General features: G+C 62.6%; 44 protein-coding genes and 1 pseudogene (1 of these 45 running past the window's edge). 19 read left to right on the top strand and 26 right to left on the bottom strand.

Annotated elements, in window-relative coordinates:
- The 12 genes from ACYVHH_RS11550 to ACYVHH_RS11495 form a co-directional block, all read right to left on the bottom strand.
- A protein-coding gene (locus tag ACYVHH_RS11550; protein WP_460565322.1) for an amidohydrolase family protein crosses the window boundary here: on the bottom strand, positions 1-729 show its 5' portion. Its footprint begins 282 nt before the window's first position; the window shows 729 of its 1,011 coding nt (coding positions 1-729); its start codon is at positions 727-729; its stop codon lies beyond the left edge, outside the window.
- Positions 730-784: 55 nt separating this feature from the next.
- Positions 785-1,780 (bottom strand): DODA-type extradiol aromatic ring-opening family dioxygenase, encoded by a 996-nt coding sequence (locus ACYVHH_RS11545; protein WP_460565321.1) that lies wholly within the window; start codon positions 1,778-1,780, stop codon positions 785-787.
- Positions 1,781-1,818: 38 nt separating this feature from the next.
- Complete coding sequence (locus ACYVHH_RS11540) at positions 1,819-2,496, bottom strand: 4-carboxy-4-hydroxy-2-oxoadipate aldolase/oxaloacetate decarboxylase (RefSeq protein WP_460565320.1); 678 nt, start codon at positions 2,494-2,496, stop codon at positions 1,819-1,821.
- Entirely contained in the window at positions 2,493-3,149 is a 657-nt protein-coding gene (locus ACYVHH_RS11535; RefSeq protein ID WP_460565319.1) for an RraA family protein, read from the bottom strand. Before ACYVHH_RS11535 ends, ACYVHH_RS11540 begins: the two co-directional genes overlap by 4 nt.
- Before the next feature lie 10 nt (positions 3,150-3,159).
- Entirely contained in the window at positions 3,160-3,837 is a 678-nt protein-coding gene (locus ACYVHH_RS11530; protein WP_460565318.1) for an RraA family protein, read from the bottom strand.
- Positions 3,838-3,883: 46 nt separating this feature from the next.
- Positions 3,884-4,750 (bottom strand): ABC transporter permease, encoded by an 867-nt coding sequence (locus ACYVHH_RS11525; RefSeq protein ID WP_460565317.1) that lies wholly within the window; start codon positions 4,748-4,750, stop codon positions 3,884-3,886.
- A 47-nt stretch (positions 4,751-4,797) separates the two neighbouring features.
- Complete coding sequence (locus ACYVHH_RS11520) at positions 4,798-5,751, bottom strand: ABC transporter permease (RefSeq protein ID WP_460565316.1); 954 nt, start codon at positions 5,749-5,751, stop codon at positions 4,798-4,800.
- A 7-nt stretch (positions 5,752-5,758) separates the two neighbouring features.
- Positions 5,759-7,825 carry an ABC transporter ATP-binding protein gene (locus tag ACYVHH_RS11515; RefSeq protein ID WP_460565315.1) on the bottom strand — a complete coding sequence of 689 codons (2,067 nt, stop codon included), beginning with the start codon at positions 7,823-7,825 and terminating at the stop codon, positions 5,759-5,761.
- Positions 7,826-7,882: 57 nt separating this feature from the next.
- Complete coding sequence (locus ACYVHH_RS11510) at positions 7,883-9,490, bottom strand: ABC transporter substrate-binding protein (protein ID WP_460565314.1); 1,608 nt, start codon at positions 9,488-9,490, stop codon at positions 7,883-7,885.
- Positions 9,491-9,607: 117 nt separating this feature from the next.
- The gene (locus ACYVHH_RS11505; protein ID WP_460565313.1) at positions 9,608-10,825 is read right to left on the bottom strand and encodes a Rieske 2Fe-2S domain-containing protein; all 1,218 of its coding nucleotides are present in this window, start codon (positions 10,823-10,825) and stop codon (positions 9,608-9,610) included.
- Between the two features lie 42 nt (positions 10,826-10,867).
- The gene (locus ACYVHH_RS11500; RefSeq protein ID WP_460565312.1) at positions 10,868-11,674 is read right to left on the bottom strand and encodes a crotonase/enoyl-CoA hydratase family protein; all 807 of its coding nucleotides are present in this window, start codon (positions 11,672-11,674) and stop codon (positions 10,868-10,870) included.
- Positions 11,675-11,706: 32 nt separating this feature from the next.
- Entirely contained in the window at positions 11,707-13,605 is a 1,899-nt protein-coding gene (locus tag ACYVHH_RS11495; RefSeq protein ID WP_460565311.1) for an AMP-binding protein, read from the bottom strand.
- A 157-nt stretch (positions 13,606-13,762) separates the two neighbouring features.
- On the opposite strand from ACYVHH_RS11495, the gene ACYVHH_RS11490 reads away from it, so the two are divergent.
- From ACYVHH_RS11490 to ACYVHH_RS11475, 4 genes are read left to right on the top strand one after another with little or no spacing between them, the layout of a single operon-like run.
- Positions 13,763-14,932: a thiolase domain-containing protein gene (locus tag ACYVHH_RS11490; protein WP_460565310.1), complete on the top strand. Its 1,170-nt coding sequence runs from the start codon at positions 13,763-13,765 to the stop codon at positions 14,930-14,932.
- 3 nt (positions 14,933-14,935) lie between these two features.
- On the top strand, positions 14,936-16,603 hold the full coding sequence (locus tag ACYVHH_RS11485; RefSeq protein WP_460565309.1) for a 3-hydroxyacyl-CoA dehydrogenase NAD-binding domain-containing protein: 1,668 nt from the start codon (positions 14,936-14,938) through the stop codon (positions 16,601-16,603).
- 9 nt (positions 16,604-16,612) lie between these two features.
- Positions 16,613-18,433: an acyl-CoA dehydrogenase family protein gene (locus ACYVHH_RS11480; RefSeq protein WP_460565308.1), complete on the top strand. Its 1,821-nt coding sequence runs from the start codon at positions 16,613-16,615 to the stop codon at positions 18,431-18,433.
- Between the two features lie 54 nt (positions 18,434-18,487).
- Positions 18,488-19,456, top strand: coding sequence for a PDR/VanB family oxidoreductase (locus ACYVHH_RS11475; protein WP_460565307.1), 969 nt, complete (start codon positions 18,488-18,490; stop codon positions 19,454-19,456).
- 34 nt (positions 19,457-19,490) lie between these two features.
- On the opposite strand, the gene ACYVHH_RS11470 is transcribed toward ACYVHH_RS11475, so the two are convergent.
- Positions 19,491-20,015 carry a MarR family winged helix-turn-helix transcriptional regulator gene (locus tag ACYVHH_RS11470; RefSeq protein WP_460565306.1) on the bottom strand — a complete coding sequence of 175 codons (525 nt, stop codon included), beginning with the start codon at positions 20,013-20,015 and terminating at the stop codon, positions 19,491-19,493.
- Between the two features lie 225 nt (positions 20,016-20,240).
- Between ACYVHH_RS11470 and ACYVHH_RS11465 the strand changes: the two genes are divergently transcribed.
- The 5 genes from ACYVHH_RS11465 (at position 20,241) to ACYVHH_RS11445 (ending at position 24,787) form a co-directional block, all read left to right on the top strand.
- Entirely contained in the window at positions 20,241-20,657 is a 417-nt protein-coding gene (locus ACYVHH_RS11465) for a MarR family winged helix-turn-helix transcriptional regulator (RefSeq protein WP_460565388.1), read from the top strand.
- A gap of 70 nt (positions 20,658-20,727) precedes the next feature.
- Positions 20,728-21,765, top strand: coding sequence for an aromatic ring-hydroxylating dioxygenase subunit alpha (locus ACYVHH_RS11460; protein ID WP_460565305.1), 1,038 nt, complete (start codon positions 20,728-20,730; stop codon positions 21,763-21,765).
- 1 nt (position 21,766) lies between these two features.
- Entirely contained in the window at positions 21,767-22,738 is a 972-nt protein-coding gene (locus tag ACYVHH_RS11455) for a PDR/VanB family oxidoreductase (RefSeq protein ID WP_460565304.1), read from the top strand.
- Positions 22,739-22,797: 59 nt separating this feature from the next.
- Positions 22,798-23,838 carry a TRAP transporter substrate-binding protein gene (locus ACYVHH_RS11450; protein WP_460565303.1) on the top strand — a complete coding sequence of 347 codons (1,041 nt, stop codon included), beginning with the start codon at positions 22,798-22,800 and terminating at the stop codon, positions 23,836-23,838.
- A 31-nt stretch (positions 23,839-23,869) separates the two neighbouring features.
- Positions 23,870-24,787, top strand: a complete 918-nt coding sequence (locus tag ACYVHH_RS11445; RefSeq protein ID WP_460565301.1) for a DMT family transporter — start codon at positions 23,870-23,872, stop codon at positions 24,785-24,787.
- Between the two features lie 3 nt (positions 24,788-24,790).
- Here ACYVHH_RS11445 and ACYVHH_RS11440 read toward each other — a convergent pair whose 3' ends face one another.
- Positions 24,791-25,264, bottom strand: coding sequence for an Lrp/AsnC family transcriptional regulator (locus ACYVHH_RS11440; RefSeq protein WP_460565300.1), 474 nt, complete (start codon positions 25,262-25,264; stop codon positions 24,791-24,793).
- A 132-nt stretch (positions 25,265-25,396) separates the two neighbouring features.
- Between ACYVHH_RS11440 and hppD the strand changes: the two genes are divergently transcribed.
- The 4 genes from hppD to ACYVHH_RS11420 are packed head-to-tail and all read left to right on the top strand — an operon-like array spanning position 25,397 to position 28,474.
- Positions 25,397-26,497, top strand: coding sequence for a 4-hydroxyphenylpyruvate dioxygenase (gene hppD, locus ACYVHH_RS11435; RefSeq protein ID WP_460565299.1), 1,101 nt, complete (start codon positions 25,397-25,399; stop codon positions 26,495-26,497).
- 27 nt (positions 26,498-26,524) lie between these two features.
- Entirely contained in the window at positions 26,525-26,824 is a 300-nt protein-coding gene (locus ACYVHH_RS11430) for a 4a-hydroxytetrahydrobiopterin dehydratase (RefSeq protein WP_460565298.1), read from the top strand.
- Between the two features lie 29 nt (positions 26,825-26,853).
- Positions 26,854-27,744, top strand: coding sequence for a phenylalanine 4-monooxygenase (phhA, locus tag ACYVHH_RS11425; protein ID WP_460565297.1), 891 nt, complete (start codon positions 26,854-26,856; stop codon positions 27,742-27,744).
- A 19-nt stretch (positions 27,745-27,763) separates the two neighbouring features.
- Complete coding sequence (locus ACYVHH_RS11420; protein WP_460565296.1) at positions 27,764-28,474, top strand: SDR family NAD(P)-dependent oxidoreductase; 711 nt, start codon at positions 27,764-27,766, stop codon at positions 28,472-28,474.
- Here ACYVHH_RS11420 and ACYVHH_RS11415 read toward each other — a convergent pair.
- The 4 genes from ACYVHH_RS11415 to ACYVHH_RS11400 all read right to left on the bottom strand — a co-directional run bounded on the left by ACYVHH_RS11415 (position 28,458) and on the right by ACYVHH_RS11400 (position 33,629).
- On the bottom strand, positions 28,458-29,981 hold the full coding sequence (locus ACYVHH_RS11415; RefSeq protein ID WP_460565295.1) for a bifunctional aminoglycoside phosphotransferase/ATP-binding protein: 1,524 nt from the start codon (positions 29,979-29,981) through the stop codon (positions 28,458-28,460). The two genes, ACYVHH_RS11420 and ACYVHH_RS11415, sit on opposite strands and share 17 nt — an antisense overlap.
- 84 nt (positions 29,982-30,065) lie before the next feature.
- Positions 30,066-31,061, bottom strand: a complete 996-nt coding sequence (locus ACYVHH_RS11410) for a porin (RefSeq protein ID WP_460565294.1) — start codon at positions 31,059-31,061, stop codon at positions 30,066-30,068.
- A gap of 225 nt (positions 31,062-31,286) precedes the next feature.
- Entirely contained in the window at positions 31,287-32,384 is a 1,098-nt protein-coding gene (locus tag ACYVHH_RS11405) for a porin (protein ID WP_460565293.1), read from the bottom strand.
- A gap of 216 nt (positions 32,385-32,600) precedes the next feature.
- Positions 32,601-33,629, bottom strand: coding sequence for a porin (locus ACYVHH_RS11400; RefSeq protein WP_460565292.1), 1,029 nt, complete (start codon positions 33,627-33,629; stop codon positions 32,601-32,603).
- A 353-nt stretch (positions 33,630-33,982) separates the two neighbouring features.
- Here ACYVHH_RS11400 and ACYVHH_RS11395 point away from each other — a divergent pair, with 353 nt between their 5' ends.
- The 3 genes from ACYVHH_RS11395 (at position 33,983) to groL (ending at position 37,470) form a co-directional block, all read left to right on the top strand.
- Positions 33,983-35,266: a porin gene (locus tag ACYVHH_RS11395; protein WP_460565291.1), complete on the top strand. Its 1,284-nt coding sequence runs from the start codon at positions 33,983-33,985 to the stop codon at positions 35,264-35,266.
- A gap of 232 nt (positions 35,267-35,498) precedes the next feature.
- Positions 35,499-35,789, top strand: a complete 291-nt coding sequence (groES, locus tag ACYVHH_RS11390) for a co-chaperone GroES (protein ID WP_050715183.1) — start codon at positions 35,499-35,501, stop codon at positions 35,787-35,789.
- Between the two features lie 37 nt (positions 35,790-35,826).
- The gene (gene groL / locus ACYVHH_RS11385) at positions 35,827-37,470 is read left to right on the top strand and encodes a chaperonin GroEL (RefSeq protein ID WP_460565290.1); all 1,644 of its coding nucleotides are present in this window, start codon (positions 35,827-35,829) and stop codon (positions 37,468-37,470) included.
- Positions 37,471-37,536: 66 nt separating this feature from the next.
- On the opposite strand, the gene ACYVHH_RS11380 is transcribed toward groL, so the two are convergent.
- From ACYVHH_RS11380 to ACYVHH_RS11370, 3 genes are all read right to left on the bottom strand, one after another.
- Complete coding sequence (locus ACYVHH_RS11380) at positions 37,537-38,385, bottom strand: DUF6279 family lipoprotein (protein ID WP_460565289.1); 849 nt, start codon at positions 38,383-38,385, stop codon at positions 37,537-37,539.
- A gap of 401 nt (positions 38,386-38,786) precedes the next feature.
- Positions 38,787-39,179: a YkgJ family cysteine cluster protein gene (locus ACYVHH_RS11375; protein ID WP_460565288.1), complete on the bottom strand. Its 393-nt coding sequence runs from the start codon at positions 39,177-39,179 to the stop codon at positions 38,787-38,789.
- 23 nt (positions 39,180-39,202) lie between these two features.
- Complete coding sequence (locus ACYVHH_RS11370) at positions 39,203-40,417, bottom strand: sensor domain-containing phosphodiesterase (protein ID WP_460565287.1); 1,215 nt, start codon at positions 40,415-40,417, stop codon at positions 39,203-39,205.
- Positions 40,418-40,784: 367 nt separating this feature from the next.
- On the opposite strand from ACYVHH_RS11370, the gene ACYVHH_RS11365 reads away from it, so the two are divergent.
- On the top strand, positions 40,785-42,416 hold the full coding sequence (locus ACYVHH_RS11365; RefSeq protein ID WP_460565286.1) for a methyl-accepting chemotaxis protein: 1,632 nt from the start codon (positions 40,785-40,787) through the stop codon (positions 42,414-42,416).
- Between the two features lie 270 nt (positions 42,417-42,686).
- On the opposite strand, the gene ACYVHH_RS11360 is transcribed toward ACYVHH_RS11365, so the two are convergent.
- The 3 genes from ACYVHH_RS11360 to ACYVHH_RS11350 all read right to left on the bottom strand — a co-directional run bounded on the left by ACYVHH_RS11360 (position 42,687) and on the right by ACYVHH_RS11350 (position 44,989).
- Positions 42,687-43,037, bottom strand: coding sequence for a type II toxin-antitoxin system RelE/ParE family toxin (locus ACYVHH_RS11360; protein WP_062196848.1), 351 nt, complete (start codon positions 43,035-43,037; stop codon positions 42,687-42,689).
- Positions 43,034-43,315 carry a type II toxin-antitoxin system ParD family antitoxin gene (locus ACYVHH_RS11355; protein ID WP_062196849.1) on the bottom strand — a complete coding sequence of 94 codons (282 nt, stop codon included), beginning with the start codon at positions 43,313-43,315 and terminating at the stop codon, positions 43,034-43,036. The genes ACYVHH_RS11360 and ACYVHH_RS11355 overlap by 4 nt, the downstream gene beginning before the upstream one ends.
- Positions 43,316-43,531: 216 nt before the next feature.
- Positions 43,532-44,989, bottom strand: a complete 1,458-nt coding sequence (locus ACYVHH_RS11350; protein WP_460565285.1) for an IS5 family transposase — start codon at positions 44,987-44,989, stop codon at positions 43,532-43,534.
- Between the two features lie 200 nt (positions 44,990-45,189).
- Between ACYVHH_RS11350 and ACYVHH_RS11345 the strand changes: the two are divergent.
- A pseudogene (locus ACYVHH_RS11345) lies at positions 45,190-45,384 on the top strand (hypothetical protein); the annotation flags it as partial.
- A 2-nt stretch (positions 45,385-45,386) separates the two neighbouring features.
- On the opposite strand, the gene ACYVHH_RS11340 reads toward ACYVHH_RS11345, so the two are convergent.
- Both ACYVHH_RS11340 and ACYVHH_RS11335 read right to left on the bottom strand, forming a co-directional pair.
- Positions 45,387-49,604, bottom strand: coding sequence for an OmpA family protein (locus ACYVHH_RS11340; protein WP_460565284.1), 4,218 nt, complete (start codon positions 49,602-49,604; stop codon positions 45,387-45,389).
- A 2-nt stretch (positions 49,605-49,606) separates the two neighbouring features.
- A complete protein-coding gene (locus ACYVHH_RS11335; protein WP_460565283.1) occupies positions 49,607-57,226 on the bottom strand; it encodes an SdrD B-like domain-containing protein in 7,620 nt (2,539 codons plus the stop codon).
- A gap of 20 nt (positions 57,227-57,246) precedes the next feature.
- Here ACYVHH_RS11335 and ACYVHH_RS11330 point away from each other — a divergent pair, with 20 nt between their 5' ends.
- Entirely contained in the window at positions 57,247-57,423 is a 177-nt protein-coding gene (locus ACYVHH_RS11330; RefSeq protein WP_157451403.1) for an IS3 family transposase, read from the top strand.
- Positions 57,424-57,671: the final 248 nt, after the last annotated feature.

The following is a 57,671-nucleotide window of genomic DNA, read 5'->3' as shown; positions in this document are numbered from 1 at the left end:
GCCGCGACGGCCCGCGCTCGACTGGAAGCGCCCGATCTGGTAAGGGATGGAGCCGCCGCCGTGCGAGCAGACCACCTTGAGCTGAGGAAAGTCTTTGAACACGTCGGAGTGCACCAGGCCATAGACGGCGATGGATTCCTCGTTGACAAAATGCAGCGTGTAGGGGCTGCGCGGCGAATGCGATCCAGTCGCGTGGATGTGCATCGGAACGTCCAGTTCGCACAGCTTCTCGTACAGCGGATACCAGTAACGGTCACCCAGCGCAGGAGCTTCAGTGCCGGTGTTTTCGTAGGGATCGGGGTTGAACAGGACGCCGCGAAAGCCCATCTTCACGCAGCGCTCCAGTTCTGGCAGGCAGTTTTCGACCGGCTCCCCGGCTGCCTGAGGCAGGCCAGCCACAGGCACAAAGCGGTTGGGAATGAGTTGGACCGTGCGCGCGATGATGTTGTTGGTCTCTTCGGTGAACCAGTGCACGAGCTTCGAAGGCTTGGCGCTGTGCATCATCTGGAAGGGCCGAGGGGACAGCATCTGCAGGTCGGTGCCCAGGGCGTCGAGCATGTCCAGATGCCCCTTGGGCGCCATTTCCTTTTTATTCGCGAAGCGCAGAATGTCTTCGTCGCTGATCTCGGGCATGCGCCGTCCGTGCGCACCAAGGTGCGACAACAGGTTGGCTTTGTAGACCCAAAGGTCGGATGGGGGACTCACGTGTCCGTGGCAATCGATGATCATGGTGTCTGAAGATATAGGTGAAAAAACAGTGGGAGATGGCACGGGCAGCTGCGCATCAGTCCCACGCCGCAAAGCCCAGACCGATGCCTGTGCCCACCGGTGTGCGGTAAACCGGGATGTACTCTTCGTAGCTGCAACGCAGGTGGCCTACTGCGCCAGCCATGCTGATCCAGTTGCGAATCTCCGACGACCCTGAGCACAGCGACTCCTGTGGAATCTGGGTCAGCGTCTTGACGTCGTGCGTCTTCATCGCATGCAGCAACTCCCGGTCAAACGCCTCTTCGCACAAGAAATGACTCAGGCCACCCGATGCCACAACGGCCACCTTGGCGTCTATGGGTGAGGCAGCCAGCGCGTGCGCAATGTGCGAACCAAACTCAAAACAGCGGGCTGCCGTGGGGTTGTTCGGCGGGAAATAGGTGTTGATCAGCACCGGGAGCATGGGCACGCGAAGACGCTTCATCAAACGCTGGTAGATGAAGCCGTAGGCATGGCCGAAAGCACGCTGCCCCGGGTTGGGAACAGAGTTGGAAGTGGCAACATCAACCCCAAGCCGGATAAGGCCCCGAATGAGATCCTCAGCCAGTTCCGGAGCGGCGGGGAAACGCAAGGGCATGTCCATGCCGTAACCCGCCCAGAAGGGCTTGTCCGCCCAGCTCAAACGGGGGTGCGGCAAGGGCATTTCCTTCATCACGACCTCTGCCCCGCGGTAGACCGAAATCGCCGGCATGTTGTCGAAGCCAAACAACTCGTCCTGATCGTCGCCAATCACCAGCACGACATCGGGCTGTGCGGCGTACAGTCTGGCCTCCAGTTGATCCAGTGCCGCTTCGGCCTGCCGCGCCAGCTCGGGAAAGCCCAGGGCGTTGCTTTGCTCACCAAACGGCTCTCCGCGCTCTGCCTGCAATTGGTCATATGACAGCTTGCGGCCGTCGAGGGTGTAGAGAGACTGGTTGCGCCGATCGTCCTGAGCCCTCTGTTCCCAGCGTTCGCCGTCAAGGATGAGGATGGGGCTATGGGATGTACCGATGCCCAATGTGATGCGAGCCATGCGTGTGATTCCTGTGCTGAACGAAGCCGGTTATGGCCTCAAAAGTTGTAGACCTCCAGGGTGCGCTCGCCAGCGGCGATGCGCCGAAGCACGTCGGCCTCCTTGGCTTCGCGCAGCTCGGCAGCACTCACCACCTGGTTGGCGCGCCTACGCTCGATCGCGACGACACCATCACGGTCTCCAACGATCAAGTCACCCTCGGCCACGGTCACATCGCCGAACCTCACCGGGTGGTTGACCCACCCCCGCGCGATCGGGTCCTTGCCGGTACCTCGTATGCACAACCCGGTGGCGAACACGGGGAAGCCAATCTGCTCCAGAAGGTCGATGTCGCGCACGCAACCGGCGATGACCAGGCCACCCAGTCGGCAGGCCTTGGCGGCGGTGGACATGATCTCCCCCCAGTAACCGAAGTCCGGGGCATCGCTGACATGCACGACCAGAACATCACCGGGCTTCGCCACATAAAGCGCACGGTGGATCCACAGGTTGTCGCCACCGGGCGAATGCACTGTGACGGCGGGCCCGCACACCTTCATGGATGGATGGACCGGCTTGATCGCGTGCGGCAACGCACCCCCTCTGCCGTAGGCCTCGTGCAGCGTAGCACTGGGCAAGCGCGAGGCGCGCACCACCAGCCCCGGCTCGACCCGTTCTATTTCTTGCCGCACGGTGGGCTGGTTCACCGTGGGCTTGGCTGCCAGCCCCGTGGTCATGCGCCCTCCCGCGTCTGCAGATGGTGGTAGCCCATGGCCTTGCGTGCATCACGCAGGCTGGTACCGGAACGCACTGCCGCTCGGATGGCCTCTTCGGCCTGGTGGATGGTTTCGGCCGTGTCCAGCACCCGGCCCTCATGCTCCTTCGGAATCACGACCACACCGTCGGCGTCGCCGCGCACAATGTCGCCCGGCGCCACTCGGGCACCACCGATGGTGACTGGAATCTGCGTAGCCTCGACCTGCACTCGGTCTTTGCCGGTTCGCATGTAGCTGTCGCGGCTGAACACCGGGTAACCCAGCTCCAGACAGAGGGCCACGTCGCGGTTGACGCCATCGATCACCGTGCCGGCGATGCGGCGGCGGTGCGCCACTTCGGTCAGGATGTCACCCCATACCGTGGCGTTGTCGAGCCCCCCGTTGTCCAGCACGATGACCGCGCCTTCGGGCACGTCGTCGATGTAGTCCCCCACAGTACCTGCGGGCTGCCCGGCCGGCCCGTACAGCAGGGTCCACGCACGGCCGGCCATGCGGAAATCGGTGGAGCGCGGTTTGATGCGGTGGCACTGCCCATTGAGGCCACATTTGTCCAGCGCATCGCTGAGGGTGGCGGTGTCCAGGCGGCCCGCGCGCTCTACATTCTGGTCTGACATGCTTGCTTCCTTACGCGGCGTCTGGCCGCAACATGAATTCATAATCCCGCCCCATCACCTCAGTGACCGGTCGCCCCGCCAGCAAATCTTTGGCCATGGCGGCTTCGCGTCCGGCGATGCGTTCGGCCGCGCCGATCACTTCGGCTGCACGTGCTGCCGGAATGAACACCACCCCGCTGCCATCGGCAATCACCAGATCGCCGGGCGCCACGGTGACGCCGCCGATGCTCACGGGCTCGTTGACCGACACCTCCTCCACGCGGCCACGCGCGGTGCGCGCGGTCAGGCTGCGGCAGTAGATGGGGAGGTCGTAGGCGCGGGCTTCGTCGATATCGCGCACGGGACCGTCGGCTACCACACCCGCAATACCTTTGACCTTCGCACCCAGAGACAGAATGCCGCCCCAGCACCCGGCTTCGACGCCGGTCCTCTGCTCTACCACGATCACCTCCCCGGGCTGTGCCAGTTCGATTGCGGTGGTGCCGAGATGACGCACCGGGCCGGACGATTTGGGAGCCTGACCGGCAGGCACCAATCGGTAGGTAACGACCTGGCCCACCAGCTTGCGCTGGGTGGATTGAGCCGCTAGGCCAGAGGCGACCTGTTGGTCGATGCCCAGCCGGTCGAGGGCGTCTGACACGGCGCACGCGTCCAGGTGGCGCAAGCGCGATACGAGTTCGTTGCTCATCGTTGTGTGGTCCTTGAAGCGGTTGTGTCGTGTGCGTTCGCCGCGGTCAGTGGCGGGTCCGCGGGTCCAGCGCGTCGCGCAGCGCATCCCCCAGGAGGCTGAAAGCAAAGACCGTCAGGCTGATGGCCAGCCCTGGGAACATGATCACCCAGGGCGCGGTGGTGAGGGTCTCAACGCTCACGCCCGACAGCATCAGCCCCCAGGCAGGCGTCGGTTCGTGCACCCCCACCCCCAGGAAGGACAAAGAGGCTTCCAGCAGAATTGTCTGGGCAGTGAAGGCACTCACCATGACCAGCCAGGGCGACACCAGGTTGGGCAGCATGTGGCGCACGATGATCCGCGTGTGCGAATAGCCCAGTGCGCGCGCCGCGTCGATGTAGGGCGAGACCCGCACGCTCATGGCGGCGGTGCGCATCACCCGGGCCATCACTGGGATGTACGGCAAGGTGATAGCCAGCATCAGGTTCACATCCACCCCTGCGACCATCCTCTTGCCCAGGACAGCCACCACCACCAGGGCCGCCACGATCAGCGGGACCGACAGCAACACGTCGTTGGCACGCTGCAGCGCGGCGTCCACACGGCCGCCGAAGTACGCCGACGCGGTCCCCAGGGCTGCCCCGATCAGCGAGCCGATCAGCGCCGTGGAAATGCCCAGCAGCAGTGCCGGGCGCGTGCCGTGCAGGATGCGCGAGAACACATCGCGGCCGTAGTTATCTGTCCCGAACCAGTGTTCGGCACTAGGTGGCTGCAAGACCGCGTCAAAACGGGCATCCAGAGGACTGAAAGGAGCCAGCTGGGGGGCGAATGAACCCGCGAGCAGCATGACGGTAATGAGCACCAGCGCAATCAAGCCCAGAGGTTGGGTCCTGGTGAAACGCCTGAGGGCTCGTAAAGTAAGGTATCCGGACATGATCGTCTGATGGTTCAATAGGGGTCAGTACAAGCGGATATGAAGCGTCAGTGCACGCGGATGCGTGGATCGAGTGCTGCCTGCAACACATCGATGAAGAAGCCCACACACACATAGATCAAGGCAAACAGCATCACCAAGCCCTGTATGAGGGCCAGATCGCTGAAACTGATGGCCTGCACCAGCAGACGGCCGATGCCGTTGATGTTGAACACCTGCTCGGTCACCACCAGCCCACCAAGCAGACCGGCGAACTCGATCCCGATCACGGTGATGGTGGGCAGCATCGCGTTGGCCAAGGCATGCCGCCAGATGACGCGTGAAGGTCCCACGCCCTTGGCGTGCGCGGTTCGCACGTAGTCCTGCGACAAGACCTCGATCAGCGAAGAGCGGAGCAACCGAGCGTTCACGGACGACAGCCGCCAGCCCACCACCAGCGCCGGCACGAAGATCTGTGCGAGATATTCCCAAGGCCGCTCTTGGAAGGACACCGCCTCGATGGCCGGAATCCAACCGACGGTGGCCAGCAGAGCCAGCAGCACCAGCATGGCCAGCCAGAAGCTGGGAACGGACTGCCCTGTGACTGTGCAGACCCGAATCACCTGGTCCAGCCAGGTGCCGCGGCTCAAAGCCCCCAGCACCCCCAGCGGCACCGCCAAAAGCAGCCCTATCACCAGGGCCGTCACCGCGAGCTGGATCGTGATGCCGAAGCGCGTCCCAATCTCCTCAGACACCGGGTTCTCGCTCCAGATGGAGGTGCCCAGGTCCATGCGCGTGAGTCCACCAATCCAGCGCACGTACTGCGTCGCCAAGGGCTGGTCGTAGCCGAAACGCGCCCGTTGGTCTTGCAACTGCTCGGCGGTGATGACGCCGCCTTCGCTGGTGTACTTGAACTCCACCGGGTCCCCGGGCAGCACCCGGAGCATGAAGAAAATCAGCGTGGCCACAGCCCAGAGCGTGAACAGAAATTGCGCGGCACGGCGCAGCAGGAACTTCAGCATGGGGGCCTCACGCGATATGCAGGCAAGCGACCAGACGGCCTGGTGCCACGGTCTTGAGTTCAGGAACAGTCCGGGCACACTCTTCGGTGGCCTTGACACAACGGGTCCGGAAGGCGCAACCAGAAGGCGGCGCCAACGGGCTCGGCGGCTCACCACGAATGGCCTGCGCCGCCCCACCGCCCAGGCCGATCTGCTCCGTGCTCGGCACGGCGGCCATCAGCACCTGTGCGTAGGGATGCAGCGGTTCTGCATAGAAACTGTCGCGATCGGCCACCTCCACAATCCGGCCGAGGTACATCACCACCACTCGAGTGGCAATCTGGCGCACCACGGCCAAGTCGTGTCCGATGAACAAATAGGACAGCCCCAAGCGCTCCTGCAGATCGGCCAGCAGATTGACGACCTGCGCTTGCACCGAAACGTCCAGCGCCGAGACAGCCTCGTCACACACAATGAACTCCGGCTTCATGGCCAACGCGCGGGCAATTGCTACGCGCTGCCGCTGCCCGCCCGAGAGCTGGTGGGGAAACCGATCTGCGTGTTCTGCCCTCAGTCCAACCTCCTCCAATAGGCGGATGGCCTCCTCATTCGCAACGCGCCAGTTGACGGCGATGCCGTGCACCAGCATGGGCTCGGTCAGGATGCTGCCTATGCGCTGCCGAGGGTTCAGCGAGGAATACGGGTCCTGGAAGATGACCTGCGTGTGGCGGCGAAACGAACGCAGCGAGCGATCGCCAAGATGAGTGATGTCATCTCCCTTGAAGCGCACCTGCCCACCTGATGGCTCCTCCAGACGCAGCAGGAGCCGACCCAGAGTGGATTTGCCGCAACCCGACTCACCAACGACGCCGATGGTTTCTCCTGCCTCGATGGTCAAGCTCACATCACGCAAGGCCTGCACGTTTCGGCCCCGGCCAAACAGCCCCTTCTTGAGGGTGTATGTCTTCTCCAGCGCCCGCACCTCCACTAGCGTCTTGCCCGATGGCTCGGCACGTGGCGCCTGCGGCGTCTGGGCCAGCTTGCTGGTCCAGCGGATGCGCCCATCGGCCAGCTCTGGCGCCCGCACGCAGGTCGACAAGGTGCCCACGTCGGTCAGGTTCGCTCGCGCCTCGTTGGCACAGGCGGGCTGCGCGTGCATGCAGCGGGGCGCGAAGGCGCAACCCGGCGGCAGGTGCGACGGGTTGGGTGGCGTGCCGTCAATGCCTTCCAGCCTTCTCCCCAGCGGCCCCACCAACGTTGGCACGGAGGCCAGCAGCCCTGCGGTGTACAGGTGGCGAGGCTGTTTGAACACCTGGGCACAAGGGCCTTGTTCAACCATGCGGCCGCCATACATTACCAACACCCGGTCTGCGTAGCGCGCCACCACACCCAGGTTGTGGGTGATGATCACCAGCGCGATGCGCAGACGATGGCAAAGCTCCTGCATCAGATCAAGTATCTGCGCCTGGATAGTGACGTCCAGCGCCGTGGTGGGCTCATCGGCGATCAGCAACTTGGGGCTACACGACAAGCCGATAGCGATCATCACGCGCTGTCGCATACCTCCGGAGAACTGATGGGGGTACTGGTCAATGCGGGTAGCGGCGTCAGGAATCCCGACCAGACCAAGCAACTCCAGCGCCCGTGCCCGCGCCGCCACCGGCGACAGGCCGAGATGAATGCGCAAGGGCTCCATGAGTTGGTCACCCACGGTCATGACCGGGTTCAGCGCCATCATCGGGTCCTGGAAGATCATCCCGATCCCCTTGCCCCGCAAGGCACGCATCTCCGCCCTGCTCAGCTCCAGCAGGTTGACGCCGTCGAACACCATCTTGTCGGCGCTGACCGTTGCGTTGTCGGACAAGAGCCGCATGACAGCCAGCGAACTGACCGACTTGCCCGAGCCCGACTCGCCGACGATGGACAGGATTTCGCCCGGATATACGTCATAGCTGAGACCGCGCACAGCATGCACCCGCCCCCCCTCGGTGGCGAAATTAACATTCATGTTGCGCACCGAAAGCAGCGGCACGGCATGCGCACCGGGAGGTACGGCACTGACCTGGGGACGGTCTTCGACGGAAGCGTTCAGCATGGCAGTCGGGGCGGACAAGAGGTCTTTAGGGGGAGTTGCTCGTGGTGTTTGACGGGGTCACTTCTTCGCGCCAGCGTCAAGCCAGACATCCGCCAGATCGATCTTCACGTAGTTCGATCCATAGTCGCCCTCCAGGCCGCGCAGCTGTGCATCCATCACACGTTTGCGGCTCTGCCAGAACAGCGGCATGACGTAGCTTTGCTCCATCAGGTAGGCCTCCAGGTCCCGCACGCGCTGCTTGCGGGTCTGGGGGTTGAAGTCCTGCAGCTGCGCCTGGTACAGCTCCACCACCTTCGGATCCCCAAAACGGGCCAGGTTGGCACGGTTGGTGCTGAACGGCTCAAAATAGGCCATCTGAATGGTCGGATCGTCCGAGTACTCGGCGGGGCTGTCGAAGATCAAGTCGTAGTCCCCGGAAATCCGGCGGGCACCGACTTGCGGCGCATCCAACGCCAGATGCTCAACAGTGACGCCGATCTTGGACAGCTGGTCTGCCACGTACACACCAAAATAGGTGAATGCACGGTTGTTGACCACGATCAACTTCAGGTTCTGCTGCCCCGCCGCAGCCAGCAGGCGCCGCGCCTCCTTGCGCGCGGCCTCGATGTCCCGGCCAAAGCCGGGCAGCTTGGCCAGCTCGTCGTCGCTGCGTGCATAGGTCGAGCCGGGCCGCACCAACGCCCCCACGCGGAACATCGGCGTGATCTGTTCCATCGCCTTGGAGGCTCCCCAGCGGTCGAGAGCGAGGTTCAGCGCGCGGCGCACACGCGGGTCTTTCAAACCGTCACGCTGGGTGTTCATGGCAAACCAGGGAATGAAGGTCGTTGCGTTACCGCCCCCACGCACGACCACCTTGTCGCCGCGCGCCCCCACCACGCGCGCCACTTCAGGCGGAGTCAAACCCTGCATCGTGAAATGCACCTGCCCCGCAATCAGCGCGTTGGTGGCGGCCACCGGCGATATGTTCAAAAGCCGAATGCCGTCCAGGTAAGGCTTGCCCGCGATGAAATAGTCATTGAAGCGCTCCCCCACCCAGTCCGCACCGGGGGTGTGGCGAACAAAGCGGAATGGTCCTGTTCCCATGACTCGCTTGCCCGGATAGGACGGATCGCTGGCAAGCATCTTCGCGGAATAGATGCAGGCATAGGGCATGGCCAGCAATTGCAAGGCCGCAGCGTTCTTGCGCTTGAAGTTGAAAACAACAGTGTTGTCGTCCGGCGTTTCAATCGAGGCGATGTCTGCCAGCATGCCCTGGCGCAGGGACACCACGCCTGGCGGCGGGTTGCGCAGGCGATCGAAGCTGGCCTTCACATCTGCCGTGGTCAAGGTGCTGCCATCGTGAAACTTGATGTTGGGGTGCAGGGTGAAGCGGTAGCTCAGCTGGTCTGGCGAAACGGTCCAGCTCTTGGCCAGGTCACCGGTGACCTGGGGAAAGTTATCTGCATCGATCTTCAGCAGCGTCGAATAGTGGGACGCGACACGCCACATCACTGCGGGCGAATTGGTGGCGTGGCAGTCGTACGTGGCAGGCTCGCCGACGTGCACAGGCATCACCAGCGTCCCCCCTTTCACAGGCGCAGCTGCTTGCCCTTGGGCGTGCGCGCCCACCGCCAGCGAACACCCGATCAGGGCCATGACGCATGCGCGATACGGTACGTTGTTCATGTTGTCTCCTTCTGCAAAAGGTTTTTGTAGCTGCGGCGTGTCAGGCCTGGGAGCACTGGGCACGCTGGACAAAACAGCTCGCTTTGGTTTGTGCGTTTGGAATACTTAGGCCCGGGGTCAGAGCATGGACCGCCAGTCCTCTTCAGGCCCGACGACCAGAGACTTCGGCGCCGTGGCGCGGTAGTCGATGCCATCGTGTTGCGCAAATTGCGGCGTCTCGCCGTTCATGAACTGACGAACTGCGTTGCTCAGGCAGCGGCGCACGGCAAGCACCGCACCGTCACCCGCACCGAGGTACTCCTTCGATCGGTCGACGATCGGCCCCATGCTCATGATCACGGCAAAGTCTTCCGTGCCAAGCATCTGAGTGAACCCGGTGAAATGCCCGTTCTTCATCGCCTCGCGGTCCTGCCCCCAGTTGTCGTCCGGGCTGCCGGGCGGCAGCGGCGGCCACGAGTCCGGGTCTTCATAGTGGTGGGTCTTGTTGGGCACCAGCTTTTCGTTCGCCCGGTAGGTCATCTGCCAGTAGTAGATGTTCTCGTCATCGATTGGCACCGAGAAGAAAATGCTGCCGCCTTTCACATCGGTCGCGTTGGGCGACACGATGCCGAACCAGGGCATCACGAAGCTGTTGGTGCGCACATACGACCGCTCGTCCTTCAGCGCACGTACCGCGGCATAGCGGAAGCCATAGGGCTTTTGCGCCAGGTGGTACACCGGCGCCATGTTGGCGGACGACAGCTCGATGTCACCAAACCCCACCAGCCAGCTCTGGTGCAACACCCCGAGGTGGGCGGAGTCCATCGTCGTCTCCACCGCCTGCAGCCAGTTGGCGTTGACCTTCTGGCGGAACACCACAAAGTTTTCCCGGGGCAGACCCACGAAAGGCAAGGCGGGAAACTCGGGCGGCGTCTCCCCCTGCCCCAGCCACGCCCAGACGATGCCGCCTTCTTCACGCACGGGGTAGTGCTTCAGCGGCACGTGCTTGCAGTACTCCACCTCGTTCGATGGCTGGGTCGGCACCGCCACCGTCACGCCATCCACACGGAACTTCCAGCCGTGGTAGATGCACCTCAAACTGTTGTCTTCATTGCGACCGATGGCCAGCGAAGCGCCACGGTGCGGGCAGGCTTCGTCAAAGAAGCCCACACGGCCGTCGGTTGAACGGAAGACTACATACTGCTCACCGAACAACTTGACGCGAACCGGCTTGCCGTCAGCCTCCAGTTTTTCAGACAACACGGCGGGCACCCACCAGTGCTGCTTGATCATCCGGCCCATGGGCGCGTCCCCGCACACCCGCGTCAAAAGATCGTTGTCCTGTTTCGATAACATGCTTGACTCCTACTGTTGGATGGTTCTTGCCCGCGAGGCCACTCAAGTGGTCTGGCTGGCTGGCGGCGCTTCGGCACTGCGGTTCGCTCTGGACTCGAAAAACTCGGTGATGCGACGTGAGGCATCCACCCCCGCAGAACGTGTCATGGCTGTGACCATGGATTCAGCGAACAAGCCTTCGGCCATGGGCATTTCGCTGATACGGCTGATGCCGTTGATGATCGCGTAGTTGGTTGCTGGCGCGTTCTTGGCAATGCCCTGCGCAAGTTCGCGCGCCTTGTCCAAACCTTCGCCGACCGGCACCACGTAATGCGCCACGCCCAGTCGGCGCGCCTCCTCTGCATCGAAGGCGTGTCCGGTCAACATCATTTCCACCACACGGCTGCTACCCACCAGGCGAGGAATCCGCACCGACCCGCCACCGCCCAGAAAGATGCCGCGCTGGCCTTCGGGCAGTTGGAAGAATGCAGAGGTTTCACACACCCTGACGTGCGTCGCAGCTGCCAGCTCAAACCCGCCGCCAATCACGCCACCCTTGAGCACGCTGACCACTGGTAACTCGCCGAACTGCATCAGGTCGAACACGCGATGCCATTGCCTGGACCGCCGCATCCCAACCAGAGCGTCTGGACTGCGCTTGCTCATCAGCTCGAACAGGTCGAGGCCGGCACAAAAGTGCTCGCCCTCACCATGCAGGATCACTACACGAGCACCATCGAGATGCGAAAGAAAGCACTCGCCCAACTCGTGAATCAAAGCGTCATTGATTGCGTTTCGCTTGCTTGGCCGGTTGAGCTTGACCAGAGCAATGTCGCCCTCACGTTCGATTTGCAGCAGACCTTCGTCCATAGAACCTTCTTTCTTTGATGTACTGGCACAGGTCAGCGTGACGCCGGTTCGCCACGTTCAACCACAATCACCTCGTCTCCAGGGCTGGATTCGTAGAGCAGATCAACAAGGTCCGCCCGGCGCGCAAGCACAGCGCGCTGGTTGACATACCCTTTGTCGGTGATCTCACCTGCATCCATCAAAGGGCGCTCTGTCAACAGCATCAGACGGTTTACGCGCATGCTGCTGCCGGTGTGGCTGGCGTTATGCGTGGCAAAGGCATCGCTCAATGCTTTGCGCAGCGCAGCATGCGCCCAGGGCTTGCGAGCATCAACGTCACCGAACCGCTGCCGGATGGCGTCCATGTTCGGCCACGCCAGCAGCGCCACATACTCACGGTCCGCCCCTGCAACCACGACATCGCTGAGCAGCGGTGCTGCGGCGTTGATGGCTTCCACCCGCAAAGTGCCAACGCGAACAAATATGCCCGACTGCAGCTTGAACTCCTCTGCCACTCGGCCGGAGAATGCCAACCCTTCCAGAGGGCGCTTGCGGTCGACGAAACTGACCGCGTCACCCATGGTGTAGTAGCCCTCTTCGTCAAACACTGTTCGCGTAAGCTCGGGTTGGTCGAGGTATCCAGGCATCACCGAAGGGCCTTTGACCCGAACCTCGTACCGGTTGTCCTCCAGCGGCACCAACTTGATCGCAACGCCAGGCTGCGGTAGGCCCACGAGTCCGGCGCGCTCGCTGGGCCAATGAACCACCATCGTGGCGGCGCAGGTTTCCGTTGATCCGTAGCCCGCCACAAAAGGAATACGGTGGCCCAGGCACCGCACAGCCAGGGCCTGAATGCGGTTGTAGACCGCATCAGGCAACTTGGCCCCTGACGACGTCAGTCGACGCATTTGGCGGAAGAAGTTTTGCGCCATTGCTTCGTCGTTTTCCAGCGCATCAACCAGCATGGCGTAGCCTGCGGGCACGCTGCTGAAGCGGGTAGGAGAGATCTCACGCAAGTTGCGCAAGGTACGGTCAAAGTCACCAGGTACCGGACGCCCATCATCCAGATACAAAGTGCCCCCCTCCTCCAGCACACTGTTGAAGATCGCCGTTCCCCCTGCCACGTGGCTCCAAGGCAGCCACTCCAACAATACCGCCTCAGGCATGTCTGGGGTGCGCCTGACTGTCTGCGCATGCATGGCCATGGTCGAGCAGAGCATGTGCTGCGTGATGGGCACGGCTTTGGGAACACCTGTGGAGCCCGACGTAAACAGATACTTGCCTACTGTCTCGGGCCGAATGGCATCCACCGACGCATCCACCGCGGAAGTCACGGGAGTCTTGACGACCTCGGCCCAGGGTGTCGCAGCCAGGTTGTCGACAGGCTTACCGACATACACCACCTTGGTCTCCGGGGCGACCACTGCCTGCAACGCCCGCTCGAAGGCTTGAGCCTCCTGAACAAAAATGATGGCTGGACGGATCAACGCCACCATGGCACGCAGCTTGGCGTGGTCGTCACTCAACAAAGAATAGGCGGGCGTGACCGGGACATACGGCATGCGCGCTTGCATAGCCGCTATCTCAAAGACGGCATGCTCCAGGGAATTTCCACTCAGAACCATCACATTGCGGTCTGGCGCCCCCGCCTCAAGCAGCCACTGTGTCACCGCATCCACCTGGGCGCGTGCTTCACCATACGTCAGGCTGCGCCAACCAGCTATACCCTCCTGGCGCTGCATCAGCCACGCACTTTGCGGGCGCTGCAGGCTGTGTCGGCGCAGCACCGCCGGAAGATGGGGCTGCACCTCACCCAAAGGCACCCTGCTGCTCAGCATCACCACCCCATCAGCACGCTCCACCACCTCCACATCGCGCTCCAGAAAGGGCAGCGGAAGGAAAGGAGCGGTCATAACAGAGGCAAGGCTTGGGTTCATGTGGACAGAGGTCATCTCGTACTCAAACAATAATGTAACCTTACATCATCTTCTCAGGAAAACGCATAGGGATTTCCCTTAATCCATAATCTAAGGTTACTTTATATGATGCGTCATAAAGCGGCGCATTCTTGTTCTGCCGTCATCTTTTTCCACCAAAGCGCCACCCACCATGAGCATTCACGGCAAGGCCTACATCGCCGGCATCTACGAACACCCTACCCGACGCGCAGACGGTATATCCACCGCGCAACTCCACGCCGACGTAGCACTGGGGGCACTGGCAGACGCCGGGCTCACGCTGGACGATGTGGACGGTTATTTCTGCGGCGCTGATGCGCCCGGCCTAGGCGGCCTGACCATGGCCGAGTACATCGGCCTGAAAAACCTTAGACACATAGACACCACCGAGTCTGGCGGGTCCGCCTATCTGTTGCATGTCAGCCATGCGGCCCAAGCCATTGCGGCAGGTCACTGCAACGTGGCCCTGATCACCATGGCTGACCGCCCCCTCGCAGCTGCAGCAGGCACCGCACTGGCTGGAGTGGACCGCGGCACCATGCCCAACCTCCCATTTCAAGCGGCCGTTCCACCTGCCCCCATGTACGGCTACGCGATGGTCGCTCGACGCCACATGCATGAGTTCGGCACGACCCCCGAACAGCTCGCCTGGGTGCGGGTTGCGGCATCTCACCATGCACAGCACAACCCCAACGCCGTCCATCGCACGGTTGTGACAGTAGACGACGTGATGGCGTCGCCAACCGTCGCGGCTCCCCTGAGGCGACTGGACTGTTGCGTCATGACGGACGGGGGTGGCGCCGTTGTACTGGTCAGGCCCGAGTTGGCCAAACAACTCAAGCGCCCCGCGGTCAAGGTCATCGGGGCAGGCGAAGCCGTGAAACACCAGAACGCCGGACAAATCGATTTGACCTGGTCTGCCGGCATCCACTCAGGCGCCAAAGCTTTTGCGGAAGCAGGCATCAAGCCCCAAGACATTTCCTACGTTTCACTCTACGACAGCTTCACCATCACCGTCATCATGCAACTGGAAGACCTGGGGTTTTGCGGCAAGGGACAAGGCGGCCGCTTCGTGGCCGATGGGAACCTGATATCCGGCCAAGGACGGCTGCCCTTCAACACCGATGGCGGGGGACTGTGTAACAACCACCCCGGCAACAAGGGCGGCATGACCAAGATCCTCGAAGCCGTTCGGCAGTGCCGCGGCGAAGCCCACCCGGCGGTGCAAGTCCCCAACCACGAATTCGTACTCGCCCACGGCACAGGTGGAAACCTCGCTGGCTCACATGCAGCCGGCACTCTCATTCTTCAAGCGGAATAAACCATGGCAGCCTCCCGCAACACCCTTCCTGCCCCCGTTATCTTCCCGGGTGATGAGCCGTTTTGGGAAGCGACGCACGCCGGCCGCCTCCTGGGCAAACACTGTCCATCCTGCAACAAGCTGCACTTCTATCCGCGCCCGCATTGTCCTCACTGCGGTCACCAGACAACGCAATGGCACCCACTCACGGGCAAGGGGCGCGTCTATTCGTATTCAATCGTCGAACGCAGCCGGCGCCCTACGTCGCCAGTCATCGTAGAACTGGAAGAAGGGCTTCGCCTGCACAGTGTCGTGGTTGACGCCGACGTTCACGCCATGGAAATAGGCGAGTCCGTGACGCTGCGCCTGCAGCCCACCCAAGATGGTCCTCCCGTACCTGCCTTCACCACCGTCCGAGCCGAAGAGGCGCGAGCGTACAGCGCGCGCGCCAGACAAGCGCTGCAAGCGGGAACTTCCCCCCGGGTTGACCGCCTCGAGAAGGTGGCCGTGATCGGCTCTGGAAACATGGGCGTTGGCATCAGCCTGGCATTTCTTCAGGCCGGGCTCAAGGTGCAATTGGTGGATCAGGCGCAAGATGCTATCGACCGCGCACAGCTGCGCATCGGGCAAGCGCTCGACCAGGAGCTGGCCAAAGGCCGGATCGACGAAGACACCCTCAAAGAACGACTCAAGTGCCTCACCACATCCACCGAACTGTCTTCCATCTCCGACGCAGGTCTGGTGGTAGAGGCGGTCTGGGAGGACTTGGACTTGAAATGCCGACTGTTCGCGCAGCTCGACAGCCACGCGCATCCCGACGCCATCCTGTCCACTAACACATCCACGCTGGATGTTGCCGCCATCGCTCAGGCCACGCAGCGCCCGTCAGCAGTGGTAGGCCTCCATTTCTTCAACCCCGCGAACGTGATGCGCCTGGTCGAGATTGTGCGCACCCCGCTGACCAGTGCACGAACGCTACAGGCGGCACAGGTCATCGCACACCGGATTGGCAAGACGGGCATCGTGGTCGGCATCTGTGACGGATTCGTCGGCAACCGTCTGATGATCGTGCGCGAACGACAGGCCAGCCGGTTGCTGCTGGAAGGCGCGTTTCCCCATGACATTGACAGATTCCTGCGTGAATTCGGCCTGCCAATGGGCACCTTTGAACTCCAAGACATGGCAGGCGGCATCGCTCTGATGCACCGCTCCAGACAACGCAAAGGCGAACGTGACTGGTTGATCGAGCAGCTGTACGAACGTGGTCGGCTGGGCGTCAGCGCAGGCCGGGGCTTTTACCGCTATGAACCGGGCAAGCGACGCCCTCTGATCGACCCTGAGGTTACGGCGCTGATTGAAGAAGCATCAAGACAGGAAGGTATTGAACGACGCCACATCGGCGACGAAGAACTGCACGACCGCCTGATCCTGCCGATGATCAACGAGGGCGCCAAACTGATCAGCGACCAGATTGTCGAACGCGCCAGCGACATCGACTTGGTTTGGCAACTCGGTTACGGATGGCCGGACTGGAAGGGCGGCCCCATGTACTACGCGGACCAACTTGGCGCAGCCGAAATTGTCGCCAGACTGAATGCACTTCAATCTCGCCACGGGGACGCTTTCGCCCCTGCGGAACTTCTCGTCCAGCTCGCGAACTCGGGTGGCCGGCTGGCTATTGACAACCACTGATATTCCAAGATGCCTAACTACACTGCGCCCGTTGCCGATTGGCAATTTCTGCTGCACGATGTGCTGCGCGTCCAAGACCATGCCGACCTGCCAGGCTTCGCGGATCTGACTCCTGAATTCACCGGCCAAATACTGGAGGCTGCAGCCACGTTCCACCAGGAAGTGCTGCACCCTCTGAATCTCAAAGGCGACGCTGAAGGTGCTCACATCAACGACGGCCACGTTCGCACCCCTGCAGGTTTTGTGCAGGCGTGGCAAGCCTACCGCGAGGCTGGATGGCACCGTCTTAGCCTGCCCGAGGCTCTCGGAGGTGCGGGCCTGCCACCAGTGATGGCTGTGCCTGTCAGCGAGCTTCGCGCCGCCACAGGGCACTCCTTCTCCATGTACAGCAGCTTCTGCGCCCCCACGGCCAGCATGCTGTCCAAGCTGGCGCCGGAATGGATACGCAAGCATGTAGTACCCAAGGTCTCGGCAGGCGATTGGACGGCAACAATGTGCATGACCGAACCGCAGGCCGGCACCGACCTGCGCCAGTTGACCACCCGCGCCACACCGCACCCCGACGGAACCTGGCGCGTCACCGGCCGCAAGATCTTCATATCCGGCGGCGACCACGACCTGACCGACAACATCATCCACATCGTCTTGGCGAAAGTACCGGATGAGGATGGCCGCATCCCTTCCGGACTGTCATCGGTTTGCGTATTCATGGTTTCCAAGCGGATGATCGATCCGCAAACCGGTGCCCTCGGTGGCGCTAATGGCGTCACAGCCCGGTCGATCGAACACAAGATGGGCATTGAAGGCAGCGCTACTTGCGCACTGGATTTCGAGGATGCCGTCGCGTGGCGCATTTCCGATGAACGCCGCAGCGGCTCTTCGGCAAATATGGCGCCAATGTTCCTTTTGATGAACTACGCCCGCGTGAGCACAGCCATGTCTGGCGTAGGCTATGCGGAAATCGCGCGGCAGAACGCTGCAGACTATGCACGTGAACGGTTTTCTGGGCGTGCCGGCGACACGCCGCGACATCCGGGCAGCATTGCGGACCCCATCATCGCCCATGCTGACGTGCGGCGCTTGTTGCTTGAATCGCGGTCGTTTGCCGAGGGTGCACGCGCTGGCGCAATGCGCGCCGCCTTGTGGCAGTCAGTGGCCGAGCACTCGCCCAACCCGGCCGAAAGGCAACGCGCCGCAGATCTGCTTGAAGTGCTCACGCCGGTCATGAAAGCCTTTTTCACAGATCGCGGCTTTGACGCGACGGTGGCCTGCCAGCAAGTTCTGGGGGGGCACGGCTATATCAAGGATTACGGCATTGAGCAGTACGTCCGCAACGCCCGCATCGCTCAGCTGTACGAAGGCTCCAATGGCGTACAGGCCATGGACCTGGTGCAACGCAAGCTGACCGCAAACGCAGGCAGAGCACAGAACACCTTCCTCGACACCATTGCCCAATCCATTGACACGCACCAGACCCAGCCAAACCTTGCCGCGTTCGTAAAACCGATGGCAGCAGCGCACGCTCGTATCAAGCGGGCGCTGCATGCGCTGGACAGCTACAGGACTGAGCAGCCGCATGCATTGGCCGGTGGCGCGTACGATCTTCTTACCGCCCTGGGCATCCTCTACGTCGGCTGGAACTGGCTGGAAATTGCTGCGGCGATACACAGTGACGTGTGCCAGGTGGCACGCTCTCCAGAACTCCAAGCGCTCAAACTCACCCTGGGTGGGGTCTGGATGGAGCGCCAGCTTCCCCTGATCGACGGTCTTTGCTCACGCATCGAATGCGGCAACGCCAGCCTCATGGCTTTGAGCGATGCCGAAATCTGAATGCACCAACGATCGAAAGCAGCAAACAAGAACCTCGAAATTCCTATGAGTACGATGGCTGACACCCCCGCCTTGCGCCTTCGCGTTCACAGCATGATGCGCCAAACGCAGGACATCTTGACGCTGGTGCTGGAATCCCTGGACCACCACCCGCTGCCAGAGTTCACGCCTGGCGCACACCTGGATATAAAGATTGCGCCAGGGCTTTCAAGAAGCTACTCCATCGTTGGGTATGGGGGCGCACCCCACCGCTACGAAATCGGAGTGGCAAAGGACCCGAGAAGCCGTGGCGGCTCGCGTTTCGTTCACGAAAAATTGCGCGTCGGCGATGAAGTCAACGCATCCCTCCCACGCAACTTGTTTCCCCTGAACGAAGCTGCCGCATCCACGGTCCTCATTGCAGGAGGCATCGGCATCACCCCCATCTGGTCGATGGCACAACGGCTCGAAGCCTTGCAGAGGCCTTGGACTCTATGCTATGCGGCTCGCTCCAGAGAACACGCTGCCTACCTGGAAGACATCGAAGCATTGGCCCGCCAATCCAGAGTGGGATCTTTGTTGACTCACTTCGACGATGAGCATGGAAATCGCCCGGCAGACATCGAGTCGCTTCTGGCCCGCGCCGACAACAACGCCCATCTGTACTGCTGCGGCCCGCAACCCATGCTCGCCGCGTTTGAGTCGGCTACCGCCAAGTGGCCCTCGGAGCAGGTACATCTGGAACGGTTCAGTGCAGCCCCGAACACCGCCCCTGCCGGACAGTTCAAGGTGATTCTGAAACAGTCAGGCATGTGCTTGGACGTTCCTCCAGAACGTTCCATTCTGGATATCGCCCTGGAAGCGGGTGTCAATGCACAGTATGGCTGCATGCAAGGCTCTTGCGGGCTTTGCGAAACGGCGGTCCTGTCTGGAATTCCGGAACACCGCGACAACTTGCTGTCCGACTCCGTCAAGTCTCAGAACCGAACCATGCTGATCTGTTGTTCACGCAGTCAATCCGAAGAACTGGTTCTCGACCTGTAGCCCCCATGATGAGGGCCACAGCCTGACGGCCCTATCACGCTTCCTGCTGTTGCCGCAGGTGTGCCGCGTTGCGCAGGCGGCTCAACGCATGCCGCAAGGTAGCCAGTTCCTCTGGTTGCAAACAGCTGAAAAAATTCCGCTCAGCTTCGTCAACGGCCGCCTCGCACCGCATCAGTACCGTGCGGCCCAGTTCGGTCGTCGAAATCAACAAAACGCGGCGGTTGCCCGGATCGTCCCGCCGCTCCAGCCAGCCCTTGTATTCCAGGGTTTTGACGAACTCCCCCATGGACTGCGCTGTCTTGCGAGCCAGCCGAGACAACTCTGCCGACGAAAGGGGTTCATGGTGTGCGACCAGGCTCATTACCAGATACTGCCCCGCAGTCATGCCATGCGGCTGCAGCACCTCTTCCAGACACTGGTGCACCAACTGTTCTACTTGCTGGATGTAAAAAAAACCCCGGGTATTAATTGCCATCCTGATGACTTCTTGGGTGTGTAAAGGATGTTGGGGATGCGGGATGCCGCTGAAGGCCCGCATCGGCCTTATATAAGGCTTCATTATATTCTCAACAGTCCGTCCAGAACACCCAAGTGCTTTTTTGCTGGCTGGCCGTTGCCTTATAGTCCGCACGTCTCCGTCCAACCATTGCCCGCCATGCCAGCCGCCCGCCGCGCAGCGTCCACACCTCCCCCCGCCCCCAAGGCCCCTGCACCTCATGCCGACGTAGCAGCCAGCCCCATCCCGGACGACACACTGGAGTTGCACGCCGAGCCAGGACACCTGATGCGCCGCGCGCACCAGATCGCCGTCTCCACCTTCCACGAGACCCACGGCAGGCACGTCACCCCAGTGCAATACGCCATTCTGCGCGCGCTGCAGGACAACCCAGGCATCGACCAGGTCACGCTGGCCCAGCGCGTTGCGCTGGACACCTCCACCACCGCCGACATTGCCACCCGCCTGGAAAGCAAGGGCTGGATCGCGCGCGAGCTGTTGCCAAGGCGCCAGCGCAGCCTCACACTCACCCCGGAAGGCCAGGCGGTGCTGGACAACATGCTGCCGCACGTGAACGACATGTACCGCCAGCTGCTGCAACCACTCACCCCCCAGGAGCAGGTGGAATTCCTGCGGCTGCTGCGCAAGTTCGTCCGCCTGGCAGGCCAGAACGAGAGCACGCCCCGGGAAAACCCCGAGGCGTGATGCCTTTTTTCTTGGCACGTCATTCAGTACAATGAATGACATTCAGCATACTGAATGAAGGAGACCGCACATGTTCCCAAAAAACACCTGGTACGTGGCCTGCGCCGCGCACGACATTGACGCCAAGCCCCTGGGCCGCAAGATCTGCAACGAAAGCATCGTGTTCTACCGCGATGACAACGGCCAGGTCGCAGCGGTGGAGGATTTCTGCCCGCACCGCGGCGCACCGCTGTCGCTGGGCTACGTGTGCAAAGGCAAGCTGGTGTGCGGCTACCACGGCCTGGAAATGGGCCGCGACGGCAAGACCATCGCCATGCCCGGCCAGCGCGTGCAGGGTTTCCCCGCCATCAAGAGCTACCCGGTGCAGGAACGCTACGGCTTCATCTGGGTGTGGACGGGCGATGCCGAACGCGCCGACCCCGCCTTGATCCCGCACATGGAGTGGTACGACAACCCGGAATGGGCCTACGGCGGCGGCCTGTACCACGTCAAGGCCGACTACCGTCTGATGATCGACAACCTGATGGACCTGACGCACGAAACCTACGTGCACTCCACCAGCATCGGCCAGCCCGAGATCGACGAAACCCCGTGCAAGACGGTGGTCAACGGCGACGAGGTGGTGACCAGCCGCTTCATGGAAAACATTCCCGCGCCGCCGTTCTGGCGCGCTGCTCTGCGCGCCAAAGGTCTGGCCGACGACGTGCCGGTGGACCGCTGGCAAATCTGCCGCTTCACCCCGCCCAGCCACGTGATGATTGAAGTGGGTGTGGCGCACGCTGGCCACGGAGGCTACGACGCCCCGGCCGAACACAAGGTCTACAGCGTGGTGGTTGACTTCATCACCCCCGAGACAGACACCTCCATGTGGTACCACTGGGGCATGGCGCGCAAGTTCAACCCACAAGACACCGCACTGACCGACCAGATCCGCGAGGGCCAGGGCAAGATCTTCGGCGAGGATCTTGAAATGCTGGAGCGCCAGCAGGCCAACCTGAGCGCGTTCCCGGAACGCAAGCTGCTCAAGCTCAACATCGACGCAGGCGGTGTGCAGGCACGCCGCGTCATTGACAGGCTGATCTCCACCGAGCAGGCACCGCAGGTCTGACATGAGCCAACCCGCAACGCCCCTGCACGTGCGCGTGATACGCAAGCACGTGGAAGCGCAGGACATTTGCAGCCTGGTACTGGAACCCGTGGAGGGGCATCTGCCCGCCTTCACGGCCGGTGCACACATTGACGTGCACCTGCCCGGCAACGGGCTGGTGCGCCAATACTCGCTGTGCAACGCGCCCAGCGAAGCAGGCCGCTATGTCATCGCCGTGCTGCGCGACGCAGCCTCGCGCGGTGGTTCGCAAGCCGTGCATGAATTGGTGCACGAAGGCACCGAGTTGCAGATCAGCGCGCCACGCAACCACTTCCCGCTGGCCGAAAGCGCGCCGCACCACCTGCTGCTCGCGGGCGGCATTGGCGTCACGCCACTGCTGGCAATGTCAGAGACTCTGGCCGCCCAGGGCGCCAGCTTCGAGCTGCACTACGCCACACGCTCCCGCGACCGCATGGCGTTCATTGAGCGCATCAGCAACTCGCCCTACGCCAGCCGCGCACACTTCCATTTCGACGACGGCCCGCCAGAGCAGCGTCTGGACATTGCCGCGCTGCTCCGGCAGGCGCCCGCTGGCACGCACCTGTACGTGTGCGGGCCGCAGGGCTTCATGGACGCCGTGCTCAAGACGGCGCGCGACGCCGCCTGGGACGAATCCCGTCTGCACTACGAGTTCTTCGGCGCGGCCCCCTCGAAGCAAGCCGACGATGGCAGTTTCGAACTGGAACTGGCGGGCTCGGGCCGCGTCATACCCGTGGCAGCAGACAAGACACCTTTGCAGGCGCTGCTGGACGCAGGCATCGACATCCCCATGTCCTGCGAACAGGGCGTGTGCGGCACCTGCCTCACAAGGGTGATCAGCGGCACGCCCGACCACCGGGACCACTACCTCACCCCGGACGAGCACGCCGCCAACGACCAGTTCCTGCCCTGCTGCTCGCGCAGCAAGAGCCCGCGTCTTGTGCTTGACCTTTGAGCAAACTGGCACGACTATTCACGCTGCTACGGCAACTCATCACTTATAAGGAGACAACGATGAAATTTCTGAAACGCCGCACCACCCTTGCCATGTTGGCCGCTGCCGCCATGGCCACCCTGTCGGGTCAGGCTGCGGCCCAGCAAGTCACCTTGCGCCTGCACCAGATGCTGCCCGCGCAGGCGACCATCCCCGCCCGCGCGCTGGTGCCCTGGGCCCAGAAGGTCGAGAAGGAATCGGGCGGCAGGATCAAGGTTCAGCTGTTTCATGCCATGCAACTCGGCGGCGGTTCTCCCGCCACACTGTTCGACCAGGCCAAGGACGGCGTGGTTGACCTGACCTGGACCGTGCTGGGCTACACGCCTGGCCGCTTCCCCAAGACCGAAGTGTTTGAGCTGCCCTTCATGAGCGGCAACGCCGAGAGTTCCTCCAAGGCCATCCAGGAATACGTGGAAAAGTACGCTGCCGACGAGTTCAAGGACGTCAAGCTGATTGCCGTGCACACCCATGGCCCTGGCCTGTTCCACACCAAGCAGCCCGTGACCGGCCTGGAGACCCTGCGCGGCATGAAGGTGCGCGGCGGTTCGCGCATCATCAACAACATGCTCACCAAGCTCGGCGCCTCGCCCGTTGGCATGCCCGTGCCCGCCGTGACCGAAGCCCTGTCCAAGGGCGTCATCGACGGCACCACGATTCCATGGGAAGTCGCACCGTCGCTGAAAGTGCATGAACTGGTGCGCAACCACACCACGTTCGCTGGCGACAAGGGGCTGTACACCCAGACCTTCGCCTTCAGCATGAACAAAGGTTCCTACGAGAAGCTGCCCGCCGACCTCAAGAAGATCATCGACGACAACTCCGGCATCGAGACCGCTGCGCTGTTCGGCCGAGCCATGGACGAGGGCGACAAGGCCGGGCGCGAGATCGCCGTCAAGGCTGGCAACAACATCGTTGCGCTGGACATTGCCGAGACCCAGCGCTGGCTGCGCACGGCGAGCACGGTGGAAAGCGACTGGGTGGCTGAAGTGGCCAAGAAAGGCATCGACGGCAAGAAGCTGGCCGCCGAGGCCCGCGCGCTGATCGCCAAGTACAGCCGCTGACCGCAGCCTTGGCATACATCACAATCCGGGCATGACTGCCCGCACCCTGCCCGCCGCCGGACACCTGTCCGGCGCGGCTTTTGCCACGCTGCTGCTGATCGCCTTCATGATGGGGGCGAACCATGTGGCAGCACGCATTGCCTTCGACCACGGCGTGGACGTGGCCACCGCCGTGACCTTCCGCAGCGGGGTCACGGCGCTGGTGGTGGGCGGGCTGCTTCTGTTCTACCAGGTTCCCGTTCGCTTGACGGCACGCCACCGCAAGGCCCTGCCCGCCATTGGCGCGCTGGTGGCCGTGCAGAGCCTGTGCCTGTATTCCTCCGTGGCCAGGCTGCCCGTGGCGCTGGCCTTGCTGGCGTTCAACACCTACCCGCTGTGGACAGCACTGTGGGCACGCGTGGTCTACCGGCACCGGCCCGAGCCGCGCGTGGTCAGGGCGATGCCCATCATGCTGCTCGGCCTGGCCTTGGCGCTGGATGTGTCGGGCGCATCGTCCGGCCTGGGCACCACCGGCCACTGGAGCCAGATCGGCACGGGGGTTGCGTTTGCCATGGCGGCCGCAGCCACCTTCGGCCTGGCCCTGGTCCTCACCCAGCACGAAGCGGGCGACCTCGACGGGCGCCTGCGCACCTTCAGCACCATGGGGATCGTGGGCGTGCTGGCGCTGGCAGGCACGTTCGCACAAGGCGGGCTGCATCTGCCCAACGCTGCAGCGGGCTGGTGGGGCCTCATGGGCCTGACCTTCCTCTACGGCACTGCCTTCACCATCATGTTCACGGTACTGCCGCGCCTGGGTGTGGTGGGCAATTCGGCCATCATGAACATCGAGCCCATCTTCGCCCTGGTACTGGCCTGGGCCCTTCTGGGCCAGACCATTGCCCCCATTCAGGTGGCGGGCGGCCTGATGGTGGTGGGCACCGTCATGTGGCTGGGCCTGCGCAAACGCTGACGTTCACGCGTCCAGCGGCAGCGCGCTGGTGCATTTCACCTCGTCCAGGCACACACTCGACCGCACGCCGTTGACCCCTGGCAACTGCGCCAGCGTGCCCAACAAAAAGTCCGACAGCGCCTTCAGGTCGCGCGCCACCACCTTCAGCACGTAGTCGAAGTCGCCGGTCACGGCGTAGCACTCCTGCACCTGCGTCAACCCGCTGACCACGTCACGGAACTTCACCACCTCGCGTATGTGCCCACGCTCCATGGTCACGTGCACAAAGGCGAGCACCCCCAGCCCTACCTTCGCAGCATCCAGCCGGGCTTCGTAGCGGCGCACATAGCCACGCTCCTCCAGCCGCCGGTGACGCCGGTTGCATTGCGCAGGCGACAGGTGCACCGCCTCGGCCAGCTCCAGGTTCGACACCCGGCCATGCGCCTGCAAGTGGGCCAGAATGCGCCGGTCTATTTGATCCAACTCAAAGTCATGCAATCAATCATCCCCTTTGGCGAAATAAAAGAGGAATGATTGCACAAATAGTGGTTTCCCTGGTGGCTTTATGCAAACCCATTGCGCCGATGGTGGCATAAAGTTTCGGCTTCAATCGTTTCAAGGAGCACCACCATGGCCGACCTGTTTGACAACCCCATGGGCCTGTGCGGTTTCGAGTTCGTCGAATTCGCCTCCCCTGCCCCCAACGTGCTCGAACCTCTGTTCGAGAAAATGGGCTTCACCCTGGTGGCCAAGCACCGCTCCAAGGACGTGGTGCTCTACCGCCAGGGCGGCATCAACTTCATCGTCAACCGCGAGCCGAAGAGCCTGGCGGGCTACTTCGCCGCCGAGCACGGCCCCAGCGCCTGCGGCCTGGCCTTCCGCGTGAAAGACTCGCACAAGGCCTACGCCCGTGCCCTGGAACTGGGCGCCCAGCCCATCGAAATTCCCACCGGCCCCATGGAGTTGCGCCTGCCCGCCATCAAGGGCATTGGCGGCGCGCCGCTGTACCTCATCGACCGTTACGAAGACGGCAAGAGCATCTACGACATCGACTTCGAGTTCCTGCCCGGCTTTGAAGACCCCGCCAGCCGCCACCCCGTGGGCCACGGCTTCAAACTCATCGACCACCTCACCCACAACGTCTACCGTGGGCGCATGGCCTTCTGGGGCAGCTTCTACGAGCGCATCTTCAACTTCCGCGAAATCCGCTACTTCGACATCAAGGGCGAGTACACCGGCCTGACAAGCCGGGCCATGACCGCGCCCGATGGCCTGATCCGTATCCCGCTGAACGAAGAGTCAGGCAAGAACGGCGGCCAGATCGAAGAATTCCTCATGCAGTTCAATGGCGAAGGCATCCAGCACATCGCCCTGCTGACGGACGACATCCTGGCCAGCGTGGACGCCCTACAGATGGCAGGCATTCCGCTGATGACTGCCCCCAACGACATCTATTACGAAATGCTCAACGAGCGGCTGCCCGGCCACGGCGAGCCCACGGCCGAGCTGCAGGCACGCGGCATCCTGCTTGACGGCTCCACCGCCAACGGCGAAAAACGCCTGCTGCTGCAAATCTTCAGCCAGACGCTGCTGGGCCCGGTGTTCTTCGAGTTCATCCAGCGCAAGGCCGACGAAGGCTTCGGCGAAGGCAACTTCAAGGCGCTGTTCGAAAGCCTGGAACGCGACCAGATCCGCCGCGGCGCCATCCAGGTCGAGAAAACCCCTGCCTGACAACCCCAAACACAAGGAGTCCCACACATGAACAAGCTCGATGGCCAGGCCCTGCAAGCCCAGCTGGCCCTGGTGCCGCAATGGCGGTTTGACGAAGAAAGCCATGCCATCGAGCGGCGGTTCGTGTTCAAGGATTTCAACGCTGCCTTCGGCTTCATGACCCGTGTGGCCCTGGCCGCCGAGCAGCGCAACCACCACCCCGAGTGGTTCAACGTCTACAACCGCGTGGACATCACCTTCACCACCCACGACGCCGGGGGCCTGACGGCCCGCGACATCGAATTTGCGCAGTGGGTAAACGAAGCAGCCGCCAGCCTGGGCGGCTGACCACGCGCCCTTCCCCAAGGAGGCCAGCCATGCTTGCCGACACCCTCCCTCCCCCCGTCAAACATGGTCTGGCCGCTGGCGCTGCCGGACGCCCCGCCACCGCAGACTGGACCATCGATCAGGGCTGGGACAACTACACCCTGGCCGAACACGCCGTCTGGCAAACCCTGTACGAACGTCAGATGCGCCTGCTCGAAGGCCGTGCCTGCGATGAATTCGTGGCAGGCATGAAGGCCTTGCCCATCGCCGCAGACCGCATTCCCGACTTTCGCCGCATGAGCGAGGTGTTGATGAAACACACCGGCTGGCAGGTGGTGGCCGTGCCCGGCCTGGTGCCCGACGATGTCTTCTTCAACCACCTGGCCCACCGGCGCTTCCCGGCAGGCCAGTTCATCCGCCGGGCCGACCAGCTTGACTACCTGGAAGAACCCGACGTGTTCCACGACGTGTTCGGCCACGTCCCCATGCTGATGAACCCCATCATGGCCGACTTCATCCAGGCCTACGGCGAAGGCGGCCTGCGCGCACAGCAACTGGGCCACTTGGACATGCTGGCCCGGGTGTACTGGTACACCGTGGAGTTCGGCCTGGTGCGCCAGGGCAACAGCCTGCGCATCTACGGCGGCGGCATCGCCTCGTCGTACAGCGAAAGCATCTTCAGCCTAGACTCGCCCTCGCCCAACCGGGTGCTGTTCGATCTGCCCCGCGTCATGCGCAGCCTCTACCGCATTGACGACTTCCAGGAAACCTACTTCGTGCTCGACAAGCTGGAAGACCTGCTTGCCCTCGCCCAGGTGGACTTCGGCCCGCTGTACGAAGAAGTGGCCCGTCAGGCGCCCCTGCCCCCAGGCCAGCTCCTGCCCGGCGACACCGTGCTCACGCGCGGCGACGGCAGCTACCACAGCCAGAAGCGAGGCTGACCCTTCCAGGTTGCAAACCATGACCACCACAAACCGCACCGTCCTCATCACTGGCGCCGCCGGCCACCTGGGTCGCGCCGTGGCGCAGCACTTTGCCAGCCAGGGCGCCAACCTGGCGCTGGTTGACGTGAGCAAGCTTGCACTGCAAAGCGCCATCCCGCCCGAGCTGGACGCCAAACGCATGCTCACGCTGCCCACCGACCTGCTGAGCCGCGAAGCAACGGAACAAGCCGTGGCCGCCGCCATGCAACACTTTGGTCGCATCGACGTGCTGGCCAACATTGCGGGCGGTTTTGCCATGGGTGACCCGGTCCACACCCTGGACGACGAGACCTGGGACGCGATGTTCAACCTGAACACCCGCACGCTGCTCAATGCCGTGCGCGCCACCGTGCCGCACATGCTGGCACAGGGCAGCGGAAAGATCGTCAACGTGGGCGCAGCGTCCGCGCAGAAGGGGCTGGGCCAGATGGGCGCCTACTGCGCCAGCAAGAGCGCCGTCATCCGGCTGACCGAATCCATGGCGGCGGAACTGCGCGAGCAGGGCATCAACGTCAACTGTGTGCTGCCGACCATCATCGACACCCCACCGAACCGCGCTGCCATGCCCGGCGCCGACCCCAGCCGCTGGGTGGCCCCGGCCGACCTGGCCGCCGTTATCGGGTTCCTTGCGTCCGACGCAGCACGCGCCGTTCATGGCGCCGCGGTGCCGGTCAGCGGGTTGAGTTGAAGGCATCCGCCCAGGCGCGCGCCTGGGTCTGCAGGTCTTCCAGCGTTCCGTCGTTGGTCACGCACACGTGCCAAGCGGCCCAGTCCGGGGGAACGGGTTCTGCAAACGCCATCTGCTGCGCCAACACCTGGGGCGTGGCGTCTGATGCGTCACGCCCTTCGGCTTGCCTGGTAATGAGCCTGGCCTGCATACGTTCCTGCGAAGCCACACACTCCAGCAGCACGAAACGCGCGCCTGCCTGCTGCGCCAGTTCACGCATGGCGTCGCGCTCCGCCTGGCGCAGAAACGCCGCATCCACCACCGCCACCAGGCCGGCAGCAACCAGCACGCGCGCAACCTCGGCCAAACGGGCATAGGTTTGCCGGGTGGCCTCCGGGTTGTAGATATCCGGCCCTGGCCTGGCCGTGGCGGGCAGGCCGCACAGGCGCTTGCGTTCCACGTCTGACCGCACCCGCACCGCGCCCACCCCCTGCAAGGCGAGCAGGGCCACCAATTCCTGCGCCAGTGTGGACTTCCCCGAGCCGCTCAAACCCATCGTCACCAGCACAGCCGGGGTGCGTGGCGGCGCCGCCAGGTGTTCGGCCAGCAGCCAGTAGCGCTCAAACACTTCGGGCGGCGCATTGCTCAAAAGCGCCACGTTCGCCCGCACCAGCGCCCTGTACGTGGCAAAGGCGTGCAACCCCGTCAGGCCGTCAAAGTCGCCCGTGTGCTCCACATAGGCATTCACAAAACGCCAGGCCAATGCGGGCAAGCCGTGCGCCAGCAAATCCATGAATGCGAAGGCCGCATCGTTCATCACGTCGATGCAGCGCAGGTCTGGCTCGAACTCGATGGCATCGAAGGCCACCTGCCTCCCCTGCCATTCCACCAGGTTGGCCAGGTGCAGGTCGCCATGGCACTCCCGAACCCAGCCTTGTGCCTGGCGTCTGTGCCGCCAGGGTTCCAGCCCAGCTAGGCGATGGCCTATCTGCTCCCGCAGCCTGGTATGTCGCTCAAGAGTGAGCCAGGTCGGCCGGCCCGGGTGGCGCGCAATGGCATCCAGGCTGTCTTCGGTCCAGGCGTCGACGTCTTTGGCGGGTGCCCAATTGGGCGGCATCGGCTCCTGCGCCGTGTGAAAAGCCGCCACGTGGGCAGCCAGGGCATCCACCCGAGCATCGTTCAATTGTCCGTTGGCCGCCATGTGCGACCACACGGCCTCTGCGGGGAAGCGCCGCATGCGCAGCACCCAATCGGTCACGGGGGCATTGGCCGTTGCACCCAGCACCAAGGCGCCATCGGCACGGGTGCTCACCGGCAACACGTCCAGGTACAGATCTGGTGCCGTGCGGCGGTTCAACCGCAACTCTTCCTCGCAGTAATGGCGCCGGGCTTCCAGCGTAGAAAAGTCCAGGAAGGGCAGCTTCACCGGCTTCTTGAACTTGTAGGCCAAGTCGCTCGCCAGCACCACCGTGGAGATGTGGGTGTGCAGCACCCGCACTTCTGTGCCCCAATGGTCAAAATACGTCATGCTGCCAAGGGTACAAAAAAAACCGCCTGGCAAGCCAGGCGGTTTTGGCACTGTCCGAAGAAAGCGGTCTTGCGACCGCAGTCATCAGAAGGTGTGGCGGACGCCAACAGCCAGGTTGGAAACCTTGGTGGTGGTAGCACCACCAGCAGATTCAACCTTGGTGTTCTCGTAGCCCACGTAGGCGGTCGTGCGCTTGGACAGGTTGTAGGTACCCACCAGGGCGTAGCCGCTACCATCCAGCTTCACGCCAGCGGTTTCGCTCTTGCTCTTGGCATAGCCCAGTGCCACAGCGTATGCACCAAAGGGCATGCTCACGCCCAGTTGATAGTCTTTGTCTTTGGTAGCACCTTGCTTGCCGGTCTGGTAAGAACCAGTCAGCTTCGCAACGCCGAAGTCGTAAGAAGCACCCAGAATGTTGTACTTGATGTCAGCAGCGTTCTGAACTTCTTGTTTTTGGTAACCAAAACCAACCAACAGCGGACCATTGGCATAGCGAACCTGCATGCTGGTGTTGTCCGAAGCAGACAGAGCAGCCGTCTTGTCTTCACCGAAAGCGTAGCTGAAGGAGCCGCTGAAACCCGAGAAGTTCGGAGAGTCGTAAATCACAGAGTGGTTGACACGACCAGCGTAGTTAGCCAGACCGGTGTTAGCAACAGTGCCCCACACGTTGATGTTGGAGTTCCAAGTGTGGTTGGTTGCACCAGCCAGGGAGTCGTAAGCGGTGTAGTTACGGCCCAGCTTGACGGAACCGAAGCCGCCCGCCAAACCAACGTTGGCTTCACGTGCAAACATGCCATTAGCATCCACAGCACCGTTGTCGATGTTGAAGTTGCTTTCCAGCTTGAAGATAGCCTTCAGACCACCGCCCAGATCCTCGGTGCCACGCAGACCCCAGAACTGGGTGTTCAGCTGGCTGGACTCGATACCGGTCTTGGTAGCGGGGTACTGCTTCACGCCATTGATTTTGGTGGAGGTGCTCACCAAGCTGGCGTCCAGGCGGCCATACAGTTCAACGGAAGACTGGGCCATCGCGGCGCCGGAAGCGGCCAGAACGGCCAGAGCGATCAGGCTCTTTTTCATTGAGGGTTCTCCTAGGTTTGAAACGACTTCGATCGGCTGGCAGTACCTTGCCGACCTGACTTCCGTCGCGGGAAGCTGAAGGAATTAAACCAGAGCAACCCTCACACCCCCACCCATTTGGCAAGATTCAAGGGCATTTGGTTGTGTTTTTGCAACACAAGGGGCGCCGCGACGGCACCCCTCTTTAACGGGGTTTCATGACAGAGTCAATACAAAAAACCCTGATCAGAAGTCATGACGGATGCCGGCAGCGTACAGACGGTTTTCCGAACGCTTGACGCCTGCAGCGTCTTTGGTGGCGTAGTCGCGGTAGCCTGCGTACAAACGGGTGCGCTTGGACAGGCTGTAAGTCATGCCCAGGCCAAAGCCAGAGGCCTTGGCAACGGTGGCACCAGCCTCTTTCACCTTGCTGCTGGCGTAACCACCCGAGAAGGCAAATGCCCCCATCGGCACCGTCAGGCCCAGGGTGTATTCGCTGTCCTTGCCATCCGTCAGGGTGGCGTTGTTGGCCACTTGCGTATCGCCACTGCGGCGATTGACCCCACCAGACACCCGCACGACGCCAAAGTCATAGGAGGCAGACAGTGCGGTGTACTTGCGGTCGTTCACATCGCTGGCCGGGCTGGAATACATATCCTCTTTGGCGTAGCCCAGCGCCACATCCAGCGGCCCCTGCTTGTAACGAACCATCAACGCGGTGTTGCGCATGCCGTTCTTGGTGATGTCGGCGTCCGTCACCTTTTCGTCCATGGCGTAGTTAAAGCCGAAACTGAAGCCGCCAAACACCGGGGACTCGTAACGAATCATGTTGGCAGACTTGCTGCTGTAGTCGTTGGACGAACTGGTGCCCGTGCCAGCGCGGTTCACACGGTACACGCTGCTGGTGGGCGTGAAGGCAGAGTCAAACACGTTTTGGCTCACGGCCACGGCACGCACATCGTCCAGCACGCTGTAAGTGCGGCCAAGCTTGACAGCACCAAAGCTGCCGGACAAGCCAACGTAGGCGTCACCGCTGAAGTAAGGGTCAGCAGAAGCCCCGGTGTCTACGTTGAAGCGGTTCTCCAGCTTGAAGATGGCCTTCAGACCACCACCCAGATCTTCGGTCCCCATCAAACCCCAACGGCTTCCGGTCAGGCCAGCGTCGCTGCCGTTGAACTGCTTGGCCATACTCAACTCGCTGGCAATGCTGCCATCGGCGTTGCGGGTAGTGGTTTTTTCGTTACCGAGGGATGCATCGACGCGGCCGTAGACGGTGACGGAAGACTGCGCCATGGCGGCGCCGGTAGCGGCCAGCACGGCCAATGCAATCAGGCTTTTTTTCATGAAAAGGCTCCAGAGTTAAGAACTTCGGGAGCTTTCACCCTCCCGACTCACCCCTTGCAGGAAGGGGCTGGAGCCATTACGCCAAGCTCATGTGACACAGCTTGGTCAATCCGGGGTTTCACGCACTTTTGTTGCCCGTAGACAACAAAAAAGCCAGTCGGTGAACCGACTGGCTTGATGAACCCTCTTGCTCAAGCGGGCAAAGCCCGCTGTGAATTAGAAGGTGTGCTTCAGACCGACAGCGTAGATCGTTGCCTTGCCATCTTCGACACCAGCAGCGTCTTTGCTCTTAGAGCTGTGGATGCCGGTGTAAACAGTAGTGCGCTTGGACAGACCGTATGCCAGGGCGATACCATAGCCGGAACGCTTGCTGTCGGTGGCGCCCGCCAGCTTGGTCTTGGAAGTAGCGTAGCCACCAGACAGTGTCAGAGCACCGCCCAGGGGAACGTCCACACCAATGTGGTATTCATTGGTCTTCTCGCCAGTATCTTCCTTCACGTTGCCGTAGCTAGCCAGCAGCTTGGCGGGGCCAAAGTCGTAAGAACCGTTGATGCGGGTGAACTTGTCAGACGCTCCGCTACCCTGGGGCTTTTGGCGCTGGTAAGCAACACCAGCATAGATCGGGCCATCCTCATACTTGGCGTGGAATGCCACAGTATTGGAAGAACTCAGAGCAGCAGTTTTGTCTTCGCCAAAGGCGTAGCTTACTGCACCACTGAAACCACCAAAGGAGGGAGTTGCGTAATACACGCCATTTGCCGGGTTAGCGCTGTAGCCGTTGCTGAAGAAAACGTTATTCACTGCTGCCAGAGCGGAGTCAAATGCGCTGTTGGTAGCGCCGCTGATGTCGTCGTAGGCGGTCCACATTTTACCCAGCTTGACTTCACCGAAGCCACCGGACAGCCCCACATAAGATTGGCGGCTGAACGCTTGGCCTGCAGTTGCGGCACCGGTATCAATGCTGAAGCCCTGCTCCAACAGGAAGTTCGCCTTCAGACCACCGCCCAAATCTTCGGTACCTTTGAAACCGAAGCGGCTGCCGCTCACACCGCCGCTCTGCAGCACGGTGCGACGAACGCCGTCCTTGGTTGCGTCATAGTTGCCGTTAGCGTCAAGGGAATTGACGCCAGACACCTTGGAAGAACCAAACCAAATGTCAGCGATACCGTACACGGTCACGCTGGACTGAGCCATGGCGGCGCCGGAAACAGCCAGAACGGCCAGAGCAATGAGAGACTTTTTCATCTGAAATTTTCCCTAAAAGTTTCAAGGACCAGCGCAGACTGTCTGCGCCAGGCAGATCTCGCGAAAGAGAAGGTGCTCAGCTATTGCACCAGAGTTTTCTACGCTCTTCCACTTATGGGCCATGAAAAGCGCCAGAACTGTTTCATAAAAGAGACATTTTTTGGGTGTTAACCCTTAAGGGCGAACCCCAACCCAAATATCAACAATGACACCAAGAGATCAAGCTGCACACACTCACCCGGGAAAACCCCTGTGGGCTTTTTGCCTAAAAAAGCACGGGCGTTCGTTTTCACTCACCCGCTGCCGTTACGATGAGCATGTCATCACAACCACCCACGCTGGAGACTTTGCACATGAAACCCTTGGTCAAGTCGGCTTCGTCTGTTTTCCGCCTGTTGCCGCTGAGTGCGGCCGCCCTCCTTTCTTTCGGCTCTGCTGCACACGCCCAGAACGTACAGCTGTACGGCTTGGTGGACGCAGGCATCACCCGCGTCTCCGGCTTGGCGCAGGGCTCGGTCACACAGTTGTCCAGCGGCATCATGGAAGGTTCCCGCTGGGGCCTCAAGGGCACCGAAGACCTGGGCGGGGGCTACAAGACCATCTTCACTCTGGAAAGCCGGTTTGAGGTGGATACGGGCAGCCTTTCAAACCGTCCTGCTTCCGGCAGTCAGGTGCCTGACCGGATTGCAACGCCTGCGGCACTCGGACTGGCAACCAACGGACTCACCACAGCCGCTGTCAACGGCGTAAACCCGTTGCTTGGCAGCACATTTGGCGTCAACCTAACCAACAATCAGTTTGACCGCCAAGCATTTGTGGGGCTGATCACCCCCGTAGGAGCGGTTCTCGCAGGCCGCCAGTACACCCCGGGCTATGAGGTTGCTGCAACCTTCGACGCCACAGAAACCCAGTCCTCCCTGGCGGCTGGGCAGTTGGCCGCCATCCCTGCGGGGTTTGACATCCGTGTAAGTAACGCCCTTCAGTACCGCATCCAGACGGGGGGCGTAACAGCCTCTTTGATGATCGGCATGGGTGAAACTGGCAGCTCCAGCTCCAACAATCGGCTGGTCGGTGCGATGGCTATGTACAAGGGCGACGGCTACGCCGTTGGCTTGGGTCACAACACCCGGAACAACGAAGTGGGCCAGAAGTCGTTGACCACGACCACCTTGGGGGGCTGGGTGAACGTTGGCCCCGGCAAGCTGAGCGCCTTGTACTCGATCCACAAGGACGATAACCCAAGTGGTTTCTCCACCCTTGCCCAAACTCTGGTGAGCTTGAACGGGGCGCTTGCCGCCGTTGCAGCAGACGTCCAAACCGCGTACATCAACGCCTTCAAAGTCGACGCTCACCTCTTCAACATCGGCTACCGTATTCCCTTCGGCGCCAGCACCGTTACGTTCGCCTACAGCAAGCGCAACGACAAGACCGCATTCGACGGCGACGTGAGCTCTTATGGTGTCGCCTACACCTATGCGCTGTCCAAGCGCACGGACATCAACGCCGTGATCACCCGCTTCGACAACGGGACCAAGGGGCAGGCTGCGCCTGGCGGCAACGGCTACCTGGGCGGCGTGACCCGCGCAGCGGGCGTGGACAGCACGAGCATTGCGCTCGGCATCCGTCACCGTTTCTGACCGTCACTTCTTCAACACAAACCCCGCCGCGGCGGGGTTTGTTGTTTCAGGCACGACGTTAGGGCTCAAGCGCCAGCCCGACAACGTTGCCAGGGATCAAGCCCCAACTCTTGAAAACCGGCGATTCCGCCCTTATCATTAGCACTCGCTGGAGGTGAGTGCTAACAGGCTTGACGCCTACGCCTCCACGAACCGTCCAACCAACGTTTCTCTCACTGATACAGGAGATCTCATGAAACTTCGTCCTCTCGCCGATCGCGTGATCGTCAAGCGTCTGGAAAACGAAACCAAAACCGCTTCGGGCATCGTGATCCCCGACAACGCCGCAGAGAAGCCCGACCAGGGTGAAGTGCTGGCTGTGGGCCCGGGCAAGACGAACGACAAGGGTGAGACCAAGGCCCTGAGCGTGAAAGTGGGCGACCGCGTGCTGTTCGGCAAGTACAGCGGCCAGACCGTCAAGGTCGATGGCGACGAACTGCTGGTCATGAAGGAAGACGACCTGTTCGCGGTCGTTGAGAAGTAAGCCCTCCTCCCTCTGTATTGAATAAGGAACCTGAAAAATGGCAGCAAAAGACGTAGTGTTCGGCGGCGAAGCCCGCGCCCGCATGGTTGAGGGTGTGAACATCCTGGCCAACGCCGTGAAAGTGACCCTGGGCCCCAAGGGCCGCAACGTGGTGCTGGAGCGCTCCTTCGGCGCCCCCACAGTGACCAAGGACGGGGTGTCCGTGGCCAAGGAAATCGAGCTGAAGGACAAGCTGCAGAACATGGGCGCCCAGATGGTCAAGGAAGTCGCTTCCAAGACCTCCGACAACGCTGGTGACGGCACCACCACCGCCACCGTGCTGGCCCAGGCCATCGTGCGCGAAGGCATGAAGTACGTGGCCGCCGGCATGAACCCGATGGACCTGAAGCGCGGCATCGACAAGGCTGTGGAAGCCCTGATCGCCGAGCTGAAGAAGGCCTCCAAGCCCACCACCACCAGCAAGGAAATCGCCCAGGTTGGCTCCATCTCCGCCAACAGCGACTCCTCCATCGGCGAAATCATCGCCAACGCGATGGACAAGGTCGGCAAGGAAGGCGTGATCACCGTTGAAGACGGCAAGAGCCTGCAGAACGAGCTGGACGTGGTCGAAGGCATGCAGTTCGACCGCGGCTACCTGTCGCCCTACTTCATCAACAACCCCGAAAAGCAGGCCGCCCTGCTGGACAACCCCTTCATCCTGCTGTTCGACAAGAAGATCAGCAACATCCGCGACCTGCTGCCCACGCTGGAAGCCGTGGCCAAGGCTGGCCGTCCGCTGCTGATCATTGCCGAGGACGTGGAAGGCGAAGCCCTGGCGACCCTGGTGGTCAACACCATCCGCGGCATCCTGAAGGTTGTGGCTGTGAAGGCACCTGGCTTCGGCGACCGCCGCAAGGCCATGCTGGAAGACATCGCCATCCTGACGGGCGGCAAGGTCATCGCTGAAGAAGTGGGCCTGACCCTGGAAAAGGTGACCCTGGCCGACCTGGGCCAAGCCAAGCGCGTGGAAGTGGGCAAGGAAAACACCACCATCATCGATGGCGCCGGTGCCGCTGCCGACATCGAAGCCCGCGTGAAGCAGATCCGCATCCAGATCGAAGAAGCCACCAGCGACTACGACCGTGAGAAGCTGCAAGAGCGCGTGGCCAAGCTGGCCGGCGGCGTGGCAGTGATCAAGGTGGGTGCCGCCACCGAAGTGGAAATGAAAGAGAAGAAGGCTCGCGTGGAAGACGCGCTGCACGCTACCCGCGCTGCCGTGGAAGAAGGCATTGTGGCTGGCGGTGGCGTGGCCCTGCTGCGCGCCAAGCAGTCCGCTGGCACCATCAAGGGTGACAACGCCGACCAGGACGCCGGCATCAAGCTGGTGCTGAAGGCGATCGAAGCCCCGCTGCGCGAGATCGTGGGCAACGCCGGTGGCGAGCCGTCCGTGGTGATCAACAAGGTGCTGGAAGGCAAAGGCAACTTTGGCTTCAACGCTGCCAACGACACCTACGGCGACATGATCGAGATGGGCATTCTGGACCCGACGAAAGTGACCCGCACTGCTCTGCAGAACGCCGCTTCCGTGGCTTCGCTGATGCTGACCACCGAGTGCATGGTGGCCGAGGCTCCGAAGGAAGACGCTCCTGCCATGCCCGGTGGCATGGGCGACATGGGCGGCATGGGTGGCATGGGCATGTGATCTGCCTGACGCCTCCGCGTCCTGTAAAAACCCGCTGGCCAGCCCAGCGGGTTTTTTTATGTGCGCTCAGGGCTGGGCGGCCAGTGCCCGGAATATCTGCTCGAATTCGCCCAGCTTGTTCGCTGCCTGCTGGCGCTGCTGCGCCGTGGTACGGTTGTGCAGTTCGGCGATGAAGGCGCATCCATCGTCAACCACGGCTTTGGCGTAGGCGTCATACCCGGTCGATGGCGCGCGGTTCACCCGAAACCAGTAGGCCTGCAACAGGGGCAGCGGGTTCGAACCTGCCTGCACGGCGGCCAATGTGTCCAGCAGGTCCTGCTGGCGGCGCTGCCGCTCTGCAAGGGTCACATCAGGCTTGAATGCCGATTGCTGCATGCGCTGCCGCACCCACAGGCGCTGCTCGGCCGTGAGTGTGCCGTAAAACGTTTCTGCCCGGTCGATGGCGCGCTCCAAACGCTTGCGGCTCGGGCTGCCATTGCCGTTCATGAAGTCTTGCCGGAAGGTGTCGTCCTCCTTCTGGTAGTGACGCCGCAGGTGGTCCACCTGCTCGGGCGTCAACTCCCGCGCCAGCCGGGTAAGCGCCGGCAGGCCTTGCACGACCATGTCGTTCACCCAGGTGCGCATCAGCCCAAAGCCTTCACAGACAGTGGCTGGCTGCAGATCGCGGCTGGCAGCGATCCGCCAGCGGGCCAGGGCATCGGCGTACGAGGGTAGCTGGGCGCGTCTGTGCCACGCGTGCCAGTTGTCCAGTTCCGGCCGCAACCACGCGCTTTGCGCAGACGACAAATCCACCATGCTGTCTAAGCGCCAGTAGAGGATGGTGGGAATGCGGTTGTAGGCCAGCGTCACCACGCTACAGCCCACCAATGCCAGCGTCAGCAAGACGGCGGCCCACCTGGAGGAGCGAAGATTCATGCTGCTTGGTCCATTGACGCCAGGATCGGTTCCTGCATCATCCCCAAATGGCCAAGGCCTAGCACAAAACCAGGGCATTGCAGGCACCTGATCGGTGTGTTTATGCACATTTTTCTGTACTGCACCGCAGCGAAGTGCAATTGCTCAGGTCACGCATCAACCCCCAGAGTCATTCTTGCAAGTTGTTGATTTACATACACATTACCAATCTGCTCAAATTGCATGCAACCCAAGCAAGGCCTTGATTTTCAAGGGCCGCCGAGCCAGATTCAGTTCTTTTCAACAAAGTTATCCACAAGAATCTTGGGCAACTCTCACACCCCCAATCAAATCAAACAGTTACACGTTACTTGAGAGGAAACACGAGAAATATGCGGGGAGTGGAATCAAAAACAGCGTGTTCAGGGAAGCTGCCGCTTCTCGCCAAAAGGGCAATGGCCCGGCCGTGGCCCTACTTGGGGATGCTTGCGACAAGTGTCTGGCCGGTTTTCGTATACCCGGCAACGGCGGGTCTTGGCATCGAGAAAATGGCAGTCGCCGTTGGCCCGGCGAGCCAGCGTGAACAACTCGTTCTTGTGGTTGAAGTGATCGACCTGCCCGGCTTTGATCAGACGCCGTGCAATTTGCTTGAAGGGCTCATGTTCGGCCTCGAACGGATCCACCAGCCCCAGGCGGATCAGGTCCGGCATACGAACCTCCACCGGCATCGTGCAACAGTTCGCCACACAACGCTCGCACATGCCCTTTCTGTAGGGCGACCAGGTCTCCAGCCGGTCAACATCAACGTACCGCATGTTCAATCTCAAATCCAGAAACGTTACGTTCCCCGGCCTGCTGCCGTCGTCAGTGTCTCGATGGGGCAGGGGCGGCCCAGCAGATAGCCTTGCGCCTTGTTGACGTTCAGTTGGCGCAACACTTGCAACTCCTGCTCTGTTTCCACACCTTCGGCCACCACCTTGCTGCCGGTTTCCTCGGCGAATCGAATCAACGCAGCCGCCAGCGCGCGTATGCCACCATCCTTGTCTATGGCGCCCACCAGGCTCGCATCCAGCTTGATGACGTCAGGCTTGAGCTTCAGGATATGCCGAAAACTTGCGTAACCCGCGCCAGCATCGTCCACAGCCAGGCGCAATCCCCGCTGGCGGAGCGTGGCCAGCTTTTCTGCAATGACGCTGTAGTCCTCAATGGAGGCGTGCTCCGTGACCTCCAGCATCAACCGGTCAAGCGGGTACCCGGCCAGCATGTCGAGGACCGAGCCATCAAGTATCGTCTGCGGGGAGACATTAAAAGACAGATAGGTTCCATCAGGAAATCGGTCAAAGTCGGCCAGCGCCCGCCGTATGACGGCCAGCTCCAGTTCCACTTGCAGCCCAACCTCGGCTGCTTCGTTGAACCATTGGTCCGGAGGGCGCAACGGCGGCGCTGTGAACCGCGTCAGCGCTTCGTGCCCCACCAGCTTGCTCATGCCAACGTGGATGATGGGCTGGTAGACCATATGGAACTGGGCCTCGTCCAGCACCCGGCGTATACGTTCGTGGCGTTCCAGCGCCTGCCGCTGGTCCCGGACTGTGCGGCTGAGGATTCTGCCGACAAAGTCGGCGTAGAGACGAACAAGCAGCAGGTCACGCTGATCGAGTGACTCCTTGGGTTCGCGGCTGAAGCAGCAAAGTGTGCCAAACACCTCGTGGCCCAACCTGATGGGCACACCGATGTGCGCGCCAACCGGCATCTGCGTAGTCGCTGGCAGCTTCAGTGCTTCAGGGTCGCAGCCTGCATCGCTCATCAGTTCGGGCAAACGGCCGTCCACCACACGCTGGCAATAACTTTCTTCCAGGGGATTGGCGTCACCAACGTTGAAGGGGCGGAAAGCCTCGTCGGAGTCCACGTACCGGAAGACGCGGCGGCCCGATGTGAACTCGGAAATGAAGGCCACTTCCAAGCCCAGATGCATGCGCACCGCGTGCAGCGCATCCTGCAGCAGCTGGTCGATCAACCTCCCACCGGAAGGAAGACCATCTTTGAACACACTCATTGAAACCATTCTTCTCAGGCTCAAGGCCAGCACGGTTCACGAAGCTTAGAGCATACGCGGCCAAAACACTGACAACATGGATTTGTCCAAGCGTGGCCAGACAAACCCATGACCGTTCTGTAGGCAGCTTTCCGGCCTCGCAGACCGCTCAGCACCCGCCTTTCAAATAGACCCAATGTGTACCAACGGGACGGAACGCTCCATGAGCGCTCCATCTTGCCAGCCATACCGATGGTCAGCATTTTTCTTAAATTCTATTTGTCTAGGACAAATTGGCATAAACTATACCCCAGACGGTAAATGGCACGCCCGTGCGCTGCTTGCAACCACCTTCCAACAACCACCGGCTTCCCATAAGGAGTGCAACATGGGTTTCATCACCAGCCTCAGAATCGGTCCACGTCTTGGCATGGCCTTTGGCGTGTTGCTGATGCTGATCGTGGGCATGGCCGCCACAGGCTTCATTGGCGCGGTGAAGCTTTTTGAAGAAAGCAAAACCATTTACGAAGACAGGACCGTTCCGTTGGGCGACCTGGGCAGGGTCGACTACCTGCTGCAACGCAACCGGGTACTGGTTCTGGACGCGTTGGTGCAAAACGACCCGGATTCCGTGCAACGGCGGATCACCGAATTCCGCAGAAACATCGAAGCCCTGGCGAAACACTGGCAGGCCTACAAGGCCACAAACATGACGCCTGACGAGGAGCGTCTGGCCGAGGCCTTCACCCGCGCCCGGGAAGCCTACGAGACACAGGGTCTGGCCCCTGCGGTAGCGGCACTGGAAGCTGGCGATGCCGCCCGGGCCCAGGAGCTGTACCGGAACAAGATTTCGCCTCTGGCGCCCCCGGCAGCCGAAGCCTTGCAAAAATTGGTGCAGATGCAGATCGATGTCGCCGCAGAGGAGTTCCGGAGTGCGGAGGCGCTGGAAGTCACCGTGGAAGCGGTGATGGTCGTGGCAGCGATCGTGGCAGGGCTGACAGGCATCGGTCTCGCCATCCTGATAACCCGCTCGATCACAAAGCCCTTGGCCCAGGCGGTGCTGGTATCCCAACGCGTGGCGGAGGGGGATCTGAGCTCAAGGATCAACGCCAGTGGCAAGGACGAAATCGCCGACCTGCTGCGCGCCCTTGGCACGATGAACGACAGCCTCGTGAAGATCGTCTCGGAGGTTCGGCAAAGCAGCGACTCCATCGCCACGGGCTCTGCGGAAATAGCCACGGGCAACGCCGATCTTTCTCAGCGCACGGAGGAGCAGGCCTCCAACCTGGAGGAAACGGCAGCGTCCATGGAGCAGTTGACGGTCACCGTCAAGCAGAACGCCGACACCGCACGACAGGCCAGCCACATTGCCCAAGGGGCAAGCAAGGCGGCCACACGGGGCGGCGAAGTGGTTGGCCAGGTGGTCGCCACCATGCAAGAGATCACAAGCAGCAGCCAGAAAATATCCGACATCATCGCGGTAATAGACGGCATTGCGTTCCAGACCAACATACTGGCGCTCAACGCGGCGGTGGAGGCTGCGCGCGCCGGGGAACAGGGCCGGGGTTTCGCGGTGGTGGCCGGGGAGGTTCGAACCCTCGCGCAAAGGAGTTCGTCGGCAGCCAAGGAAATCAAGGAGCTGATTTCAGCCAGCGTCGAACGGGTGGAGGCTGGCTCAGCCCTGGTGACTCAGGCGGGCCACAGCGTCGGCGAAATCGTGCAGCAGGTGAATCGGGTGACGGAGCTCATCGGCGAAATCACGGCCGCCAGCCAGGAACAGGCCAGCGGCATCTCCCAGGTCGGCGAAGCGGTCCAGCAGCTGGATCAAGTGACGCAGCAGAACGCCGCTCTGGTGGAACAGTCTGCGGCGGCGGCCGATAGCCTGAAGCACCAGTCTGCGCGGCTTGCCGAGTTGGTCAGGGTATTCAAGTTGACCGATGCCGGCGCCATGCAGAACAGCCACGTGGCCCGCAAACCGCTACCAGCCGCAGGAGGCAGGCTGGCCTACCGCGCGTCTTGAGCGGCCAAAGTGCACTCCCGCCAGAAATGTGAACCCAAACGTTTGTGGCGGGCCAGGCCGGGCAACAAAAAAGCCCTTGGTCACTGATGACTAAGGGCTTTTGGTTCTGGCTGACAGTGCCAGAGAATTTGGTGGTGCAGTCAACCACCGATTTCGAACTCATTTTCCGAACCCCTGCGCAATCCTTCGGGCCAGTGCGGAAAGTTTCGGGCGTTTGTCCGTTTCACGCCGCCCCCGCAGGAGCACGCTGTAGCCCCGCTGCTCACGGTCTCACTGGATTTCAGCGTCATCGTTCGGCCAATGCCTCGACAGATCCATACTGTCGTGAAGCAGGCGCAGCACCTCGATGACTCGCCCCGGGGCAACCCGGAACACGACGAAGTGACGGCCCTTTCTGCCCTGCCGCGCCACATGCAGGGTGCGAATGCCGGGCGCGATGTCGTCCCTCGCTTTGGCCCCCAGGATGTCGGGCCCCTCGTGCAAGGCCTCGATGGCTTGTGTCACGGTGTCGACGTAGTACCCAGCCTGCCGGGAACCGAAGCGCTCCGCCGTCCACGCCGCGATGTCGAGCAGATCGGCCTCGGCACTGGCGGCCAGGCGAACGCGCCACGGCTCGCTCATGCTTGGGCGAGCGTTTGGGCTGTCACGGCCTTCAGGTGAGCGCGCAAGGATTCCTTGGTATCGAACGTCTTGTAGCGTCCCGCCTCGATATCGGCGATGCCCGCCTTGGCGGCGGCGCGCAGCGCTTCGAGGCGGCTGGCGTCCTCGGCCTCGCGTTGTTCGACAAGACGCAAGCCCTCGCGCAGCACTTCGCTGGCGTTCTGGTAGCGGCCGCTGGCGACCAAATGCTCTACCAGCGCGGCCTGGTGATCGGTGAGGACAACATTGCGCGTCGGCATGACGATCTCCTTGCAGGAAAGATTGGCATAGTATGCCAACCCTACACCCGGAGTGCAATCCCGATGGGTCACTCCACTGGGGGCTCCGCTGGGGGTAACCCGCATGCACGGCCCCCCGTCGCAGCCTCGCCAATGCAACATTTTTGATACATCCCCGCGACAATATGCCATCTTGCTATTGACAGCCCCCATTACAATTAGTCGGACCTGCAAAACTCATTTCGCAAAGCTCAGTGAGCTGACGAGCGCGGCGCGATGACCCGGAACGCCCAAGTTCGCCGCCACGGCGCACAGCCGGCCCAAGGCGCGCAGCCATAAAAAAACCGCCCGGATGCCACGGCGGGCGATCGCCCGCAGCAGCCAGGCGATGTTGTAGCCCGCGGCGCACAGCACCGCGTTCAGCGCATCGCCCTCGGCGCCCTTGAGCCAGCACCGGCGCATGCCGTGGTCGGCCTTGAGGTGTCCGATGGCTGGCTCCACCGCCTGGCGCCGCTTGAGCCAGCGCCGCTGCACCGGCGTGAGCATCTTGCGCTTGCCGCGATGCACCAACTCGACCTCGCCGAGCTGCGCGTCCACCCCGCGGTAGCCCAGATCCACGATCGCCACCTTGGGCTTGGCTGCGATGTCTTGCAGCAGGATCGTCGTCTGCTCCAGCTGCTCGGCCAGTGTGTGACCGTCGTAGGGGTTGCCGGTGAAGCTGCGCGCTCCGACCATCAGCCCCTGCTTGGCGGTGACCGCCACGCTGACCTTCACGCCGAACTCGTAGGGCTGGCGGGCCTTGCCCTTGCCGATGCACTCGACCTCCGGGGCGTGCAGCGCGTACAGCTTGCCTTTGTCCTTGGGGCGCTGCTCGCGCAGGCGCTGCGCGCGTTGCAGCCATGGCTGCAGCTTGTGCCGCGCGGCCTGGCTCAACTGCGGCATCTGGCGCTGCACGTCGCGCAGCACGCGCCCGAGCACGGTGCGCTGGCGCTTGAGCACCCGGCGCAGCCGCTTGAACTGCTTGGCGTGCGCATAGCCGCCGGCACGCCGGCGCAGGCTGCGGCCCTCGCGCTCGAAGGTCTGCTTCAGCCGCAGCCCGGCGCGCTGCGCCAGTTGCACCACCTTGGCCCGCGCCACTTCCAGCAGCCGGCTGTCGGTGGGATAGGCCACCGCCTTCTCCTGCACCGTGGTGTCCACGATCACACGCTGCAGTTCGCTCTTGCGCACCGCCCGCATCTGCACGGCCGCCTCGATCGTCTTGGCCAGCAACTCCTCCACGCCGGCCTCGCCCAGCACCCGCCTGAAGCGCCCGATCTGCGTGGCATCGCACGGCAGGCGCGGCTCGTAGTACTCCTGCCCGCTGAAGAACTGCCACACCACGTTCTCGGCCCAGCGCTCGACCACGGCCTCGTCGCTCAGACCATAGGCATGCTTCAGGTACAGCAGCGACACCATCAAGCGGATCGCCAGGCGCGGGCGGCCTGCCGCGCTCACGCCTGCGCCGACCACCTGCACCGTGGGGCCGAACAGGTCTGCACCTTCGATGCTGCGCCCGCGCCGGTCCTTGCGCGCCAGCAGCGGCGCCACGCTCGCTTCGATCTGCTGCCACGGCATGCGTGTGGCCAGCACCGCCAGCGGGTGGCGCAGGTCGATCATCTGGTCCAGTCGGGCGCGGAAAAAGTCCGGCGTGCTCATCGAAATCCGTCTCCAAACTCCCAGGAATTCCCATCGAGCCGATTCATCTTCGGGAGTTCCAACCCCGCAACATCACCTCACCAACTCAGTGTCTATGCGGCTTGAGGGCGTTTTGCAGGGCCGACGAATTTACAGCGGATTTGGGACTTGACTGGAAAATCCCAACCAGTTGATTCTCTTCGATTAACGTTGGGACACTACTGCCACCCCAATTTTGTGTCCAAAAGAATCGCGGGCGGAGCACCGCTTATGCCGTCCTGCTTGACAATAGCCTCGATGGTGCTGGCGAAGCCCTACGTATCCTCGTCAATGAAGCCGCCTAGATCGAACGAAGCGCGTCTCGCGGTGCCCGTCCCTACGAGCGCACTACGAGTCGACGCGATTATGCCAATGGGGTTCATAGCTTAGCGAGCAGATTGACGAACCAACCCCGGCTTCGGTAATCCAGGTTGGTCAGGTCATCCGAGAAATCGGTGAAGTTATATCCAACACCCACTTTGACATGTTCGTTGATGTGGCGATATACGCCGACGAGCGCACCAAACCGAGCGTCGCCCGCTTCTTTAGCTCTCAGATAGCGCAATTCACCGATGGCGTCCCACTTATGCACAACGTGCCAGTCGAGCCGCGCGATGCCGAGCCAGGCGCGGCTATTGAACCAGCCGCTTCCGGCGACACTGGTGTCGCGCAGTTTGCCGAAGCGGTAGCCGAGCTTGCCGCCCACCGAGAGCTTGGGCACCAGGTCATATATGGCGTCTACAGACAGCACATGGCTGCGCTGCTCGAACGTGCGGGCGCCGCCCGATGCGCTGAGCTGGCCGGGGCTGGGTAGGTCGGCGAGGTAAGTGTACTTGAACAGGGCATTGAGCTTGTCATTGAGCACCGGACGGTAGCCCATGCCCAGCACCACTTCGGTGAAGTCCGCGTCCGTGGTGCTGCCCGCCCCGGCGTTGCTGATGGCGAAGTTGAGCTTGGCGAGCACGCGCCAATCGGGCGTGGTCTGGTAGCCCAGACTGTTCTTCACCAGCCAGCTCGTGCGCTTGCCGGTGGCATTGCCGTCCTCGGTGCGGTACTCGATCACACCCGCGTACTTGGTTTTCTCGAACCGATAGCCAGCCGAGAGCGAGACGGCGGTGCGATCGAGGTCGCCGGTCGCGGGATTGGAAGTGGTGCCTTTTTCGAGGCGCGCGCCCCAACTCCAGCGGTCGTCGGCGGCAAGGTCGAGGCCGAAGGCATGGATCAGCCCCGACGGCCCATGGTCTGCGCTCTGGTAGCGTTGTTCGGCGTACACCGACAGGCTGTCACTGTAGCGTGATTTCATACCAGCGGTGAGATTGCCGACACGGCCGCGGTAGCCGATGTCGCTGCGGTCAGGGTCGAGCAAGTAGTTGAGATAAATACTGTTGCGGTCTGATAGACGATAGTCCGCGCCGATCTTGCTCCCCACCCCGCCATCGCCGTCGCTGACTTCGCCGCTGAGCTTCACGCGATCGTTGATCTGGTAGTGCCCGCCCACACCCACGCGGTCGTTTTCGCTGCGGGTGGCAGCGTGCCGCACCGTGCCCTGCACCAGGCCGTATACCGCCCACCGTCCCGGCTTGCCTTCCCTGTCGAGCGGCTGCCAGGTCAGCTTGGCGGCTACGTCGGTGCGCGCGCCGGTTTCGGCGAGCGCGGCACTGCTACCTGCTGCCAGCGCCGTGTCACGGTCTTCGTGGCGCGCTCCCAGCCCGAGCGAAACCTCTGGCGTGAACGCATACCGACCGTCGATTTCCGCAGATCGGCTCGTGCCCGATGCGCTGCCATCCTTGAGGTCTGCACGGGCGCGCAATTCCAGTTTGTCGGTTGCCTGCATCTTGAGCTGCATGCCGCCTTGCACGATGCCTTCACTCGTGAGTTGGCCAGGCGCCGAGTAGCCATCGTCGCGCTTGACCCAGTAAACGCTGACGCTTCCCGGCTGCGCCCCGCCGATTTCCTTGAGATCGACGACCGCCTCGACACGATGCGCCTGTGCCTCAATGCCGGTGGTCCTGGTTTGAGCCACGGTGCCGAAATCGAAGCCGCCGTTTTGCGAGCTGAGCGCACCTGTGCCAGGGCCATCTGAGCGCGCGGTTTCGAGTTTGAGATAGGTACCCGGCTTGTAGCGCAAGGTGAGATCGCCGCCCAGCAGTTTCTGCTCGGTGCCGGCGCCGTCTTGCCTATAACCGGTCACCCCGATCTTCACATGCTCGTTGAGCCACTGGCTGGCACGGCCACCCAAGGTGAGATTACTCATCGCCGTCACCCCAGGCGTGTATTCATAACTTGCGACCAGATAGACTGGGTGACCGGTCAGCGAACCCGATTGCACCAGGGTGTCCGCGTCGGCCGTCGCGGCCAGCGGCGTGCGCAGCACCACCCGTCCCTGGATGCTGTTGATTTCGTAATCCTGCCCGGCGACCAGGGGGGTTGATTTGAGCACGATGCCCGAATCCTTGTCGCGGATTTCGACGCGCAGCCGCTCGGAGCCGACAAGGATGTCCTGATGCCTTAGATAATAGAGCGAGCCGCCGGTGCCGCGGAATTCTTCCACCGCAGCGAGTGTGCCAGGCTCGGCGGCGAACAGTTCGACTTCGGTGCGCTTCTCGCCGAACTGTGTCGTATCGGGGCTCATGTAACGCGCCTGCGCGCCATACAAACCACGGTTGTAATTGACCAGGTCGGTGCCGGTGAGCTTGGTCTGGAAGCTGCCCCAAAGCACGTGCGCATCGCCGCGCTGCAATCTCACATAGAATTTGCCTTGGGTCGGCGCGTCCTCGACCAGGGTCGAGTCGTCGCCGTAGACGGGATAGTAGGCGTTGGGGTCGAGGCGGCGCAGCAGGTAGCGCGGGTCTTTGCTGTTGAAATTGGTGAACAGGTGCTTGATTGGTTGCTCGCGTGTATCTGCGCTGGCGGTAAGCAGTGTTTCGCCCTTGATCTTGCCTTTGAGATAGAACGCTAGACGGCCATCGATGTATACCTTCTCGTCGTAGCGCTTGCTGTCATCGCCGGTGACGAGCTTGATCGGCCCTTTGACGTTGTTTCTGCCGAGCGTGAGGTCTGCCAGCGCGATGTAGAACCAGTCGTCGTGCGGGATGACGAGATGACGCCTGAACTCGGCACGCTGGCCGCTCGGCGCTTCGATGGCGATATCGACTGAATGATTGCCCGCGGGCAGAATCTGCCGCACCGCGAACTTGCCATGTGCATCCACCGGCACGCTGCGCCCGAACACGTAGACCATGCTGCCCGGCGCGAGTTTTTCGCCATTGACGGTGACCGCGCCGCCGGACACCGGGATGTTTTTCAGGCTGCGGTGGTTCTCGCCGTAGCCGATCCGGTCTTCGCGCGCGGTCGTGTCCTCGTCGCCGAGCGGACGACGGACATCCAGCAGGCGCAGGATCTTGGGCGCGGTCTCGTCGAAGCGGCCCGCTGCGTCATAGACACGTAGCAGGTATTGCACCGCATCACGGTCTTTCGGCGCTAGCCATTCGGCTGGGGTATCGAGGTGCGGGTCGAGCGGGATGATCGCCAATGGCGTTTTCTGCGTCGATTCGCCAGCGGCAAACACGCGCACTTCGGCCTTCTTGATGAAGGCAGCGTAGTTGCTGTACGGCATGAAACGCACGGTTTCGCCGCGCGCCGCACCATCGGGGCTGACAGTGAGATTGAGCACCGGCGTGGTTTCCAGCCCATCGAAACGCACCTGGATATCGGCCTTCTCCAGCGCGATGTCGGTGCAGCGGGTGGTGTCAGCGGTATTGGGCGTGTCGCCCAGCGTCAGCGGCTCGCCGTCGATGGAAATGCGCAGCGGCAGGCCAGAGTCGGAGCCATCCTGATCCTTGCACGGCCTGGGCACAGCTTTAGCCGGAGCGACAACCGGCTCGGTTTCGGTCTTCACGCCAAGCACTTGGTCGTACCAGATTTCGATCTCGACCCGCCGGTTGGGCGCGAGACAAGCCTTGTACGCAGCCATGTCGGCCGCGTTGCCGGAATACGCTTGCTTGGGGTCGCAGTGCACGATCGGTTGCGTATCGCCCATGCCCAGCGTTTCCATGGGGACCGACGCCATGCCCGGCAGGGTCTTCAGATAGGCCGCCGCCTGCTCGGCACGCGCGACGGACAACCCGCGATTGTCGCGATAGCGCGCGCGGGTATCCGGTGTCATGCGCTGCACGTCGGCGTGGCCGGTGATGCGCAGACGCAAGCCCGGCTTGCCGGCCAGCCGTTGCGCCAGCGCACGCAAAGCGACACGCTCGGGCTCGCTCAGCAGGTCGCTGCCGGAAGGGAACTGAGGCAGCGTGACGGGTGGGCCATCGGGCCGATTCGCCATCACTGGCACTTGGCGCGTGACAGGCGGGAGAACCGGTGCGCTCACGACCACCTTCTCGTCTGGCCGCCGGTATTCCACGTTGGGCGGCGTCTTACCGATGGTCCGGGTAAAGACGAGGCTGTCAGGCCAGGTCTTGCCGGGATGCTCGGGTGGAGTGCAGCTTGATTTGTCCTGGCATGCATCACGTGCGCCAGCGGATGCGGGCGCAGCGCACAAGGCAGCAATCATGCTGGCCAGTACGGTTTGTTTCACGGGCAGTGTATTCATGATCATTTAGCCTCCCTGCTGGCCTTGGCAGCAGGCAAGAAGAACTCTTCCTCGATCACCAGCGCATGGCAGCACGTTCCCTGTTTCCATGCCGCCTTGAGTTGCCGAGTGATGGAGCGCAGACGTTCGCGGGCCAGCGTCTCGCCGTCGCCTCCAACCTTGTAAGCCAGCCGCAGCACCGTCGGTCGCGCAGACAGCTTGTCCGGCAGCATGGCCAGCTGCTTCGCCCAGTCAGGCTTGAGCGTGGTACTGCCGGGCTCGAACGCGGCGTCGCTCATGTCCACCCGCACGACCTTGTGGATGGTTGCGCCGAAGTTGAGCTTGGTGAGCTTGCCGCGCGTGAGCCGCACGTCGCGCGGGTTTTCCGTGGTGAGGCGGTAGCCGGTTGGCAGCGTGCGCTCGTCGAGCTTCATGACGAAGTTGCTGCCACGGTCGGCATCGGGAATCGCCGCGCAGGCGACATGGAAGCGGCCTTCGGCATCGGTCGTCACCAACCAGCCGCGCGCGGTCGCGAGCCGCACGTTGGGAATGCCGGGCTCGCCTTCGTCCTGGTAGCCGTTGGCGTTCCTGTCGTCGAACACCTTGCCGATGATGTCGGTGCAATCGAAGGTGGGGTCCGGGGTCACCCGAACCGTTGCGGTGGCGACATTCGACACAGCGTTCGGATTGGGCGGCGCCACCAGGTTGTTGGTGGCGTGCGCGCTGTTGACGTATTCGCCCGGCTGCACGCCTGCGCCGACAATCAGCAGGAGTTTGATCGTACGGGTGGCGTTGGGGGCGAAGGTGAGATTAGGCCAGGTCAGCACGCGGCCATTCACCGTAGGCTCCACCGCCACGCCGTCGATCGTCGCGCTGCCGGGCTTGTACTTGAAGCCCGGCGGCACGGTATCGTGCAAGTCGATGTTCGACAGTATCGCCGCCAGCGTGTTGCGCGCGGTGATGGTATAAGGCACCAGCTGGCCGACGCTTACGTTCACCAGCGGCGTCGTCTTGGTCAGCGCGATCGCGCCGCCCAGCACCGGGTCGAGCGGGATGTGGTTGTTGACCACATTGCTCGAGCTAGTGGCCGGGTTTCCCGTGAGAGTCAGCGCGAGACTGGTGTAGTACAGCGTGGAGGCTACGCCGACTGGCGGACCAGATTGTGGTTGGATCGGGTCGGTCCCGCCCGTGGTCGGCGTGTAGGGACCCGGGGCCGGCGGAATGAGGGTCGAGTCTGGCGGCAGGTAGCCGGCTGGCTGCACCACCACCAGGGTATAGGTGCCGCTGCCCGGACAACCAGCCGGTGCCGGATTGACCAGAAGGAACTGGTACTGCCCACTGGGGCCGGTGGTCTGGGCGTTGACGCCGCCGACCAGGCAGTGACTGGGCACTGGCACGCCGCCATGGAGCAGGGTGACCGTGGCGCCGGCAAGCGGGTTGCGCGTCACCGCGTCGTACACCACGCCCGAGGGGTCGAGGGGCAGGTTCTGGTTGATCGTGGTGGTGCCTGGGTCCAGTTGCAGCTGGGTGATGATGCCATTATCGATGACACCGTTGCGCGAGGGCGTGGGGTCGTCGGACTGCGGCACCCCGTAGATCGCGCCGCTGACCGGCTCGCGGAAGCGCAGGCTGTAGTAAGTGGCCGGATTGCCTGGGGTGGAAGGGAAGAGGCCGCCGATGGTGTAGTTGCCGGTGGCGTCGGTAATCGCACTGCCCACCACCGTGCCAGCGCTGTTCAGCACTTCGACGATGAAGCCCTGCACACGCGAGGGGGCTGGCGGGCCATCATCGTCGATACGGTTGTGGTTGGCGTCGAGATACACCTTGCCGCTGATGGCTGACAGCGCACCTGCGGCGAAACTCACCGGCGTGGGGTCGTTCTCGCCGCCCTCACCCGCATCACCGTTGCCGTTGGCGTCTGGCACGCTGCCGTAGTCCGACAGGTCAGTGGCAATGATGGTGCCGCCGGGGGTCGAATGGGTGGTTGCCGTGGCCTGATTGTTCTGCGGCGGGACAGGCAGCGGATTACTCCCGAAATCGACCTCGACCGTGAAGGTGATCGTGCACCTTTCGCCGGGTTGCAGGTTCTGGTTGCCCGCCAGCAGGGCAAGGTTACTGGTGCCGTTGAATCCGGCATTCGCCACGAGCGCGGTACCGGTGCAGGCGGAAACCGCCGGCGGGGTCACGACGACAACACTCTGCGCGGACGGGAAGGCGGCGTTGAGATCGTCGCTCACCTGCACGTTGGTCGCAGTCACCGTGCTGCTCACGTTTTGGACGACGAGCGTGTAGGGAATGCGGTAGCGTTTGGCACCAGTCTGCACGATGCCGGAAACCGACTTTGCCACACCGATCGCCTGGGCAGACAGGTTTACCACCGTGGGGGATGTGTCGTCGGTGGGGTCGCCGTTCCCGTTGGGGTCGGTATTCGCGCCGTCGACACTGTCATCGCTGACCGCGCCGCCGCCGGGCGGCGAACCCGCCGCCGCTGCGCTGTTGTTGAACGGCCCCGGCGTGGTCGGGAAGAAGCGCACGGTAAAGTCGATTTGCGCGCTAGATGCCGAAGCGCCGGACTGCGGCAGACTGCTGCTGCCCGCCATCAGCAGGCTGGTGTTGACCCCGCTGCCGGTAAACGCTGCGTTGGCAACGAGCGCCGCGCCGTTGATCTGCGCGCTGATAACCGGCGCGCTGGAGATGGTGTACTGGCCCGGCCCCGGCACGGGACTTGTCGTGTAGGTGCCGAAGCTCGAGAGGTCGTCCGTCACCTGAACGTTGGCAAGCGGGGTTTGTCCTGCATTGCGAACCCGCAGCGTAAACGGCACGCTGTAAGTGCCGTCACCATGGTTGATCACGCCGCCGGCCTGCTTGGCGATACCGATCCTGGGCACCGGTACTGGCGTCGGATCGTTCTCGCCCGCTTCCGAGGCGTTGCCGTTGCCGTTGGGGTCCGGATTCGAGCCGTCATCCGACAGGTCGGAGACGGGGCTGCCGGTGTAGTCGCCCGTGCCGCTGGCCTGCGCCTGGTTGGCGTAGGTTGATGATGGACTCGGCTTGAAACGGAAGCTGAAATCGAGGGTGCAGGATGCGCCGGGTGGCAGCGCGGAAATCGTCGCGAGCGTGGTGTTGCCTGCCGCGCCGGTGTAGGCGGCTACCGGGCTGCCGCCTGAACAGGCGCCAACGAATGCAGGCGCGCTTTGCACCGTGTATTGCCCGGCGGCGAGGCTGGCTGCGGCGCCACCAGCCACGTAGGTGCCGAAACGGGGCGCGGCGCCCTCCAGCGTATCTACCACGCTCACCGTGGACACCGGTTCGCTACCTACGTTTTTCACCACCAACCGGATCGGCACCAGCAGGCTGCCATCCGGCTGGGCCGCCACGCTGCCGTTGACCGCCTTGGCGATGCCGATGGCTGCCCCATAGACGGGACTCACCGGCGTGCGGTCGTTTTCGCCCGCTTCGTTGGCGCGGCCATCGCCATTGGCGTCGGGATTCGCGCCGTTATCGGATAGATCCTGCAACTGCGGATTGGTCGCCGAAGTCTGGCCGGACAGGGCGCCGACGCCGCTGACCACCGCCTGGTTGCAGTAGCGGCCGCCGCACACGCCGGATACCGGCGGCAGAGGCGCGGTCGGACGGACGCGCAGCGTGAAGTCGATTTGGCAGCTTGCACCCGCGGCAAGGCTGAAACCTGAGGCGACGGTCGTCGCTGTAGCGCCGTCATAGCCGGCGTTGAGGCCACTGCAGGTGCCGGAGGGGGCGGCGAGGATCGTATATTGCCCGTCGGCAAGAACGGCCGTCATACCCCCCGCCACATAAGCGCCGAAAGCGGGCGCGGCCCCTGCCAGGGTGTCGGTCACCATGATGCTGTTCAGGGCTTCGAGGCTGAAGTTCCGCACGACCAGCCGGAAAGGCGCGTCGAACGTGCCGTCGGCGTTGACGGAAACCGTCCCATTGATCGCCTTGGCGATGCCGATGCGCGCCTGCGGCACTTCGGCGAAGGTGTAGCCGGTGGCAGCAGTATTGGCAGGCAGATTGATCGCCGAAATCTGGTCATTGACCGCGGTTGATCCGCCCGCGCTGCCAGCGGTATCGGTGCCGTCCACAAGGTGTGCCTCGCTCACGGCGCCTTCGGTGATCGTGTAGGTGCCCTGTGGGAGGAAGCCGAACAGGTAATTGCCGCTGGCATCGGTGGTAACGGTGCGGGTAATCGACGCACCGTCGAAACTGGTGCCAGAAAGTGTCATGGTGATGCCGGAGATGCCGGTGTCAGCCCCGGGGGTGAACGAGCCGTCGTTATTGAAGTCGCGAAACACCCGGCCGGCAAGCGATGAGGAATTCACTGTGACGCTGCCGCTATTGCTGTTGTTGGTTGGCACCGTGTCTAACGAGGACGTGACGACGCTGGCGGTGTTCGTGAAGGTCTGCGGCAGGGCGCTGACGCTGACGACCTGCACCGGCACCACGATATTGACTTCGCCGCCCGAAGAGACAGTGCCCAGATTGCAGGTAAAGCTGGTGGCGCCCGCGATGCCTGTGCAGGTGGCAGAAGTGGTCGAGCCCGCGATCACGCTCACCGTAGGCGTGCCGGTGAGTTCCATGCCCGTCGGCAGGGTGTCGGAGACGACGACGTTGTCGGCTTCGGCGAGTCCTGGCCCGGTGTTGTTGCGCACCCTGACGACGAAGCTGAAGTCCTCGCGCAAATTGACCGGGTTTACCGAGGGCGTCTTGCTTACCACCTGCACGTCCGCCTTGGTGCGCACGGTGGTGTTTTCGCTGACGGTATTGTTCGCCGTGTTGCTATCGAATCCCAGCGTGGATTCATCGGACGACACACTGGCGGTGTTGGTGTAGCTACCCTTGGCGACGCCCTGCAGCGTGACCGTCATGCTCCTCGACACGCCGGCAGCCAGAGTAGGCAGTGAACACACGAGCGTGCCACCAAGGCTGTTGACAGCGGGTACCGTGCCGCAGCTGCCCCCCGCCGGCGCGGTATGCGCCTGGTAAGACAGTCCCGCAGGCGGGAGTGTGTCAGTGATGACGACGTTTTCCGCCGCCGATGGCCCCAGGTTGTTCACTGTGATCGTGTAGACCGTGTTATCGCCCACGGCGACCGGATCGATGCTTTCGGTCTTATTGATGAGTAGATCGAGCGTGGGGTTGTTCACCGGCGTCGCTACGCTGGCGCTGTTGTTGGTGGCGTCGGTCTCGTCAGTGGTGGTCGAGACGCTCACGCTATTGGTGAGTGTCGAGCCGCGCGTCGCCGTATTGGGCCGAACGACCACCAGCACGGTCTGCTGCGCGCCGTTGTTGATCGTGCCGAGGTTACAAACGAGCTGATCGTTGCCGGGCCCTGTCGTGCTGAGCGGTGCGGGGGCGGTCGCGCAGCTTCCGCTCGAAGGGGTGGCCGAGATGAAGGTGACGTTATGCGGCAGGGTGTCGGTGATCGTGACGTTTTGCGCCTGCGACAGGCCATTGGGTAGATTCCTGGCCGTCACCACATAGGTGAGGTTCTGCCCCGCCGCCACGGGCGACGGCGTGGCCGTTTTCGTCACGGTCACGTCGGCGCGCGGCGTCACGGTGCTGGTCACGCTGCCGGTATTGTTGGCGAGATTGGGATCCGCCACGCTAGTAGAGGTCGCTGTAGCGGTATTGGTGCGCGCGCCGCCGTTGCCGCCGGGACGCACCTGCACCACGATCAGCGGGCAGTTGCTACCGGCCGTACACACCGGAAGCGTGGCGAGGGTACAGGTGAGTTGCCGTCCAGTTGCGCCACTGGTTGCTGTCGCGCAGCTTACACCGCTCGCCGCATTGGCGGTGATGGTGTGGCCGACGTAGCCATTGGCCGGGCCCGTGGCGTTATTGATCAGACTGGAGAAGGTGTCGGTTAGGGTGATGTTGGCGGACGCCTGCGGCCCGTCGTTGACGACTTCCAGCGTGTAGGTTAGGACATCGCCGGCCGATACGGGGTCCGGAGTCACGGTCTTGATCACCCGGACATCGGCGCTGTCGCCTGGCGCGCTGCCGGTGACGGTGTAGGTCGTGGTGTCGTTGGCGGGGTTGGTGTCTGGAATGTTAGGGTTGGGCGAGCTCACCGTCATGCTGTTGACGATGCTGCCGGTGGCGGTGGCGGTGGTATTCAGCGTGACAGCGGGTGTGGTGGCACCGGCAGCGAGCGGAGAGGATGCGGTGTAGGCGCGCTGGCAGGTGATGGTCGCCGGCCCCGTCACCGACGCAGCCGGCGTGCACGACCAGCCGTTCAGCGTGTAGCTGTTGACTGTAAGCCCGGCCGGCAGGTGATCGGTCATGACGAGCGTGCCGTAGAAGCCGGCATTGCCGACGTTGGTCACGCTGATGTTGTAGGTGTAATTGTTCCCGACCACGACCAGTGGCGGATTGGGACCCGATTTGTTGGCGCGCAGATCGACTGTGGGCGCATTGATCGTGGCGCCGCCGTCGGTGGCGGTGTTATTGGTGGGATTGGGGTCGCTCGGGCCGCTGCTGGCAATGCTCGCGCTGTTGGTCGGGTTGCCTGGGCTTGCCGCCGTGACCGGAATCGAAATGTTGCCCAGCGGCACATTGCCGCCCGCGCCGCTGCCGGCAGGTTTGGTGCAGGTCACGGTCTGGCCCGACACCGAGCAGGTCCAGCCGTTTTGCGGGCTTGCGACCGTGCCAATGCTGTAATTGGATGGAATCGTGTCGGTGATCGTCAGCCCAACAGGAGAGTCGCCGGTATAGGACGGGGAAAGCGTGAACGTAACCGGCTGCCCGACCAGCAACGAACCGGACGGCGCACGTGACTTGGTGATACGCACATCGCTGCCGGCAGTGACCGTGGTATTGAAAGTGGCGGTGTTGTTGCCGGCGACCGGATCGCTCGGCGTGCCGCCGCCGACACTGCCGCTCGGTGTGAGCGTGGAGCCCGAAGCCGCGGCGATCTGGCCGGTGAACATGCGCGTCACGCTCGCCCCAACGGCCAGCGGGCCGGCGATGGTACAACTGTAGGTGCTGCCGGCAAGCGTGCAGCCGGCGGGCGGCGTCACGCCCACCAGCCCGGTGGGCACGGGAAAACTAAGGACGACATTGCTCGCCGGGTCCGGTCCGTTGTTGGTCGCGGTGAAGGTATAGCTCACCGTACTGCCGGATGCCGCGCTCGCCGGCCCCGACAGAGCGAGCGCAATATCCGCCCCGGCGTTGACCGTGGTCGTCTCGTTGTCGACGTTGTTACTGCCGTCGTCATCGCCCGCCGTCGGGACCGATGCCCCCAAGGCCACCGTACCTTGCGCCGTGGTGTGAATCGTGACGGACACCGTCGCCTCATCGCCGGGGTTTCCTGCGGCCGCGAGCGCAGGAACGCTGCACGTCACAGGCCCCGTGCCGGTGCAGGTTAAGCCGGTGGCGCTGACGAAACTCGTCGTCGGCGGGATGCTCAACGTGAGCGTGGTGGGCGGTGCGGCACTGGTGCCGTTGTTCGACACCCGCACGGTATAGGTGATATCACCTCCAGCCGGCACCGGATCAAAGCCGGTATCACTGTTGTTAACGACCCAATCGACTCCGGCGTGCGCAGCTCCTGCACCGAGCAGCCCGATCAAGGCGAGCGTTCGCACAAATCGACTGAACTTCCTGCAGTCCGCATGACTCATTGTGACTCCGCTGTGAATTGATGCCTCGGCAATCAGAAGTGTACCTGCAAGCCTACGAGGCGGTGAGCGCTGCACGCTCAGACCTGGACACCTACATCGACTGGTACAACCGCGAGCGTGTGCATTCGCGCATCGAGGACCGCACGCCCGAGCAGGCCTACTGGGCGCTGCTGCCCGAGCTGGCCGTGGCTGCCTAGAATGAAAATCCCGGTGCGCCCCGAGTTGCCCACCGCGTCGGTCGGTTCGTCGCACAGCGACCACCGCCGCCGTGGACAACTCTGCACCTCTTCAACCCGCACGCAGTCTCTTTATCTCTCGGGGTAAATCTGTTCAGACAAGCGGGGCCACTTCTATCCTTTTACTGGACTGAATCCGTAGTCGGCCCTGAAATATTCGTTTTCAGCCAGCGGTCAGTCGTGGTGCCGGCTCTCTGATTGCGTTGACG

The organism is Hydrogenophaga aquatica, assembly GCF_054780915.1.
Note: the sequence above shows the minus strand (reverse complement) of the source record. Positions and strands in the feature narration are given on the sequence as shown.

Coding starts and splice junctions, on each gene's coding strand:
- ACYVHH_RS11460 (WP_460565305.1), top strand. CDS start 20,728: ATGTTCCCAAAAAACACCTGGTACGTGGCCTGCGCCGCGCACGACATT.
- ACYVHH_RS11450 (WP_460565303.1), top strand. CDS start 22,798: ATGAAATTTCTGAAACGCCGCACCACCCTTGCCATGTTGGCCGCTGCC.
- ACYVHH_RS11480 (WP_460565308.1), top strand. CDS start 16,613: ATGCCTAACTACACTGCGCCCGTTGCCGATTGGCAATTTCTGCTGCAC.
- ACYVHH_RS11430 (WP_460565298.1), top strand. CDS start 26,525: ATGAACAAGCTCGATGGCCAGGCCCTGCAAGCCCAGCTGGCCCTGGTG.
- ACYVHH_RS11365 (WP_460565286.1), top strand. CDS start 40,785: ATGGGTTTCATCACCAGCCTCAGAATCGGTCCACGTCTTGGCATGGCC.
- ACYVHH_RS11525 (WP_460565317.1), bottom strand. CDS start 4,750: ATGTCCGGATACCTTACTTTACGAGCCCTCAGGCGTTTCACCAGGACC.
- ACYVHH_RS11415 (WP_460565295.1), bottom strand. CDS start 29,981: ATGACGTATTTTGACCATTGGGGCACAGAAGTGCGGGTGCTGCACACC.
- ACYVHH_RS11330 (WP_157451403.1), top strand. CDS start 57,247: ATGCCTCGGCAATCAGAAGTGTACCTGCAAGCCTACGAGGCGGTGAGC.
- ACYVHH_RS11465 (WP_460565388.1), top strand. CDS start 20,241: ATGCGCCGCGCGCACCAGATCGCCGTCTCCACCTTCCACGAGACCCAC.
- ACYVHH_RS11505 (WP_460565313.1), bottom strand. CDS start 10,825: ATGTTATCGAAACAGGACAACGATCTTTTGACGCGGGTGTGCGGGGAC.
- ACYVHH_RS11335 (WP_460565283.1), bottom strand. CDS start 57,226: ATGAGTCATGCGGACTGCAGGAAGTTCAGTCGATTTGTGCGAACGCTC.
- groES (WP_050715183.1), top strand. CDS start 35,499: ATGAAACTTCGTCCTCTCGCCGATCGCGTGATCGTCAAGCGTCTGGAA.
- hppD (WP_460565299.1), top strand. CDS start 25,397: ATGGCCGACCTGTTTGACAACCCCATGGGCCTGTGCGGTTTCGAGTTC.
- ACYVHH_RS11455 (WP_460565304.1), top strand. CDS start 21,767: ATGAGCCAACCCGCAACGCCCCTGCACGTGCGCGTGATACGCAAGCAC.
- ACYVHH_RS11515 (WP_460565315.1), bottom strand. CDS start 7,825: ATGCTGAACGCTTCCGTCGAAGACCGTCCCCAGGTCAGTGCCGTACCT.
- ACYVHH_RS11510 (WP_460565314.1), bottom strand. CDS start 9,490: ATGAACAACGTACCGTATCGCGCATGCGTCATGGCCCTGATCGGGTGT.
- phhA (WP_460565297.1), top strand. CDS start 26,854: ATGCTTGCCGACACCCTCCCTCCCCCCGTCAAACATGGTCTGGCCGCT.
- ACYVHH_RS11500 (WP_460565312.1), bottom strand. CDS start 11,674: ATGGACGAAGGTCTGCTGCAAATCGAACGTGAGGGCGACATTGCTCTG.
- ACYVHH_RS11530 (WP_460565318.1), bottom strand. CDS start 3,837: ATGAGCAACGAACTCGTATCGCGCTTGCGCCACCTGGACGCGTGCGCC.
- ACYVHH_RS11375 (WP_460565288.1), bottom strand. CDS start 39,179: ATGCGGTACGTTGATGTTGACCGGCTGGAGACCTGGTCGCCCTACAGA.
- ACYVHH_RS11380 (WP_460565289.1), bottom strand. CDS start 38,385: ATGAATCTTCGCTCCTCCAGGTGGGCCGCCGTCTTGCTGACGCTGGCA.
- ACYVHH_RS11405 (WP_460565293.1), bottom strand. CDS start 32,384: ATGAAAAAAAGCCTGATTGCATTGGCCGTGCTGGCCGCTACCGGCGCC.
- ACYVHH_RS11540 (WP_460565320.1), bottom strand. CDS start 2,496: ATGACCACGGGGCTGGCAGCCAAGCCCACGGTGAACCAGCCCACCGTG.
- ACYVHH_RS11340 (WP_460565284.1), bottom strand. CDS start 49,604: ATGAATACACTGCCCGTGAAACAAACCGTACTGGCCAGCATGATTGCT.
- ACYVHH_RS11520 (WP_460565316.1), bottom strand. CDS start 5,751: ATGCTGAAGTTCCTGCTGCGCCGTGCCGCGCAATTTCTGTTCACGCTC.
- ACYVHH_RS11495 (WP_460565311.1), bottom strand. CDS start 13,605: ATGACCTCTGTCCACATGAACCCAAGCCTTGCCTCTGTTATGACCGCT.
- ACYVHH_RS11490 (WP_460565310.1), top strand. CDS start 13,763: ATGAGCATTCACGGCAAGGCCTACATCGCCGGCATCTACGAACACCCT.
- ACYVHH_RS11355 (WP_062196849.1), bottom strand. CDS start 43,315: ATGCCGACGCGCAATGTTGTCCTCACCGATCACCAGGCCGCGCTGGTA.
- ACYVHH_RS11475 (WP_460565307.1), top strand. CDS start 18,488: ATGGCTGACACCCCCGCCTTGCGCCTTCGCGTTCACAGCATGATGCGC.
- ACYVHH_RS11370 (WP_460565287.1), bottom strand. CDS start 40,417: ATGAGTGTGTTCAAAGATGGTCTTCCTTCCGGTGGGAGGTTGATCGAC.
- ACYVHH_RS11420 (WP_460565296.1), top strand. CDS start 27,764: ATGACCACCACAAACCGCACCGTCCTCATCACTGGCGCCGCCGGCCAC.
- groL (WP_460565290.1), top strand. CDS start 35,827: ATGGCAGCAAAAGACGTAGTGTTCGGCGGCGAAGCCCGCGCCCGCATG.
- ACYVHH_RS11400 (WP_460565292.1), bottom strand. CDS start 33,629: ATGAAAAAGTCTCTCATTGCTCTGGCCGTTCTGGCTGTTTCCGGCGCC.
- ACYVHH_RS11470 (WP_460565306.1), bottom strand. CDS start 20,015: ATGAAGCCTTATATAAGGCCGATGCGGGCCTTCAGCGGCATCCCGCAT.
- ACYVHH_RS11545 (WP_460565321.1), bottom strand. CDS start 1,780: ATGGCTCGCATCACATTGGGCATCGGTACATCCCATAGCCCCATCCTC.
- ACYVHH_RS11395 (WP_460565291.1), top strand. CDS start 33,983: ATGAAACCCTTGGTCAAGTCGGCTTCGTCTGTTTTCCGCCTGTTGCCG.
- ACYVHH_RS11485 (WP_460565309.1), top strand. CDS start 14,936: ATGGCAGCCTCCCGCAACACCCTTCCTGCCCCCGTTATCTTCCCGGGT.
- ACYVHH_RS11535 (WP_460565319.1), bottom strand. CDS start 3,149: ATGTCAGACCAGAATGTAGAGCGCGCGGGCCGCCTGGACACCGCCACC.
- ACYVHH_RS11445 (WP_460565301.1), top strand. CDS start 23,870: ATGACTGCCCGCACCCTGCCCGCCGCCGGACACCTGTCCGGCGCGGCT.
- ACYVHH_RS11360 (WP_062196848.1), bottom strand. CDS start 43,037: ATGAGCGAGCCGTGGCGCGTTCGCCTGGCCGCCAGTGCCGAGGCCGAT.
- ACYVHH_RS11410 (WP_460565294.1), bottom strand. CDS start 31,061: ATGAAAAAGAGCCTGATCGCTCTGGCCGTTCTGGCCGCTTCCGGCGCC.
- ACYVHH_RS11350 (WP_460565285.1), bottom strand. CDS start 44,989: ATGAGCACGCCGGACTTTTTCCGCGCCCGACTGGACCAGATGATCGAC.